General features: G+C 62.0%; 54 protein-coding genes and 1 pseudogene (2 of these 55 cut by a window edge). 23 read left to right on the top strand and 32 right to left on the bottom strand.

The window, feature by feature from the left end; all coding sequences use genetic code 11:
• The 3 genes from gatB to FH041_RS21860 all read left to right on the top strand — a co-directional run.
• A protein-coding gene (gene gatB, locus FH041_RS21870) for an Asp-tRNA(Asn)/Glu-tRNA(Gln) amidotransferase subunit GatB (RefSeq protein WP_140175065.1) crosses the window boundary here: on the top strand, positions 1–608 show its end. 838 nt of this gene lie to the left of the window's left edge; 608 of the gene's 1,446 nt are visible here — the last part of the coding sequence; the start codon falls outside the window, past its left edge; its stop codon occupies positions 606–608.
• A 119-nt stretch (positions 609–727) separates the two neighbouring features.
• Positions 728–1,102: a septal ring lytic transglycosylase RlpA family protein gene (locus FH041_RS21865; RefSeq protein WP_023533371.1), complete on the top strand. Its 375-nt coding sequence runs from the start codon at positions 728–730 to the stop codon at positions 1,100–1,102.
• Positions 1,103–1,161: 59 nt separating this feature from the next.
• Positions 1,162–2,205: a calcium/sodium antiporter gene (locus FH041_RS21860; RefSeq protein ID WP_028687044.1), complete on the top strand. Its 1,044-nt coding sequence runs from the start codon at positions 1,162–1,164 to the stop codon at positions 2,203–2,205.
• Positions 2,206–2,218: 13 nt separating this feature from the next.
• Here FH041_RS21860 and FH041_RS21855 read toward each other — a convergent pair whose 3' ends face one another.
• The 4 genes from FH041_RS21855 to FH041_RS21840 form a co-directional block, all read right to left on the bottom strand.
• Entirely contained in the window at positions 2,219–3,580 is a 1,362-nt protein-coding gene (locus FH041_RS21855; RefSeq protein WP_111475511.1) for an amino acid permease, read from the bottom strand.
• 50 nt (positions 3,581–3,630) lie between these two features.
• Positions 3,631–4,572: an AEC family transporter gene (locus FH041_RS21850; protein WP_027913722.1), complete on the bottom strand. Its 942-nt coding sequence runs from the start codon at positions 4,570–4,572 to the stop codon at positions 3,631–3,633.
• A gap of 216 nt (positions 4,573–4,788) precedes the next feature.
• Positions 4,789–5,349 (bottom strand): response regulator transcription factor, encoded by a 561-nt coding sequence (locus tag FH041_RS21845; protein WP_027913721.1) that lies wholly within the window; start codon positions 5,347–5,349, stop codon positions 4,789–4,791.
• Positions 5,349–6,605: an ATP-binding protein gene (locus FH041_RS21840; protein ID WP_027913720.1), complete on the bottom strand. Its 1,257-nt coding sequence runs from the start codon at positions 6,603–6,605 to the stop codon at positions 5,349–5,351. The genes FH041_RS21845 and FH041_RS21840 overlap by 1 nt, the downstream gene beginning before the upstream one ends.
• 201 nt (positions 6,606–6,806) lie before the next feature.
• Here FH041_RS21840 and FH041_RS21835 point away from each other — a divergent pair, with 201 nt between their 5' ends.
• The 9 genes and pseudogenes from FH041_RS21835 (at position 6,807) to FH041_RS21795 (ending at position 18,465) form a co-directional block, all read left to right on the top strand.
• A complete protein-coding gene (locus tag FH041_RS21835; RefSeq protein ID WP_027913719.1) occupies positions 6,807–7,523 on the top strand; it encodes an SIMPL domain-containing protein in 717 nt (238 codons plus the stop codon).
• Positions 7,524–7,897: 374 nt separating this feature from the next.
• Positions 7,898–9,523, top strand: coding sequence for an ABC transporter substrate-binding protein (locus tag FH041_RS21830; protein ID WP_140175063.1), 1,626 nt, complete (start codon positions 7,898–7,900; stop codon positions 9,521–9,523).
• Between the two features lie 138 nt (positions 9,524–9,661).
• Entirely contained in the window at positions 9,662–11,254 is a 1,593-nt protein-coding gene (locus tag FH041_RS21825) for an ABC transporter substrate-binding protein (RefSeq protein WP_104926499.1), read from the top strand.
• A 169-nt stretch (positions 11,255–11,423) separates the two neighbouring features.
• Positions 11,424–12,803 carry an OprD family porin gene (locus FH041_RS21820; RefSeq protein WP_027913716.1) on the top strand — a complete coding sequence of 460 codons (1,380 nt, stop codon included), beginning with the start codon at positions 11,424–11,426 and terminating at the stop codon, positions 12,801–12,803.
• 69 nt (positions 12,804–12,872) lie between these two features.
• Positions 12,873–14,483: an ABC transporter substrate-binding protein gene (locus FH041_RS21815; RefSeq protein WP_132578303.1), complete on the top strand. Its 1,611-nt coding sequence runs from the start codon at positions 12,873–12,875 to the stop codon at positions 14,481–14,483.
• Between the two features lie 88 nt (positions 14,484–14,571).
• Positions 14,572–15,582, top strand: coding sequence for an ABC transporter permease subunit (locus tag FH041_RS21810; RefSeq protein ID WP_027913714.1), 1,011 nt, complete (start codon positions 14,572–14,574; stop codon positions 15,580–15,582).
• Between the two features lie 9 nt (positions 15,583–15,591).
• A pseudogene (locus tag FH041_RS21805) lies at positions 15,592–16,517 on the top strand (ABC transporter permease subunit).
• Between the two features lie 11 nt (positions 16,518–16,528).
• Complete coding sequence (locus FH041_RS21800) at positions 16,529–17,497, top strand: ABC transporter ATP-binding protein (protein WP_027913712.1); 969 nt, start codon at positions 16,529–16,531, stop codon at positions 17,495–17,497.
• Positions 17,497–18,465, top strand: a complete 969-nt coding sequence (locus FH041_RS21795; protein ID WP_104926503.1) for a peptide ABC transporter ATP-binding protein — start codon at positions 17,497–17,499, stop codon at positions 18,463–18,465. The genes FH041_RS21800 and FH041_RS21795 overlap by 1 nt, the downstream gene beginning before the upstream one ends.
• 221 nt (positions 18,466–18,686) lie before the next feature.
• On the opposite strand, the gene FH041_RS21790 is transcribed toward FH041_RS21795, so the two are convergent.
• Positions 18,687–19,586 (bottom strand): hypothetical protein, encoded by a 900-nt coding sequence (locus FH041_RS21790; protein ID WP_027913710.1) that lies wholly within the window; start codon positions 19,584–19,586, stop codon positions 18,687–18,689.
• Between the two features lie 210 nt (positions 19,587–19,796).
• On the opposite strand from FH041_RS21790, the gene FH041_RS21785 reads away from it, so the two are divergent.
• The 4 genes from FH041_RS21785 to FH041_RS21770 all read left to right on the top strand — a co-directional run bounded on the left by FH041_RS21785 (position 19,797) and on the right by FH041_RS21770 (position 23,568).
• Positions 19,797–20,597 (top strand): AraC family transcriptional regulator, encoded by an 801-nt coding sequence (locus tag FH041_RS21785; protein WP_027913709.1) that lies wholly within the window; start codon positions 19,797–19,799, stop codon positions 20,595–20,597.
• Positions 20,598–20,660: 63 nt separating this feature from the next.
• The gene (locus FH041_RS21780; protein ID WP_140175061.1) at positions 20,661–22,067 is read left to right on the top strand and encodes an FAD-binding oxidoreductase; all 1,407 of its coding nucleotides are present in this window, start codon (positions 20,661–20,663) and stop codon (positions 22,065–22,067) included.
• Between the two features lie 28 nt (positions 22,068–22,095).
• Positions 22,096–22,437 carry a cupin domain-containing protein gene (locus FH041_RS21775; protein WP_028687039.1) on the top strand — a complete coding sequence of 114 codons (342 nt, stop codon included), beginning with the start codon at positions 22,096–22,098 and terminating at the stop codon, positions 22,435–22,437.
• Positions 22,438–22,488: 51 nt separating this feature from the next.
• On the top strand, positions 22,489–23,568 hold the full coding sequence (locus FH041_RS21770) for a polyamine ABC transporter substrate-binding protein (protein ID WP_027913706.1): 1,080 nt from the start codon (positions 22,489–22,491) through the stop codon (positions 23,566–23,568).
• Between the two features lie 109 nt (positions 23,569–23,677).
• Here FH041_RS21770 and FH041_RS21765 read toward each other — a convergent pair whose 3' ends face one another.
• Both FH041_RS21765 and FH041_RS21760 read right to left on the bottom strand, forming a co-directional pair.
• Complete coding sequence (locus FH041_RS21765) at positions 23,678–25,261, bottom strand: peptide chain release factor 3 (protein WP_028687037.1); 1,584 nt, start codon at positions 25,259–25,261, stop codon at positions 23,678–23,680.
• Between the two features lie 92 nt (positions 25,262–25,353).
• Complete coding sequence (locus tag FH041_RS21760; RefSeq protein ID WP_140175059.1) at positions 25,354–25,929, bottom strand: hypothetical protein; 576 nt, start codon at positions 25,927–25,929, stop codon at positions 25,354–25,356.
• A 360-nt stretch (positions 25,930–26,289) separates the two neighbouring features.
• On the opposite strand from FH041_RS21760, the gene FH041_RS21755 reads away from it, so the two are divergent.
• The 6 genes from FH041_RS21755 to FH041_RS21730 all read left to right on the top strand — a co-directional run bounded on the left by FH041_RS21755 (position 26,290) and on the right by FH041_RS21730 (position 34,105).
• Positions 26,290–27,003 (top strand): ABC transporter permease, encoded by a 714-nt coding sequence (locus FH041_RS21755; RefSeq protein ID WP_027913703.1) that lies wholly within the window; start codon positions 26,290–26,292, stop codon positions 27,001–27,003.
• A gap of 13 nt (positions 27,004–27,016) precedes the next feature.
• Positions 27,017–27,928: a glycine betaine ABC transporter substrate-binding protein gene (locus FH041_RS21750; protein WP_027913702.1), complete on the top strand. Its 912-nt coding sequence runs from the start codon at positions 27,017–27,019 to the stop codon at positions 27,926–27,928.
• Positions 27,925–28,578 (top strand): ABC transporter permease, encoded by a 654-nt coding sequence (locus FH041_RS21745; RefSeq protein ID WP_027913701.1) that lies wholly within the window; start codon positions 27,925–27,927, stop codon positions 28,576–28,578. Before FH041_RS21750 ends, FH041_RS21745 begins: the two co-directional genes overlap by 4 nt.
• Positions 28,575–29,732, top strand: coding sequence for a betaine/proline/choline family ABC transporter ATP-binding protein (locus FH041_RS21740; RefSeq protein WP_027913700.1), 1,158 nt, complete (start codon positions 28,575–28,577; stop codon positions 29,730–29,732). The genes FH041_RS21745 and FH041_RS21740 overlap by 4 nt, the downstream gene beginning before the upstream one ends.
• A gap of 469 nt (positions 29,733–30,201) precedes the next feature.
• Positions 30,202–31,365 (top strand): type III PLP-dependent enzyme, encoded by a 1,164-nt coding sequence (locus FH041_RS21735; protein ID WP_023533340.1) that lies wholly within the window; start codon positions 30,202–30,204, stop codon positions 31,363–31,365.
• Positions 31,366–31,555: 190 nt separating this feature from the next.
• Positions 31,556–34,105 carry a sulfite reductase flavoprotein subunit alpha gene (locus tag FH041_RS21730; RefSeq protein WP_140175057.1) on the top strand — a complete coding sequence of 850 codons (2,550 nt, stop codon included), beginning with the start codon at positions 31,556–31,558 and terminating at the stop codon, positions 34,103–34,105.
• A 50-nt stretch (positions 34,106–34,155) separates the two neighbouring features.
• On the opposite strand, the gene FH041_RS21725 is transcribed toward FH041_RS21730, so the two are convergent.
• The 22 genes from FH041_RS21725 to trmJ form a co-directional block, all read right to left on the bottom strand.
• The gene (locus tag FH041_RS21725; protein ID WP_027913698.1) at positions 34,156–34,947 is read right to left on the bottom strand and encodes an amidohydrolase; all 792 of its coding nucleotides are present in this window, start codon (positions 34,945–34,947) and stop codon (positions 34,156–34,158) included.
• Entirely contained in the window at positions 34,935–36,083 is a 1,149-nt protein-coding gene (locus tag FH041_RS21720; RefSeq protein WP_027913697.1) for a pyridoxal phosphate-dependent aminotransferase, read from the bottom strand. Before FH041_RS21720 ends, FH041_RS21725 begins: the two co-directional genes overlap by 13 nt.
• 132 nt (positions 36,084–36,215) lie before the next feature.
• Positions 36,216–36,770, bottom strand: a complete 555-nt coding sequence (locus tag FH041_RS21715; protein WP_027913696.1) for a hypothetical protein — start codon at positions 36,768–36,770, stop codon at positions 36,216–36,218.
• Between the two features lie 267 nt (positions 36,771–37,037).
• Positions 37,038–38,501, bottom strand: coding sequence for a ribosome biogenesis GTPase Der (der, locus tag FH041_RS21710; protein ID WP_023533412.1), 1,464 nt, complete (start codon positions 38,499–38,501; stop codon positions 37,038–37,040).
• A 115-nt stretch (positions 38,502–38,616) separates the two neighbouring features.
• A complete protein-coding gene (bamB, locus tag FH041_RS21705) occupies positions 38,617–39,759 on the bottom strand; it encodes an outer membrane protein assembly factor BamB (RefSeq protein ID WP_027913695.1) in 1,143 nt (380 codons plus the stop codon).
• Positions 39,760–40,401, bottom strand: a complete 642-nt coding sequence (locus FH041_RS21700) for a tetratricopeptide repeat protein (RefSeq protein ID WP_027913694.1) — start codon at positions 40,399–40,401, stop codon at positions 39,760–39,762. It lies immediately after the preceding gene.
• A gap of 39 nt (positions 40,402–40,440) precedes the next feature.
• Complete coding sequence (hisS, locus tag FH041_RS21695; RefSeq protein WP_028687033.1) at positions 40,441–41,730, bottom strand: histidine--tRNA ligase; 1,290 nt, start codon at positions 41,728–41,730, stop codon at positions 40,441–40,443.
• 25 nt (positions 41,731–41,755) lie between these two features.
• Complete coding sequence (gene ispG, locus FH041_RS21690) at positions 41,756–42,865, bottom strand: flavodoxin-dependent (E)-4-hydroxy-3-methylbut-2-enyl-diphosphate synthase (RefSeq protein ID WP_023533296.1); 1,110 nt, start codon at positions 42,863–42,865, stop codon at positions 41,756–41,758.
• A 3-nt stretch (positions 42,866–42,868) separates the two neighbouring features.
• On the bottom strand, positions 42,869–43,873 hold the full coding sequence (locus FH041_RS21685; protein ID WP_028687032.1) for a RodZ family helix-turn-helix domain-containing protein: 1,005 nt from the start codon (positions 43,871–43,873) through the stop codon (positions 42,869–42,871).
• Complete coding sequence (pilW, locus tag FH041_RS21680) at positions 43,870–44,631, bottom strand: type IV pilus biogenesis/stability protein PilW (RefSeq protein WP_027913691.1); 762 nt, start codon at positions 44,629–44,631, stop codon at positions 43,870–43,872. The genes FH041_RS21685 and pilW overlap by 4 nt, the downstream gene beginning before the upstream one ends.
• A gap of 13 nt (positions 44,632–44,644) precedes the next feature.
• A complete protein-coding gene (gene rlmN / locus FH041_RS21675) occupies positions 44,645–45,790 on the bottom strand; it encodes a 23S rRNA (adenine(2503)-C(2))-methyltransferase RlmN (RefSeq protein WP_027913690.1) in 1,146 nt (381 codons plus the stop codon).
• Between the two features lie 28 nt (positions 45,791–45,818).
• On the bottom strand, positions 45,819–46,244 hold the full coding sequence (gene ndk / locus FH041_RS21670) for a nucleoside-diphosphate kinase (protein WP_023533373.1): 426 nt from the start codon (positions 46,242–46,244) through the stop codon (positions 45,819–45,821).
• A gap of 88 nt (positions 46,245–46,332) precedes the next feature.
• Entirely contained in the window at positions 46,333–46,533 is a 201-nt protein-coding gene (gene iscX / locus FH041_RS21665; protein ID WP_023533289.1) for a Fe-S cluster assembly protein IscX, read from the bottom strand.
• A 10-nt stretch (positions 46,534–46,543) separates the two neighbouring features.
• Entirely contained in the window at positions 46,544–46,885 is a 342-nt protein-coding gene (fdx, locus tag FH041_RS21660; RefSeq protein WP_027913689.1) for an ISC system 2Fe-2S type ferredoxin, read from the bottom strand.
• 3 nt (positions 46,886–46,888) lie between these two features.
• Positions 46,889–48,754: a Fe-S protein assembly chaperone HscA gene (gene hscA, locus FH041_RS21655; RefSeq protein ID WP_027913688.1), complete on the bottom strand. Its 1,866-nt coding sequence runs from the start codon at positions 48,752–48,754 to the stop codon at positions 46,889–46,891.
• Positions 48,755–48,796: 42 nt separating this feature from the next.
• Entirely contained in the window at positions 48,797–49,318 is a 522-nt protein-coding gene (gene hscB, locus FH041_RS21650) for a co-chaperone HscB (protein ID WP_027913687.1), read from the bottom strand.
• Positions 49,319–49,326: 8 nt separating this feature from the next.
• Complete coding sequence (iscA, locus tag FH041_RS21645) at positions 49,327–49,650, bottom strand: iron-sulfur cluster assembly protein IscA (RefSeq protein WP_023533425.1); 324 nt, start codon at positions 49,648–49,650, stop codon at positions 49,327–49,329.
• 29 nt (positions 49,651–49,679) lie between these two features.
• Positions 49,680–50,066 carry a Fe-S cluster assembly scaffold IscU gene (gene iscU / locus FH041_RS21640; protein ID WP_003248539.1) on the bottom strand — a complete coding sequence of 129 codons (387 nt, stop codon included), beginning with the start codon at positions 50,064–50,066 and terminating at the stop codon, positions 49,680–49,682.
• Positions 50,067–50,112: 46 nt separating this feature from the next.
• Entirely contained in the window at positions 50,113–51,327 is a 1,215-nt protein-coding gene (locus FH041_RS21635) for an IscS subfamily cysteine desulfurase (RefSeq protein WP_027913686.1), read from the bottom strand.
• 45 nt (positions 51,328–51,372) lie between these two features.
• Positions 51,373–51,864 carry a Fe-S cluster assembly transcriptional regulator IscR gene (gene iscR / locus FH041_RS21630; protein WP_023533322.1) on the bottom strand — a complete coding sequence of 164 codons (492 nt, stop codon included), beginning with the start codon at positions 51,862–51,864 and terminating at the stop codon, positions 51,373–51,375.
• Between the two features lie 182 nt (positions 51,865–52,046).
• The gene (gene cysE, locus FH041_RS21625) at positions 52,047–52,832 is read right to left on the bottom strand and encodes a serine O-acetyltransferase (RefSeq protein ID WP_023533458.1); all 786 of its coding nucleotides are present in this window, start codon (positions 52,830–52,832) and stop codon (positions 52,047–52,049) included.
• Positions 52,833–52,835: 3 nt separating this feature from the next.
• Positions 52,836–53,591 (bottom strand): tRNA (cytosine(32)/uridine(32)-2'-O)-methyltransferase TrmJ, encoded by a 756-nt coding sequence (gene trmJ / locus FH041_RS21620; protein WP_027913684.1) that lies wholly within the window; start codon positions 53,589–53,591, stop codon positions 52,836–52,838.
• A gap of 150 nt (positions 53,592–53,741) precedes the next feature.
• Here trmJ and suhB point away from each other — a divergent pair, with 150 nt between their 5' ends.
• Complete coding sequence (gene suhB, locus FH041_RS21615) at positions 53,742–54,560, top strand: inositol-phosphate phosphatase (protein WP_023533392.1); 819 nt, start codon at positions 53,742–53,744, stop codon at positions 54,558–54,560.
• Between the two features lie 103 nt (positions 54,561–54,663).
• On the opposite strand, the gene FH041_RS21610 is transcribed toward suhB, so the two are convergent.
• The 3 genes from FH041_RS21610 to secD form a co-directional block, all read right to left on the bottom strand.
• Positions 54,664–55,206 carry a glycine zipper 2TM domain-containing protein gene (locus FH041_RS21610; protein ID WP_028687028.1) on the bottom strand — a complete coding sequence of 181 codons (543 nt, stop codon included), beginning with the start codon at positions 55,204–55,206 and terminating at the stop codon, positions 54,664–54,666.
• A gap of 118 nt (positions 55,207–55,324) precedes the next feature.
• Positions 55,325–56,233, bottom strand: coding sequence for a protein translocase subunit SecF (gene secF, locus FH041_RS21605; protein WP_027913682.1), 909 nt, complete (start codon positions 56,231–56,233; stop codon positions 55,325–55,327).
• Positions 56,234–56,243: 10 nt separating this feature from the next.
• Positions 56,244–57,671, bottom strand: the 3' portion of a protein-coding gene (gene secD / locus FH041_RS21600; protein WP_028687027.1) for a protein translocase subunit SecD. 435 nt of this gene lie beyond the right edge of the window; only the last 1,428 of its 1,863 coding nucleotides appear in the window; its start codon lies off the right edge, out of view; its stop codon occupies positions 56,244–56,246.

Here is a 57,671-nt window from a genome sequence, read left to right as displayed (position 1 = left end):
CGGTGGTCATCGAGGACAGCTTCCTGGAAACCGTGCGCGCCGGCTTGCCGGAACTGCCCACCCAGAAAGTCGAGCGCTTCCAACGCCAGTACGGACTGTCGGCATACGATGCCAACGTTTTGGCATCGAGCCGTGAACAGGCCGACTACTTCGAGGAGGTGGTCAAGCTCGGGGGCGACGCCAAAATGGCCGCCAACTGGGTCATGGTCGAGCTGGGCAGCCTGCTCAACAAGCTGGGCATCGAGATTGACCAGGCCCCGGTCACCGCCGCGCAACTGGGCGGCATGCTGGTGCGCATCCGCGACAACACCATCAGCGGCAAGATCGCCAAGACCGTGTTCGAGGCCATGGCGGCAGGTGAAGGCGACGCCGACACCATCATCGAAAGCCGCGGCCTCAAGCAGGTCACCGACAGCGGCGCCATCGAGTCGATGCTCGACGAGGTGTTGGCGGCCAACGCCGAACAGGTCGAACAGTACCGCGCCGCCGACGAGGCCAAGCGCGGCAAAATGTTCGGTTTCTTCGTCGGCCAAGCCATGAAAGCTTCCAAGGGCAAGGCCAACCCTGGGCAGGTGAATCAGCTGCTCAAGGCCAAGCTCGAAGGCTGACCGCACCCTTCAGCGGGGGCTCGCCCTCGCTGACAGACCAGCCGAGGTTGACCAGGACACAGGTCCACCTCGGCTTGTCCCGCGCCCGGCCAAAAGCCCCGGCGCACCGGAGTACCTGTATGTTCAAACGTTCTTTGGCCAGCTTGGCCCTCTTTTCCTGTCTGGCAGGCTGCGCCAGCCATGACATCGACCCGCGAGGTTATGACCGCACGGGTACTGCCTCCTACTACGGCGCCCGCCATCACGGCAAACGCACCGCCAGCGGCGAGGCGTTCAATCAGCATGGCCTGACGGCGGCTCATCGCAACCTGCCGTTCGGCAGCCGGGTGCTGGTGACCAACCTGGCCAATCGGCGCAGCGTGGTGGTCCGCATCAACGACCGCGGCCCGCACGCCCGCAGCCGGCTGATCGACCTGTCTCGGGCTGCCGCTGAAAAAATCGGCATGGTGCGTAGCGGAACGGCGCGCGTGCGAGTACAAGGTCTTAGTGACTGACGACCAGGAGCTTTACCATTTTCGATCTGGCCACCCTCCCCACGTTCAGCCTGCTGCAGCTGGGCATCGCTTTGCTGCTGCTGGTCGCAGGCGCCGAACTGCTGGTACGGGCTGCACTGCGCCTGGCGCAACGCCTCCACGTGCGGCCGCTGATCATCGGGCTGAGCCTGGTGGCATTCGGCAGCACTGCCCCCCAGTTGACCCTCAGCCTGCAGGCCGCCTACCAAGGCGCACCGGACGTTGCCGTGGGCAGCGTCATCGGCAGCAACATCTTCAATGTGCTGGCCATTCTTGGCCTGGCAGCGCTGGTCATTCCCCTTCGCGTGTCTCGCCAGCTGGTACGCCTGGATATTCCGCTGATGATCCTGGCCAGCGCCCTGGTCTACGGGTTGGCTGCCAATGGCTATCTGGGCCGCGTTGAAGGCGTATTGCTGCTGATGGGGCTGGTGGGTTACCTGGCCATGCTCTGGCACCAGTCCCGTCACTACGCACGCACATACCCTGCCCCGCCATCGGTGCCACAAAGCCCGGCACGCTTCTGGTGCGGGACGTTACTGTTGGTGATGGCAGGCCTTGCCCTGCTGAGCCTGGCCGGTCATCTGCTGCTCGACGCTGCCGTGGAAGTGGCCACTGACCTGGGCCTGTCCGAGCGCGTCATCGGCCTTACGGTGGTCGCCATCTGCACGTCGTTGCCGGAACTGGCAGCAGCCCTGATCGCTGCCTTGCGCGGTGAACGCGAGATCGCCGTGGGCACGGTGATCGGCAGCAACCTGTTCAACCTGTTGGGCGTATTGGGCCTGACCGCCGTGGTGACCCCCGAGCCCCTGTCGATTTCGCCCAATGCGCTGGATTTCGACCTGCCCGTCATGCTGGGTGTGGCCGCGTTGAGCTTGCCGGTGTTCTATTCAGGCTATCGCATCACCCGGGCCGAAGGACTGGTGTTCCTGTGCCTGTACCTGGCCTACGGCCTGCACATCGCCGCGTTCACCATGGGCATGCCCCTGGCCGGGCGCCTGGAGCGCCTGATGCTGCTCTACGTATTGCCCGTGCTGGCGGTTGTGTTGGTGTACACCACGGTGCGCGCCTGGCGCCGCCAGCATTGAGCCGCAAGTCGGATCAGCGGCTGGCCTGACGGGCCTTCTTCAACTTGAAGGCTACCCAGAGCAGCAGGATCCAGCCGGGGATCAGCATCACCGAGATGCGAATGGGCGGCGTCAGGTACATCACCACCAGGATCAGCACGATGAAGGCCAGGCACAGGTAGTTGGTGAACGGATGGCCCAGGCTCTGGTAGAACGGCTGTACCCCTGCCGCGCGCTTGGCCTTGCGGAACTTGAGGTGGGTGATGCTGATGCTGGCCCAGTTGATCACCAGCGCCGACACCGCCAGTGCCATCAGCAGGCCAAAGGCTTCGCCGGGCATCAGGTAGTTGATCACCACACACAGGCCCGTGGCCAGGGCAGAAATGCCTAAAGCTGCCAGGGGTACACCGCTGCGGCTGACCTTCAGCAATTGACGCGGGGCGTCACCTTGGCTAGCCAGGCCGAACAGCATGCGACTGTTGGCGTACACGCAGCTGTTGTAGACCGACAGCGCCGCTGTCAGGACCACGATGTTGAGGATGGTCGCGACCAGGTCGCTGTCCAGCTCATGGAAGATCATCACAAATGGACTGCCGCCTTGTACCACCTTCTGCCAGGGGTACAACGAAAGCAGCACCGCCAGCGCGCCGATGTAGAAGATCAGGATCCGGTAGACCACCTGGTTGGTGGCCTTGGGAATGCTCTGGCGCGGATTGTCGGCTTCGGCGGCCGTGATGCCTACCAGTTCCAGGCCACCGAACGAAAACATGATCACGGCCAGGGCCATGACCAGGCCGCTCACGCCATTGGGGAAGAACCCGCCGTATTGCCACAGGTTGGCCACGCTGGCGTCCGGGCCGCCGTTACCGGTGCTGAGCAACCAGGCGCCGTAACCTATCATGCTGACGATGGCCACGACTTTTACCAAGGCGAACCAGAACTCCATCTCGCCATAGACCTTCACCTGGGTGAGGTTGATCAGGTTGATCACCACAAAGAAGATCGCGGCCGTGGCCCAGGTTGGAAAGTCAGGCCACCAGTACTGGACGTAGATACCCACCGCCGTCAGCTCGGCCATGCCGACCAACACGTAGACCACCCAGTAGTTCCAGCCAGACACGAAGCCTGCGAACTCGCTCCAGTACTGGTGGGCAAAATGGCTGAAGCTACCGGCCACCGGCTCTTCGACGACCATTTCCCCGAGCTGGCGCATGATCAGGAACGCCATTAGGCCAGCAATGGCATAGCCCAGCAAAACGGAGGGGCCGGCCAGCTGGATGGTCTGGGCAATGCCCAGGAACAACCCCGTGCCGATGGCGCCGCCGAGCGCGATCAGCTGGATGTGACGATTCTTCAGCCCGCGCTGTAACCGCTCGGGCGTGCTCTGGTCTTGCATGAAGTGTCCTTTCGCTCAGTGAGGCAATGCTGTTGTTTGCAGTCAAGGATCTAGATCCATCCGCCCCACTGCAAGATGAAAATACCAATGTTGGTGGTGATCGCGGCCATCAGCGTGGTAATCACGATGATTGACGCGGCCAGTTCATGGTTGCCGTTGGCCGCACGCGCCATCACGTAGCTGGCCGCTGCGGTGGGGCTGCCGATGTAGAGAAACAGGATGCCCAGTTCGGCCCCGCGAAAACCACAAAGCCAGGCACCCAGGGTCCCAACGAGTGGCAGCCAGGCCATTTTCACCAGGCTGGCGTCCACGGCCAACCTGCCGCTGTCGCGCAGGGCCGTCAGCGACAGGGTGCCGCCAATGCAGATCAGGGCAAGGGGTAAGGTCATCTGCGCCAGGTAGTCACCGGAGGTGAGCAGCCAATTCGGCAAAGGGACCTGGCCGTAGGCCATGGGAATGGCGACCAGCACGCTGAGAATCAGCGGATTTTTCAGGATGCTTTTGAGGATGCTCCACGGGTCGGACTTCAGGTCGGGGCTGTAGACCGCCAGCACGATGGCAGACAACGAGTTGTACAACAGGATCACCAACCCAGCCAGTACCGCACCCAGTGAGATGCCATAGTCGCCGTACAAGCTTGCGGCCAGCGCCAGGCCAATCACCCCGTTGTTGCCGCGAAAGGCGCCTTGGGTGTAGATACCACGGTCGGCCCACGGGCTGCGCCAGACGGCCATGCCCCAGGCGATGGCAAATCCGGCCAGGGTGGCCACCGTGAAATAGATCATGATCCCTGGCCGGACCGCCGCCGCCAGGTCGGCATGATAGATGCCCAGAAACAGCAAGGCCGGCATGCAGACGTTGAACACCAGTTGCGAAGCGACCTTGTTGAAGTTGTCGTCGATCAGGTGGATACGGCGAAGCAACACGCCCAGAAACAGCATGGCGAAAACGGGCGCCGTGATGTTCAGCGTCTGGATGAGAAGGGCAAGCATGGGCGCACGATCCTGAAAGGGGGTTGCCGTTAGGGGGCTAATGATACGCCAACGGCCAGGATTTGCGGGCATTGTGCGGTGATGGGAGCGCAACCGTGCCCTGCCGGGGCACTGGACCGGCCGCGATGGGCTGCGCAGCAGCCCCAGGTGTCAGCTGCGCAGCGCATGTTGTCGGGGCCGCTACCTCGCGGCAACAGGCCGCGCCTACAGCACGATTCAGCGCCGAACTGGCCGCTTCTGCAATTTGCGCTGCAGTGTCCGGCGGTGCATGCCTAGCGCGCGTGCGGTCGCCGAGATGTTGCCCTCGTGCTCGTTCAGCACGCGCTGGATGTGTTCCCACTGCAGACGGTCCACGGACATGGGGTTTTCCGGCACCAGGGTGTCCAGGTCGGTATGCTCGGACAACAGGGCCGCCAGTACGTCGTCAGCGTCAGCCGGTTTGCACAGGTAGTTGCAGGCGCCGCGCTTGACCGCTTCCACGGCCGTGGCGATGCTCGAGTACCCGGTCAGGATGACGACCCGCATTTCCGGGTCCAGCTCCAGCAGCTTGGGCAGCAGCACCAGGCCCGAATCCCCTTCCATTTTCAGGTCGAGCGTGGCGTAGTCCGGCAGGTCTTGCTGGGCCAGGATCAAACCTTCTTCGGCCGAGCTGGCGGTGCTTACCCGAAAGCCCCTGCGGCTCATGGCCCGGGCCATCACCCTGGTGAAGGTAGCATCGTCGTCCACCAACAGCAGGTGCGGCAGCTCTTCGGTTTCAACCTGGGTTTCTTCACTCATCATGCTTCTCCTCGCGTGCCATAGGGCAGGCGCAATTCGGTCAGGGTGCCACCTTGTTCATGACTATAGAGTTTCACTGAGCCACCCGCACGGGTGACGCTGGCCTTGCTCAGGAACAGGCCCAGGCCGAAGCCCTTGCCCTTGGTGGTAATGAAAGGTTTGCCAATGGCCTCGGCGATGGCCGGCGGTACGCCAGGGCCATGGTCGCGAATGCTGATGACGATGTCCTGGTGATCCCAGTCCAGGCGCACCTCCAGGTCATCAGGACAGGCGTCGGCGGCGTTGTTCAACAAGTTGAGCAGTGCCTGGGTCAGGTCAGGCGGCGGCGTCAACCGAGGGACGAGCCCATCACGCAGGCGCTGGAAGCGGTAACTGGCTTCCGGGCGCATCAGGTGCCAGCGGTTGAGGGCCTCGTCGAGCCAGACGGTGACCTCCTGCTCGACAATGGCCAGGCGGCGATTGGCCTCGGCGGCGCGAACCAGCTGTTGCAGTGTTTCTTTGCACAGTTTGACCTGGTCCTGAAGAATCTGCAGGTCTTCCTGCAGCAGCGGATCAGTATGGTCCTGGCGCATCTCGTTGAGCAACACGCTCATCGTCGCCAGCGGCGTACCCAGCTCGTGGGCCGCGCCCGCCGCCTGGGTGGCCACGGCCAGCAATTGCTCATCGCGCAGGCTTTCTTCGCGCCGCTCCGAGCGCAGGTGTTCCTGGCGCCGAAGCTCCTCGGCCATGCGCGCGGCAAAGAAGGTGATCACCGCCGCGGCCAGCGCAATGCTCAGCCACATGCCGTAGACCTGCATCTTGTCCCGTGCCAGCGGCAGGCCCTCAAGCGGGTAGAACTGCACCAGCAGCAGGCTGTAGGCCGTCAGCGCGATGCCGGACAGAATCAGCGAATACAGCCAGGGCAGCGTCACCGCCGCGATCGCCAGCGGTACCAGGTAGTAGGACACGAAAGGGTTGGTCGAGCCGCCGGAGTAGTACAGCAGAGCGCTGTGTATCAACAGGTCGCACGCCAGTTGCAGGGCATATTCGAGTTCGGTGACCGGCAGCGACAGGCGCAGGCGCAGCGCCGTGAAGGCGCACAGCAGCGAGGACAAGGCCAGGGTGCCGGCCAGCGACAGCCAGGGCAGTGGCAGCAGCTCGGTCCAGTAGGCCACGCCGACCGAGCCGGCCTGGGCGGCCAAAACCAGGACGCGAATAACGGTCAGTCGCCAGAGGTTCTGGCGCGTAGCGGACAGCGGTTGTGCGGCGGCGAGCATGAGCTCTCCTGATGAGTGCTCCAGAAAATCGGCTGGAGTATACCGAAGCGGGGCATGCTGCTGCAGTGATGCGGCAAAGCGCCACACTTTGTCACAGCTTCATGGGGCCAGCGCTGAACCCACTACACTGTTCCCGGTCTGATGGGCCATGCGTGGAATGGATGGCCACACCCCACGCTTTCATCTGCCAAGGAGCACCTTATGCTAATCCAACGTCGCGGCGCTGCCCTTCTCTTGTCCTGCGGTTTGCTGGCCAGCTTGCCAGCGCTGGCCGCCGATGAGCCGCGCTTCAATCAGGTGTCACTGCGCGCCGAAGTGAGCAAGGAAGTGGCACGCGACCTGATGGTCGTGACCCTCTACAGCGAAGCGCAGAACACCGACCCGGGCAAGCTTGCCAAGCAGATCACCGAGACCATGAACAAGGCTGTGCAGCAGTCGCGCCAGGTCAAGGACGTCAAGATCAGCCAGGGCAGCCGCAACAGCTACCCGGTGTACGACACCAAAGGCCAGAAAATCACCGGCTGGCGCGAGCGTGCCGAGCTGCGGCTCGAAAGCGCGGACTTCCCGGCGCTTTCACAGCTCACCGCCGAGCTGCTGCAAGACCTGAAAATGGGCGGCATGGACTTCTCCATCGCACCGGCTACCCGCAAGTCCAGCGAAGACGCGCTGCTCAAGGAAGCCGTCGACGCATTCAAGGCGCGCGCCCAATTGGCCACCGAAGCCCTGGGCGGCAGTGGTTACAAAGTAGTCAGCCTCAACCTGAACAGCAGCGGCTATCCACGGCCTTACCTGCGCAGTGCACCAATGGCGATGAAGGCCATGGCAGCAGACGAAGCTGCGCCAGCGCCGGACATCGAGGCGGGCACCAGCGAAGTGAGCATGAACGCCGATGGCTTGATCGAAGTGCAGATGCCTTGACGGCGAGGTGGCAGGGGCAGGTCCAAGGGCTGCCCCTGACCAGCAGCTGATGCCCTGGCGCCTTAACTGCCCCGCCAGGGCTTTTTACCCTCCCCTGAAGAAAGGCCCGCATTTTAAGAGATTTCCTACACCCTCTTAAGCCTTTCCCGACATCCTCATCCAATCAGCAATATTCAGCAAAAAGCCATCATTTTGCCCTCGCAAACGTTTAACTCCGCCAAAAGTTACACCGATGCGACATTCATGTACTGCCGTGCCACTTTTCAAGTCCCGACTAACCTTGTGCATATTGCATTGGGCCCACCCCTGCATAAGTATCCGCAGGTCGGCTCACGAGGCCGCCCTCTCTGAACAATGACAACAATGAGGCCAACATGCTCAAACATGCAGTCATTCCGTTCCTGCTAGGCGCAGGTTTGCTCACTGGCGCGCCGTCGGCCTTCGCCGCTTCGAACCTGGTGTTCTGTTCAGAAGGCAGCCCGGCCGGCTTCGACCCGGGGCAATACACCACCGGTACCGATTTCGACGCCTCGGCCGAAACGGTCTTCAACCGGTTGACTCAGTTCGAGCGGGGCGGCACTGCGGTCATTCCGGGGCTGGCAACGCGCTGGGAGGTTGCAGAAGATGGCAAGACCTACACCTTCCACCTGCGCGAAGGCGTGAAGTTCCACACCACCGACTACTTCAAGCCCACCCGCCCGTTCAATGCAGACGACGTGCTGTTCACGTTCAACCGCATGCTCGACAAGGACCATCCATTCCGCAAGGCCTACCCCACCGAGTTCCCGTACTTCACCGACATGGGCATGGACAAGAACATCGCCGGGATCGAGAAACTGGACGAGCACACGGTCAAGTTCACCCTCAACGACGTCGACGCCGCCTTCATCCAGAACCTGGCCATGAGCTTCGCGTCCATCCAGTCCGCCGAGTACGCCGACCAGTTGCTCAAGAACGGCAAGGCCGCCGACATCAACCAGAAGCCGATCGGCACTGGCCCGTTCGTGTTCAGCAAGTACCAGAAGGACGCGCAGATCCGCTTCAAGGGCAACAAGGACTATTGGAAACCCGAGGACGTGAAGATCGACAACCTGATCTTCGCCATCACCACCGATGCTTCGGTGCGCATGCAGAAACTCAAGAAGAACGAGTGCCAGGTCACGCTGTTCCCGCGTCCGGCCGATATCGCGCCGCTCAAGCAGGACTCCAAGCTGCAGATGCCCCAGCAAGCGGGCTTCAACCTGGGCTACATCGCCTACAACGTGATGGACCAGGTCAAGGGCAGCAACCAGCCCAACCCCATGGCCCAGCTCAAGGTGCGCCAGGCGCTGGACATGGCCGTGGACAAGCAGAAAATCATCGAGTCGGTGTACCAGGGGGCGGGCCAGCTGGCGGTCAATGCCATGCCGCCGACCCAGTGGTCGTATGACAGCAGCATCAAGGACGCTCCCCACGAGCCCGACAAGGCCCGCCAGTTGCTCAAGGAAGCCGGCATCAAGGACGGCACTGAAATCACCCTGTGGGCCATGCCGGTCCAGCGGCCGTACAACCCCAACGCCAAACTGATGGCCGAGATGCTCCAGGCAGACTGGGCCAAGATCGGCATCAAGGCCAAGATCGTCAGCTATGAGTGGGGCGAGTACATCAAGCGCTCCAAGGCGGGCGAACAAGGCGCCATGCTCATTGGCTGGAGCGGGGACAATGGCGACCCTGACAACTGGCTGGGCACCTTGTATGGCTGCGACGCCATCGACGGCAACAACTTCTCCAAGTGGTGCTACAAGCCCTACGATGACCTGATCAAGCAGGCCAAGGCCACCTCCGACCAGGCCAAGCGCACCGAGCTTTATCAGAAAGCCCAGCACATCCTCAAGGAGCAGGTGCCGATCACCCCGATCGCCCACTCCACCGTCTACCAGCCCATGAGTGCCAAGGTGAAGGACTTCAAGATCAGTCCATTTGCCCTCAACGCGTTCTACGGCGTCAGCGTCGACAAATAGCCTGAGGGCTGCGCCCGCCTGACGGGCGCCTGACCCACCCCATTCATATCCAGTCGTCCCGCTGCCAAGCGTACGGGACAGGCGAACTGTTGCCGCGATTCGTGCCCGGAGCCGGCACAGCACCCAAAAGGACTTAGCATGCGCCACGTGACCCGACTTTCTACACTGCTCGCCCTGGCCCTGGTCGGCCAGACGCCAGCCGTGATGGCCAACAACTTGGTGTTCTGCTCCGAAGGCAGCCCGGCCGGTTTCGATACGGCCCAATACACCACCGCCACCGACAATGACGCGGCCCAGCCGATCTATAACCGCCTGGTGGAGTTCGAGCGCGGCGGCACGGCGGTACACCCTGCCCTGGCCACCCGCTGGGAAGTCACCGAGGACGGCCTGCGCTACACCTTTCACCTGCGCGAAGGCGTGAGCTTTCACAGCAACAAGGCCTTCACCCCCAGCCGGCCCTTCAACGCAGACGACGTGCTGTTCACCTTCAACCGCATGCTCGACAGGCAGCACCCGTTTCGCAAGGCCTACCCCACCGAGTTTCCCTACTTCGTCAGCATGGGCCTGGACATGAACATCGCAGGCGTCGAAAAGACCGACCCGTTCACCGTGGTGTTCACGCTGCACACCGTAGATGCCGCGTTCATCCAGAACCTGGCCATGAGCTTTGCCTCGATCCTGTCCGCCGAATACGCCGAGCAGTTGCTTAAAACCGGCCGCCCTAGCGACATCAACCAGCAACCGATAGGCACCGGCCCGTTCGTGTTCCAGCGCTACCAGAAAGACTCGCAGATCCGCTACAAGGCCAACCGTGCCTACTGGGCGCCCGAGCAGGTGAAGCTCGACAACCTGGTGTTCTCGATCAATGTCGATCCGTCGGTGCGCATCCAGAAACTGCGCCGCAACGAGTGCCAGGTCACCCTGCATCCGCGGCCGGCCGACCTGCCAGGGCTCAAGCAGGACACGAACGTGCAGGTCTTGCAGCAAGCAGGGTTCAACCTGGGCTATATCGCCTACAACACCCAGCACCCGCCATTCGATCGGCTCGAGGTGCGCCAGGCCATGGACATGGCAGTCAACAAGCAGGCCATCCTGCAGGCGGTCTACCAGGAAGCAGGACAACGGGCGGTCAACGCCATGCCGCCCACCCAGTGGTCCTACGACACTAGCATCACCGATGCACCGCACGACCCGGAAAAAGCCCGCCAGCTGCTCGAACAGGCCGGGGTCAAGCCTGGCACCGAAATCACTCTGTGGGCCATGCCGGTGCAACGCCCCTACAACCCCAACGCCAAGCTGATGGCCGAAATGCTCCAGGCCGATTGGAGCAAGCTGGGCTTGAAGGTGCGCATTGTCAGCTACGAATGGGGCGAATACATCAAGCGCCTCAAGAGCGGCGAGCACGATGTGGCGCTGATCGGCTGGACCGGTGACAACGGCGACCCCGACAACTGGCTGGGTACGCTGTACAGCTGCGACGCCATTGGCAGCAACAACTATTCGCAATGGTGCGACCCGCAGTACGACAGCCTGGTCAAGCAAGCCAAGCAGGTTACCGACCAAGCTCAGCGCACCACGCTCTATCAGCAAGCCCAGCAGCGGCTCAAGCAGCAGGTGCCGATCACGCCAGTGGCCCACTCCACTGTCAATCAGCCCCTGAGCACCCGAGTGTCCGGGTTCAAGGTCAGCCCGTTCGGGCGCAACGAGTTTTCCGGCGTCAGCGTCGATTAGCACCGACTGGCAGGCAGGGCGCGCAGGGGGGGAGACCCGCGCGCCATGCCTACCCATCGCCCGCTTAAGCCTCGGTGATCCCGGGGCGCCCCAGGCAACACGGCAACACGGCAACACCCACCCGGCCCACAAGGCCGGCAATAACTAGAAATGAAAAGGAGCTTCTATCGTGAGACTGTTCAATTCGAGCGCACTGGCGTTAGCCATAGGTGCAGCAACCACCACCGTCCACGCCGATCCACAGAGCCAGGCCTACTTGCCGCTCACCCTCGCAGCCGAAAGCGCCCAAGCGCAGGCCAAGGGTTTCGTCGATGGCCAGAGCTTGGGCGGGACGACGCGCAACTGGTACGCCCGCGAACGCGCCACCCGCGCACCGCTGTGGCGCTACTACAAGAGCGACGGCACCCGTCACCCGACCCACACCCGTGAAAACTGGGTGCAAGGCACCATCCTCAACTACACCTCGGGCTTTACCCAGGGCACGGTGGGCTTTGCCGTGGAGGCAGCCGGCTATAACGCCATCGCCCTGCAGCAGGACCGCGAAGCGATCGCAGGTCCCAACAACCGTACCCTGACCCACAGCGACGGCGACGCCATCGGCCAGTGGAGCAAACTGGGGCTGGGCAACGTCAAGGCGCGTCTTTCCAATACCACCCTGACCCTCGGTCGCCAGGCCGTCGATACCCCGATGATCGCCTTTATCGGTAACCGCGCCCTGCCCTCCAGTTTTCAGGGCGCATTCCTGCACAGCGCTGAATTCGACAACCTGACGTTCGACCTGGGTACCTTCGACCGGGTCTCGCCCCGTACCGAGCAGAGCCTGAGCAAGTTCCGCAGCGAATACGGTGCGGCCGGGGTGGAAACGGACCGCGCCAGCACGGTCGGTATCAACTACCAGCCCCTCAAGAGCCTGACCACCAGCCTGTATGCCACCAAGGTCGACGATTTCTGGAACCAGTACTACTTCGGCGCCAATCACATGTTCGGCGACAGCGCCGTGCTCAGCCTGTCCACGGGCCTCAACTACTACAAGACCGTGGACGCCGGCAGCCGCAAGATGGGCGAAATCGACAACGACACCTACAGCCTGTCGCTGGGCCTGACCCATCAGGCGCACACCCTCACCGCCGCCTGGCAGCAGGTCAATGGCAACGAGTATTTCGACTACCTCCACGAAACCAACGGCATCTACCTGGCCAACTCGCTGCTGTCGGACTTCAACGGCCCGAACGAGAAATCGCTGCAGTTATCCTATGTGCTCAACATGGCTTACTACGGCGTGCCAGGGCTGAAATTCAACCTGTACAACGCCCGGGGCTGGGGCATCGACGGCACCCATTACCGCGGTAGCGCCTATGACGTCCAGGGCCTCGATGGCGAGACCCATTACGAGTGGGGTATCGGCACCAGCTACGCCGTACAGAGCGGACCGCTCAAGGACACCAGCATCCGCGCCACCTACACCACACACCGCGCAAGCAAGGCACAGGGCGATGGCAGCCTGAACGAATTCAGGCTCGTGACCACCATCCCGTTCAACATCCTCTGACCGGCCGCCTGGCCCGCTTGCCAGCGGGTCGGGCGTCAGGCTGGAGCACAACGCAGGGAGAATTGATCCATGCACGCTGTGACCAAGAAGACATCGGCGCTGCGGCTGTTGCTGGCAACGCTGCTTTTGGGCAGTACATCCCAGCTGGCCGCCAAGCCGCTGGTGGTGTGCACCGAGGCCAGCCCCGAAGGGTTCGATGTGGTGCAATACACCACGGCGGTGACGTTCGACGCGGCGGCCGAAACCCTCTTCAACCGCCTGGTGGACTTCAAGCCCGGCACCACGGATGTCCAACCGGCCCTGGCCGAGCGTTGGGACATCTCCTCCGACGGCCTGACCTATACCTTCCACCTTCGCCGAGGGGTCAAGTTCCACACCACCGACTATTTCAAGCCCAGCCGCGACCTGAACGCCGACGATGTGCTGTGGAGCTTGCGCCGCCAGCTTGACCCGAGCCACCCCTGGCACGACAAGACCAGCATCGGCTACCCCTACTTCGAGAGCATGGCCTTCAATTCGTTGCTCAAGTCGGTGGACAAGACCGACGACTACACCGTGGTGATCACCTTGACCCGGCCAGAGGCGCCTTTGCTGCGCGACATGGCCATGGGCTTCACGTCCATCTACTCCGCCGAGTACGGTGATCAGTTGTTGGCAGCCGGCAAGACGGCAGAGCTCAACAGCAAGCCAATCGGCACAGGGCCGTTCATTTTCCAGCGCTACAACAAGGATGCCCAGGTCCGCTTCAAGCCCAACCCTGACTATTTCCGGGGCAAGCCGCCCGCCGATGCCCTGATTTTCGCCATCGCCACCGACAGTAATGTTCGCCTGCAAAAGTTGCGCGCCAACGAGTGCCAGGTTGCGTTGTACCCCAAACCGGACGATGTACCGTCGATCGTGGCGGACCCGCGCCTGAAGGTCGCCCAGACCGAAGCGCTGGTGACCGGTTACATCGCCATGAACACCCAGCATCCGTACCTGAGTGATGTACGCGTGCGCAAGGCGATCAACATGGCCTTCGACCGCCAGACCCACGTCGACCAGCTATTCGGCAAAGGCAACGCGCTGGTGGGCGTCAACCCGTATCCCCCTTCGATGATCGGCTACAACACCGACAACCAGAACCCGCCACGCGATCTCGACCAGGCGCGTGCGCTGCTAAAACAAGCCGGTGTCCCCCAGGGCACGGTCATTACCCTGTTCACCCGCAATGGCGGCGGCCCGACTAACCCGAACCCGCGACTGTCCGCCGAGATGCTTCAGGCCGACCTGGCGCAGATCGGCCTGAAGTTGGATATCCGTGTCATGGAGTGGGCCGAAATGCTGCGCCGTGCCAAGAAAGGCGAGGCGGACCTGGTGTCCAGTGGCTGGGCCGGCGACAACGGCGACCCGGACAACTTTCTCACCCCCCTGCTCAGTTGCGAGGCGGCTAGTAATGGCGAGAACTATGCACGCTGGTGCAACTCGAAATTCCAGGCATTGATCACACGCGCCCGCGAGGTGAGCGACAACGAGGAGCGTGCCAGGCTCTATAGCGAGGCATTGACGGTGTACGATGAGGACCAGCCCTGGATCAGCATGGCCCACCCCAAGGTGTTCACGGCCATGCGTGAGAACGTGGAGGGCTACGTGATCAGCCCCTTGACCAGCAACAACTTCGCTACCACCCGAGTGAAGTAGAACAACAACGACCGCCGTTGCCCTGTGGGCAGCGGCGGCACTGCCGTGGCAGGTACCTGCCATGCGGCCTGATGAGGTAACTGCGACCATGTTGAGTTTTATTGCCCGGCGCTTGGGCCTGTTGATCCCGACCTTTTTCGGCATCACCTTGCTGACCTTCGCGCTGATACGCCTGATCCCCGGTGACCCGGTGGAAGTGATGATGGGCGAACGCAGGGTCGACCCGGAAATGCACGCCCAGGCCATGGAGCGCCTGGGCCTGAACAAACCGTTGCCGGCCCAGTACCTGGACTACATCGGCAAGCTGGCCCAGGGCGACCTGGGCGAGTCGCTGCGCACGCGCGAGAGCGTATGGAGCGAGTTCACCACCTTGTTCCCGGCCACCCTGGAACTGGCCATGGCCGCCTTGCTGTTCGCCGGCGTGGTCGGCTTGCTGGCCGGGGTGATCGCCGCGCTCAAGCGCGGGTCGCTGTTCGACCATGGGGTGATGGGGATTTCGCTGGCGGGCTACTCGATGCCGATCTTCTGGTGGGGCCTGATCCTGATCATGTTCTTCTCGGTGAGCCTGGGCTGGACCCCGGTATCCGGGCGCATCGACCTGCTCTATGACATCGAGCCCAAGACCGGTTTCATGCTCATCGACACCCTGCTCAGCGACGAAGAGGGTTCGTTCAAGGATGCCGTGATGCACCTGATTCTGCCGGCCATCGTACTGGGTACCATCCCGCTGGCGGTGATCGCACGCATGACGCGTTCCTCCATGCTCGAAGTGTTGCGCGAGGACTACATCCGCACGGCGCGTGCCAAGGGGCTGTCCCCGGCCCGGGTCGTGTTCATGCACGGCTTGCGCAACGCCCTGATTCCCGTCCTGACCGTGTTCGGCCTGCAGGTCGGCACCTTGCTGGCCGGTGCGGTGTTGACCGAAACCATTTTCTCCTGGCCGGGCATCGGCAAATGGCTGATCGAAGCCATCGGCGCCCGTGACTACCCCGTGGTCCAGAACGGCATTCTGTTGATTGCCTGCCTGGTGATCCTGGTCAACTTCGTCGTGGACATTCTCTACGGCCTGGCCAATCCACGCATCCGTCATCAGCGCTGAGGCCCCGTCATGACCAACCCGACTGCAAAAACCTTGTCCCCGGTCAGCCCGGTGGACCAGAGCCTTCTCTACCCCTCGCCCTACAAGGAATTCTGGCAGGCCTTCGCGCGCAACAAGGGCGCGGTGATGGGCCTGGCGTTCATGTGCGTGGTGGTGTTCTGCGCGCTGTTCGCGCCCTGGGTCGCGCCCCACGACCCCAGCGAGCAGTACCGCGACTTTCTGCTCACCCCCCGGTGTGGCTGGAGGGTGGCACTTGGCAGTTCATCCTGGGCACCGATGAGCTTGGCCGCGACCTGCTCTCGCGCTTGATCCAAGGGGCGCGCCTGTCCTTGCTGATTGGCTTGTCCTCGGTGGTGATATCGTTGATCCCCGGCATTCTGCTCGGGTTGCTGGCGGGCTTCTTCCCGCACTTCGTCGGCCCTTCGATCATGCGCCTGATGGACGTGATGCTGGCCCTGCCCTCGCTGCTGCTGGCCGTCGCCATCGTCGCCATCCTCGGCCCTGGCCTGATCAACACCGTGATCGCCATTGCCATCGTCTCGCTGCCCTCCTACGTGCGCCTGACCCGCGCCGCCGTGATGGGCGAGCTGAACCGCGACTACGTCACCGCTGCCCGGCTGGCAGGCGCTGGGCTGGGGCGCCTGATGTTCGTGACCGTGCTGCCCAACTGCATGGCGCCGCTGATCGTGCAGGCCACCTTGAGCTTTTCCTCGGCCATTCTCGACGCCGCCGCCCTGGGCTTCCTGGGCCTTGGTGTGCAACCCCCGACGCCGGAGTGGGGCACCATGCTGGCCTCGGCCAGGGATTACATCGAGCGCGCCTGGTGGGTGGTGAGCCTGCCGGGCCTGACCATCCTGCTCAGCGTACTGGCGATCAACCTGATGGGTGATGGCCTGCGCGATGCGCTCGACCCCAAACTCAAGAACGCCGCCTGAGGAGCACACCCATGTCTTTGTTGCAGATCAACAACCTCAACGTGCGTTTTGGCGACGCGGACGCCGTGCCAGTGGTGGACGGGCTGGACTTACAGGTTCAAGCCGGCGAAATCCTGGCCATCGTCGGCGAGTCCGGCTCGGGCAAATCGGTGACCATGATGGCCCTGATGGGCCTGGTCGAGGCCCCTGGCCGGATCACGGCCGATGCCATGACATTCGACGGTACCGACATGCTCACCCTCAGCGGCCGGCAACGGCGCAAGGTGGTCGGCAAGGACATCGCCATGGTCTTCCAAGACCCCATGACGGCCCTGAACCCCAGCTACACCGTGGGTTATCAGATCGAAGAAGTCCTGCGTCAACACCTGGGCCTCAAGGGCAAGGCGGCGCGGCAACGGGCCCTGGAACTGCTGCAGAAGGTCGAGATCCCGGCCGCCGAAAGCCGCCTGGACGCTTATCCGCATCAACTGTCCGGCGGCATGAGCCAACGGGTGGCCATCGCCATGGCCATCGCCGGTGAGCCGAAGCTGCTGATCGCCGATGAGCCGACCACGGCGCTGGACGTGACCATCCAGGCGCAGATCATGGAGCTGCTGGTCAACCTGCAACAGGAGCGCAACATGGCCCTGATCCTGATCACCCATGACCTGGCGGTAGTGGCCGAGACCGCGCGCCGGGTGTGCGTGATGTATGCAGGCCAGGCCGTGGAGGTGGGCCAGGTGCCAGAGCTGTTCGACGTCCCTGCCCACCCCTATACCGAAGCCCTGCTGGCGGCGATTCCCGAACACAGCCTGGGTGCCGAGCGCTTGGCTACCCTGCCTGGCATCGTCCCGGGCCGCTATGACCGGCCAACGGGTTGCCTGCTGTCACCGCGTTGCCCTTATGTGCAGGACAACTGCCGACACCAGCGCCCGGCCCTGGACCCCAAGGCCCAGAGCCTGGCCCGTTGTTTCTACCCACTGAACCAGGAGGTGGCGTGATGGCCGTCGTTCTATCGGCCCGGGACCTGACCCGGCATTACGAAGTCTCCCGCGGGTTGTTCAAGGGCCATGCGCTGGTGCGCGCGCTCAATGGCGTTTCGTTCGAACTGGAGGCGGGCAAGACGTTGGCGGTAGTCGGTGAGTCCGGTTGCGGCAAGTCGACCCTGGCCCGCGCCCTGACCCTGATCGAGCAGCCCACCTCAGGCTCGCTGCAGATTGCAGGTACCGAGGTCACCGGAGCCAGCAAGGCCGAGCACAAGCAACTGCGCCGGGACGTGCAGATGGTCTTCCAGAGCCCTTACGCCTCGCTCAACCCGCGGCAGAAGATCGGTGACCAGCTGGCCGAGCCTTTGCTGATCAACACCGCGCTGAGCAAGGCGCAGCGCCGTGATAGGGTGCAGAAGATGATGGAGCAGGTGGGGCTGCGCCCGGAGCATTACCAGCGCTATCCGCACATGTTCTCCGGTGGGCAGCGTCAGCGTATCGCGCTGGCACGGGCCATGATGTTGCAGCCCAAGGTGTTGGTGGCCGACGAGCCGACATCTGCACTGGATGTGTCCATCCAGGCCCAGGTGCTGAACTTGTTCATGGACATGCAGCAGCAGTACGGTACCGGTTATGTATTCATCTCCCACAACCTGGCGGTAGTACGTCACGTGGCTGACGATGTGCTGGTCATGTACTTGGGCAGGCCGGCGGAGATGGGGCCCAAAGCCGATATCTACGAAAAGCCGCTGCATCCGTACACCCAGGCTCTATTGTCTGCCACACCCGCTATTCATCCAGACCCGTCCAAGCCGCGCATCCGCATTGCCGGTGAGCTGCCCAACCCGCTCAACCCGCCGGATGGCTGCGCTTTTCACAAACGCTGCCCCTACGCGACCGATCGCTGCGCCAATGAGGTGCCGGCGTTCAGGCAAGTGGAAACCCGGCAGGTGGCTTGTCATTATGCGGAGCAGTTTCTTTAACGAAGGTACGGCGCGGTCGGTCGGGCGGACCGCCACGACCGCTCCGAATTCACTCACCATCAGAAGCGACGCAAGGCAGCAGACCGACAAATGAGACATAAACGAAAAGGGCCGCTAAGCGGCCCTTTTCGTCAGTGCATGAACAGTGCAATCAGAATGATGACTGGAATCGGTACACCCAGCATCCATAGCAATATCGAGCGCATTTTCGTTCTCCTTACTTAGCGTTGAATGGTGCGGTGAGCGACGTAGTCGCCTTCGAGCCACTGAACCTGGTCGCGACGACGACCACCGTACAGCGCGGCCAGGCTGGCGAAGAAGGCGCCGCACAGCAGGGCCACGAAGGTCCACAGGGCAGTCCAGGCAGCCACTTTGGCAGCGGTGTCTGCAGCCTGCTTGGCATCGGTTTTCAGTTGCTGAACCTGAGCCATGACCTGATCGACGCGAGCTTCGGCTTCCGGTTGGGAAAGGCGGGTGCGCTGGGCAACCAGCTGCGCCAGGTAGGCACGGTCTTCAGGTGCCAGGGCGCCGTCACCGGCAAAGCCTTTGGCCAGGATGCGAGCGGCAACACCGTTGGCCGCATCATCGCTGACAGGCGCCGGGCCCTCGCCACGGAACAGGCCGTCGACGAAGTAGTCCAGGGACTCATCCGAGGCATTGGAAGCGGCAGCGCCACCGGCAGCGGCGGTCATGCCGGCCGCTTGAGTGGCTGCACTGGCACCAGCGCCCACGATGTTGCCGGCTGTGCCCAGTACCAGCATGGCCGTTACCAGGGTAGCCACGGCCCACGACAGGAAGCCGTGTGCAGTGTCGCGGAAATACACTTCGTCGCCGTGCAGATTGGCCCATTTCACGCGCAGACGGCCGGCAATGTAGCCGCCCATGCCCGAAGCGATGATCTGGGTCAGCAGCAACCAGACAATGGTAGAGATGCCCAGGGCTTTCGCACTGGCCCCTTCATCTGCCCACGGCGAGGTCGCGGCAAAGCCGAGCCCTGCACCGAGTACCACCAGAAGGAGGGAGATGGCAGCAGCACCGGCTGCGCCAGCAAAGATTGCTGCCCAGGAAACACCTGAGCGGCTTTGTGTATCGACAACGGGATAGTCGGCAGATGAGATCATGATGTGGTCGCCTGTGTTGTTAGCGAGAAGTCCATTCGCGCATTAAACGTTGCAGCGGCTGTGCCAGTTGCCGTAAAAAATCACGCCCTTTGAAATCAACAACTTACAAAAACAGGTTAATTATTGACCGTGCAAAATGCGCGAATCGACCTGTAGCGTCAGGTGTTCTGCATTCTTGTCGCCACGCCAGGGAAAGGGCATGATCCGTCCATGACCCTGCCCGATGGCCCGTCCCAGACACCGATTACCGCCGACACCGTGATGCGCTACCACCTGTGCTGGAAGCATCGTGATCTCGATGGCGTGATGGCGCTGTACCACCCCGACATTCAATACCACGACTTCTTTCAGAACCGTGTGCTGGGCCATGCCGAGCTGCGTACGTACGTGGGCGCCTGCCTGCCCCATGCCGCCGGCGAGGACATCGTGCACAGCGACCGTATCCGCGTCGATGGCTGCACGGCGTATATTCAGTACCAAGTCACCGTGCAGGGCGGGGACGGCCTGGTGGCGTTCCAGTCCAGCGAGGCGATCACGGTCAAGGACGGTCTGATCTGGCAGGTCAATGAATACGCCACACTCGTGCGTCAGCACAGCGCAAGCAGCACCAGTCGCACCTCACGGCCCGCCACCAGCCGGCTTGGGCTGTCCCCGCGCCAGTTGTCTACCATGGCGCAAGACCTTGAGCACTACTTCCAGCGACATCGTCCGTACCTGGATCCTGACTTGAGTTTGCAACAGGTCGCCCAGGCCAGCGGTTACAGCCGCAATCAGATTTCCTACTTGCTGAACCAGGTGCTGGGTCAGCGTTTTTACCGCTACGTCAACCAAGCCCGCCTTCAGCACCTGATGACGATCCTGGCGAATGACAGCGGCCAGACGTCCATCGATGACCTGGCGTTCAACGCCGGTTTCAACTCGCTGTCCGCGTTCTACAAATGCTTCCGCGAGCATACCGGGCTGACGCCAAAGGCCTATCTAAAACAGATTTCCTCGCGTGCACGCACGTAAGACAACCGCTGGCGTTGGCCACTAGCATCGCTCCATCACCTGATCGCTTGTGGAGCCCGGCCCATGCAGCCTCTGCGTACACTCAGCTTGTGGATGGACCAGCTGCAAGAGCCGCTGTGTGCGCGCCCTGCCCTGCGTGAAAATGTCGAGGCCGACGTCTGCATCATCGGCGCTGGCTACACAGGCCTGTGGACCGCTTACTACCTCAAGCGCCAGGCACCGCACCTCAATGTCGTGGTAATCGAGGCCAACATCGCAGGGTTTGGCGCCTCGGGGCGCAACGGCGGGTGGTTGATGGGCAATTTGCTGGGTGAAGATCGCCTGTTGGCCAGCCTGTCGCCGGTTCAGCGCCGCGCCAGCATCGAGCTGCTGCATGACATTCCAGACGAAGTACAGCGCGTGTTGCACCGCGAACAGCTCGATTGCGACTACCGCAAGGGCGGCGTGTTGTACTGCGCAGCCCGTTATCCCGAGCAGGAGCGAAGCCTGCGTGCCTACCTGGATCACTTGTACAACCTGGGCATGACCGAGGACGATTACCACTGGCTGCGTCCAGCGCAACTGCAGGGCCAGTTGCGCGTAAGCAATGCCTATGGGGCTATCTACAGCCCGCACACGGCCACGATTCAGCCGGCCAAGCTCGTCCGTGGCCTGGCCAGCGCAGTCGAGGCCCTGGGGGTGCCGATCTACGAAAACACACCGGCGCTGGACTGGAAACCTGGCGAAGTGACCACCCCGTTGGCACGCCTGCGGTGCAACTGGATCGTCCCGGCGGTGGAAGGCTATGCCGCCAGCTTGCCGCCGTTGGGCAAACACCAGTTGCCGGTTCAGAGCCTGATGGTCGCTACCGAGCCTTTGCCTGAGGCCATTTGGGCGCAGATCGGCCTCGACCAGGGACAAGCCTTCAGCGAGGGCAGCCGACAGGTGACCTATGGTCAGCGCACTGCCGATGATCGGCTGGTGTTCGGTGCCCGAGGTGGCTACCGCTTCGGTGGCAGGTTGCGTGAGGACTTCAACCTCCAGGCCCATGAAATCGAGCTGCGTCGCTACCTGTTCAGCGAGCTGTTTCCCCAACTGCGCCATGTACGCATCACCCATTCGTGGGGTGGCAACCTGGGTATGGCGCGGCGCTTCCAGCCGCACATGCTGTGCGACCGCCAGCGGGGTATCGCGTTGGCCGGTGGCTACGGCGGTGAAGGCGTAGGCGCGACCAACCTGGGTGGTCGCACCCTGGCTGCACTTATCCTGAATCAGCAGAACGCACTCACCGGGCAGCCTTGGGTACATGACAACAGGCCGCTATCGAGCCTGGCCAGCTGGCCCCCGGAGCCCAGCCGCTGGCTGGGGTACAACGCCATCATCCAGAGTTTCGTCCACGAGGACCGTACCCTGGCCAACCCCGCGACACCGCCATGGAGACGGCAACTGGCCAGCAAGCTGGCAGATTTCATGGAAGGTTTCATGCACTGATTCTTCACCCAAACAGGACCGACCTTTCATGAGCATCACTCAGTTCAAACGGGCAGACAGCGCCGTTTTGCAGTCCAGCAGCCCTGTCGCCGTACCGCTCGGCCAACCCGTGGCGGTGACATCGACCACGAGCGTGCAACGCAGCGATGGCGTGGAGACGGGAATCTGGGAATGCACCCCAGGGCGCTGGCGACGGCAAATCACGCAACAGGAGTTCTGCCACTTCATCAAGGGGCGCTGCACCTTCACCCCTGACGATGGCGAGCCCCTGGTCATAGAAGCCGGAGACGCATTGATGCTACCGGCCAACAGCACTGGCACCTGGGATATCCAGGAAACCGTGCGCAAGACCTACGTACTTATCTTCTGATCCGCTGATCGCCTGCCTTCGATAACAACACACAAAGCAAGGTAACCCGATATGCGCACGCTTATCATCGCCCCCTTGATGCTGGCCGCCAGCGTGGCCAGCGCGGCAGAAACCGTCAAGATCTACAACTGGTCCAGTTACATCGCGCCCGACACCTTGAAGCAGTTCCAGCAAGCCACCGGCATCGTGCCCACCTACGACGTCTATGACAGCAACGAGACCCTCGATGGCAAGTTGATGACCGGCAATTCCGGCTACGACGTGGTGTTTCCCTCCAACCATTTCATGGCCCGGCAAATCCAGGGCAAAGCCCTCAAGCGCCTGGACAAGTCGCAGTTGCCCAACTGGAAGAACCTCAACCCAGTGCTGCTCAAGGCCCTGGAGGGCAATGACCCAGGCAACCAGTACGGGTTCCCGTACCTCTGGGGCAGCACGGGCATCGGCTACAACATCGACAAGGTCAAAGCCGTATTGGGCGACGACGCGCCGGTCGACTCCTGGGACCTGATCTTCAAGCCGCAGTACATGAGCAAGCTCAAAGGTTGTGGCGTGGCGGTGCTGGACAATGGCCCCGAGTTGCTACCCATCGCCTTGCATTACCTGGGGCTGCCCCACCATAGCCAGAACCCGGCCGACTACGACAAGGCCAAGGCGCTGCTGATGCAGGTGCGGCCGTACATCAGCTATTTCCATTCATCCAAGTACACGGCGGACCTGGCCAATGGCGACGTCTGCGTGGTGGTCGGGTTCTCGGGGGACGTGCTCCAGGCAAAGAACCGCGCCGAGGAGGCCCACAACGGGGTCAAGGTCGGCTACTCGATACCCAAGGAGGGGGCGCCGATGTGGTTCGACATGGTGGCCATGCCCGCCGATGCGCCGGATGAAAAGGCCGGGTATGCCTACATGAACTACCTGCTGGAGCCGCAGGTAATGGCCGCCATCAGCAATCATGTGCAATACGCCAACGCCAACCTGCAAGCCGATGCGCTGGTTGACCCGGCGCTCAAGGCCAACACCATGATCTATCCGAGCGAAGCGGTGATGGGCAAGTTGTACGCGCTAGAAGCGATGCCGGCCAAGATAGACCGCATCAGGACGCGTATCTGGACCAGTGTGAAGGCGGGCAACTGATGCCTGCGCCTGCGAAAGTGGCAGGAAATGGTTGAGGTGAGCGAGGCGAACGTCGGGCCGCCCTGCTCGCGCAAGGGCCCGGCCAGCGAAGCGGCCGGGCCTTTTACGCTCAGTGGTGCTCGCGCGTGGCGCGGAACTTGACGTCAGGCCAGCGCTCTTCCATCAGCGACAGGTTGACCCGGGTGGGCGCCAAGTAGGTCAGGTGCCCGCCACCATCGATGGCCAGGTTCTCCATGGCCTTGTTCTGGAATTCCTCCAGCTTCTTCTTGTCGTCGCAGGCGATCCAGCGCGCCGACCACACGGTGATGGGCTCGTAAGCACACTCGACCTTGTATTCTTCCTTCAGGCGGCTGGCAACCACGTCGAACTGCAGCACACCGACCGCACCGAGGATGATGTCGTTGCTGCGCTCGGGGAAGAACACCTGGGTAGCACCTTCTTCGGCCAGTTGCTGCAGGCCCTGACGCAACTGCTTCGATTTCAGCGGGTCTTTCAGGCGCACGCGGCGGAACAGTTCCGGGGCGAAGTGCGGGATGCCGGTAAAGCCCAGCGCCTCGCCTTCGGTGAAGGTGTCACCGATCTGGATGGTGCCGTGGTTGTGCAAACCGATGATGTCGCCGGCGTAGGCTTCTTCGAGCTGCTCACGCTCGGACGAGAAGAAGGTCAGCGCATCGCCGATGCGAAGGTCCTTGTTCAGCCGCACGTGGCGCATTTTCATGCCCTTTTCGTACTTGCCCGAGCAGATGCGCATGAAGGCGATACGGTCCCGGTGTTTCGGGTCCATGTTCGCCTGGATCTTGAACACGAAGCCGGTGAATTTCTCTTCCACGGGCTCGACGGTACGCTCGTGGGCAACACGGCCCAGCGGGCGCGGAGCCCAGTCGACGACGGCATCGAGCACGTGGTCGACACCGAAGTTGCCCAGTGCGGTACCGAAGAACACAGGGGTCAGTTGACCGTTGATGAATTCGTCCTGGTCGAACTCGTGGCAAGCGCCCTGCACCAGCTCCAGCTGCTCGACGAACGCGTCGTACTGGTCGCCCAGGTGGGCGCGGGCTTCGTCCGAGTCCAGATTGCGAATGATCTTGGCTTCGGTGCGCTCGTGGCCGTGGCCGGGCGTGTAGACGATGATGTAGTCACCGGTCAGGTGGTACACGCCCTTGAAGTCACGGTAACACCCGATAGGCCAGGTAATCGGTGCGGCCTTGATCTTCAGAACGGCTTCGATTTCGTCGAGCAGTTCGATCGGGTCGCGAATGTCGCGGTCGAGCTTGTTGATGAAGCTGACGATGGGCGTGTCGCGCAGGCGGCATACGTCCATCAGGGCAATGGTACGCGGCTCTACACCTTTACCGCCGTCGAGCACCATCAGCGCCGAGTCCACCGCGGTGAGGGTGCGATAGGTGTCTTCGGAGAAGTCTTCGTGCCCGGGGGTGTCGAGCAGGTTGATCATGTGCTCTCGGTACGGGAACTGCATCACCGAAGTGGTGATGGAGATGCCGCGCTGCTTCTCCATTTCCATCCAGTCGGAGGTGGCGTGGCGGTCGGACTTGCGCGACTTCACGGTGCCGGCGACGGAGATGGCCTTGCCCATCAGCAACAGCTTCTCGGTGATGGTGGTCTTACCGGCGTCGGGGTGGGAAATGATTGCGAAAGTGCGGCGCTTCGCGACTTCGGCGGCCTGGTTGGTCATGGGAAATCGCCTGACTGGGGGATTTGAAAGGGGCGATATCATACCTGAACTCTGGCGTCAGGCCAAAACCTGCCGCCACGCGCTGGCCCGCCTCAATGATCGTCCATGAGCTCCTGGCCGACATGCAGAATGTCCAGTTCCAGGTCCATGGGCTGTCCATCCTCATTGACCACATAGGCAAACCAGTGACCTGCCACCGTTTCCTTGCGATAGGCCTGAAGCGGTATGTTCGAGCGGGTATGGATACGGCCACGAATCGTCTGCCCTGGTTCGACGATGGATGTCATGCTCCGCCACTCGCCACCCTCGTCCATCTGCATGAACTTCCACAATGTTTGCTCGCCGGGAGGTGCGGCATAGAGGCCGGCGTAGCCATTGTTGCTGCAGTCGAGGTGGCAATTGGCAGACTGAAAGTCCCGCCCCGTCTTTCGGCTCCAAGACTGGATGTCGTAGTAAGGACGGCCAATCGCGGCGTCGAACAGGCAACGGAACATGAACATGTGTGGCGACTTTGTCACCAGAGAGGTGACGATCATCCAGTCATCGGCGGCGCGTGCGGCCTGTTGGCCGCGCTCGACCAATTTAGCGCAGTCCAGATACCCCGGCGCGTCCAGGGACAGACAACGTACCTGGGCGATGAACGATCGGTCATAACTGTAATTCAGCATGGCATGGGACCTGTGCAAGATTGAACAAAAACGACTTTTTTCCAGTTCGCTACAGCCCAGTATTGAAGAGGCCTATGAGCGTAATGAGCACCTGGAAACAATGACTTGCGAGCTGCGCAGGGCTGGCCAAATGCTTCCCCAGATGGGAACCTTGGTGCCTTAGGAGACGTCCATTGCCCTGAATTGCACCTCGACTCAGGGCTGGATTCATCAGCATCTTCGATGCCCGACGGGGCTCGACTCATTGCATGAACGCTCAGCTTCAACGGCATCATGCTGCTACTCGCGAACACACCACCGCTGCCCTCGAGGGCTGGCCAAGAAGAAGTGTGCTCGCCGACGACAAGAAGGAGTCCACCTGTGGCGACACGCTACGGAAAAGGGCTGTTGGGATGGGCCGCCGTGCTCGTCATCCTGGCCCTGCTGGTCCATTGGATCGGCCTCGACACGATCGCGCGCTACCGCGACGATCTGACATTCTACCTGCAAGCGCACCTGGTTCTGGTGCTGGCTTCGATGGCGGCGGCATTGGCCGTGGGCATCCCCGCCGGCATTGCCTTGAGTCGACCGCACAGGGTCGACAAAGCCGAGCGGTTCATGCAGTTCTTCAACATTGGCAACACCATCCCTCCCTTGGCCGTACTGGCCATCGCCCTGAGCGTGCTAGGCATCGGCGCAGGGCCTGCCATTTTCGCCCTGTTCCTCGCCTCCCTCCTGCCCATCGTGCGCAACACCTACGAAGGGCTGAAAAACGTTCCCGCCTCGCTCAAGGAAGCCGCTACCGGCATCGGCATGACGCCGCGCCAGCAGTTATGGCAGGTCGAGCTGCCCAACGCCGTGCCCATCATCGTCGGCGGCGTGCGTGTGGCGCTGGCACTGAACGTGGGCACCGCCCCGCTCGCCTTCCTGATCGGTGCCAACAGCCTGGGCAGCCTGATCTTCCCCGGCATCGCCCTGAACAACCAGCCCCAGCTTTTGCTGGGCGCCGCTTGCACGGCACTGCTGGCATTGCTGCTGGACGCACTGGTGACGTTCGCCAGCAAGCGCTGGCTGGAACGTGGCCTGGCCCAATAACCCGAGGAAAACCATGAAGAACGCAATCGCCTTGCTCCTGGGCGCGGTCCTGCTGTCGGCAGGTTTTGCCCAGGCGGCAGACAAACCGTTGATCCGTATCGGCGCCCGGGTATTCACCGAACAGACCGTGCTCGCCGAAATTACTGCCCAATACCTGCGCGCCCATGGCTTCGATGTGCGCGTCACTGGCGGCCTTGGCAGCAGCCTGGCACGTCAGGCGCAGGAAACCGGGCAGCTTGACCTGATGTGGGAATACACCGGGGTCTCGCTGGTGTCCTACAACCATGTCGAAGAACGCATGCCCAGCGCGGCGGCCACCTATGCCAGGGTCAAGGCTCTGGACGCCGAAAAGGGACTGGTCTGGCTCAAGCCTTCCAAGTTCAGCAACACCTATGCATTGGCTTTGCCTAGCGAAGTGGCCAAAGCCTACCCACAGGTCAACACCATCAGCCAGTTGAACCAGGTGTTGATGGACGAGCAGGCGCGCAAGCACGTGGTTGCGCTGGACACCGAGTTCGCCAACCGGCCCGACGGCCTGGATGGCCTGCAGGCGCGGTATGGCATGCAGCTGGGGCGCGCCAACATCCGCCAGATGGATGCAGGCCTGGTCTACACCGCGCTGCGCAATGCCCAGGTGTTCGCAGGCCTGGTGTACACCACCGATGGCCGGCTCAACGCGTTCAAGCTCAAGCTGCTCGAAGACGACAAGCACTACTTCCCGGATTACACGGCAGGCCCAGTGGTGCGCAAGGCCGTACTCGACGCTCACCCGCAGTTGGCCAGCCTGCTCGCGCCTCTGGCCGAGCAATTGGACGACGAGACCATGCGCCAGCTCAACGCCAAGGTCGATGTGCAGCATCAAAGCCCCTCCTCGGTCGCGGCCGACTTCCTGCGAGAACATCCCTTGAAGGAGGTGACGCCATGACATTGCTCGACACTTTCGCGCACCTGGACTGGGCCCTGGTGCTGCAGCTGACCTGGCAGCACATCATGTTGGTGGGCGTGGCCGTGGGCCTGGCCATCCTGATCGGGGTGCCGCTGGGCATCGTCATGACCCGCTTCCCGTTCCTGGCCGGGCCCGTGCAGGCCAGCGCCACGGTACTGCTGACCATCCCGTCGATCGCCCTGTTCGGGCTGCTGTTGCCGTTTTACTCCACGTTCGGCCAGGGCCTGGGCCCGCTGCCTGCCATCACAGCGGTGTTTCTCTATTCCCTGCTGCCGATCCTGCGCAACACCTACTTGGCGCTGACCAACGTCGAGCCCGGTATTCGCGAGGCTGCCCGGGGCATTGGCATGACCTTCGGCCAACGCCTGCGCATGGTCGAGTTGCCCATCGCGGTACCGGTGATTCTCGCCGGCGTGCGTACGGCCGTGGTGATGAACATCGGCGTAATGACCATCGCCGCCACCATCGGAGCCGGTGGCCTGGGCGTCCTCATCCTCACCTCCATCAGCCGCAGCGACATGTCGATGCTGCTGGTCGGCGCCGTGCTGGTCAGCCTGCTGGCGATCATCGCCGACCTGCTTCTGCAAACCCTGCAACGTGCCCTGACTCCAGAAGGAATGCGCTCATGATCGAACTGAAAAACCTCAGCAAGACCTTCAACGTCAACGGCAAGGACGTCAAGGCCGTGGACGCGGTCAGCCTCACGGTCAATGAAGGCGAAATCTGCGTGTTCCTGGGCCCGTCAGGGTGCGGCAAGAGCACCACCCTGAAGATGATCAACCGCCTGATCACACCCACCTCGGGGCAGGTGTTCATCAATGGCGAAGACACCAGCGGGCTGGACGAGGTCAGCCTGCGTCGTCACATCGGCTATGTGATCCAGCAGATCGGCCTGTTCCCGAACATGACCATCGAGGAGAACATCACCGTCGTCCCTCGCCTGCTCGGGTGGGACAAGCAGCGCTGCGCCGAGCGCGCCCGGGAGCTGATGCACATGATCAAGCTCGAACCCAAGCAGTACCTGCAGCGCTACCCCCGGGAACTCTCCGGGGGTCAGCAGCAGCGGATCGGGGTGATCCGCGCCTTGGCAGCCGACGCCCCGGTGCTGTTGATGGACGAACCGTTCGGCGCCGTGGACCCCATCAACCGGGAGATGATCCAGAACGAATTCTTCGAGATGCAGCGGGCCTTGAACAAGACCGTGATCATGGTCAGCCATGACATCGACGAGGCCATCAAGCTGGGCGACAAGATTGCCATCTTCCGTGCGGGCAAGCTGTTGCAGCTGGATCACCCGGACACCTTGCTGGCGCACCCGGCCGATGACTTCGTAAGCAACTTCGTCGGCCAGGACAGCACCCTGAAGCGGCTGCTGCTGGTACGTGCCGAAGATGCAGCTGACAATGCCCCGGCGGTGAGCCCGCAGACCCCAGTGCATGATGCGCTGGAGCTGCTGGATGAACATGATCGCCGCTACGTGGTGGTGACCGATGCCGCGAACAAGGCGCTTGGCTATGTGCGCCGACGCGACATGCACCGCCAGCAAGGCACGTGCGCCGACTTCCTACGGCCGTTCAACGCCACGGCGGCGCACGATGAGAACCTGCGTATCTTGTTGTCGCGCATGTACGAGTTCAACCGCGCCTGGCTCCCAGTACTGGACGCCGAGCAGGTGTTCCTGGGCGAGGTCACCCAGGAGTCGATTGCAGCCTACCTGAGTTCGGGCCGCTCGCGCGGAGCGAAATCCACCATCGTCTCGCCCGCCGAGATGGTGACGTCCTAAAAGCCTCTCATCGCAAAAAAAGACGTGACGAGGGCGGACGGAACAAAAAATTCACGGGCCGTTTTCTGAACGCCCGTACCAGGCTCGGGTGGCCATAAATATGAACACCCGAGCCTACCTTTCGCACCTCTCGATGAGCTCCAAAAGCACGTCGTGCCCATGCAGAGGGGCTTGGGTTTAAGCCCCCTGCTCAGGGCTATTCCACAATTCTTTACGTCTGAAGCGCACCGGGGAACATCAGCCGCTCACATGGGTCGTTTATCCCAGGCGTGGCAGCTCGATCATCGCCGATTCATCAGGGATTGCCTGTTGATTCTGCCGAGTTCACGCCCTAAAGTGCGCGCCGAACGTCCATGCTGGAAACGATCCATCCGGCTCAAGTACTGAGTAGGCGAACCAAAGTGGGGATACGGAGGACGTTCAGTTTGCAGCCACTTAAATTTTCAGTTTGCCCATGGAGTCCCTGAGCATGTCGATCCAGGTCGAAGACTATTTCGCACGCGACACCTTCCAGAAAATGAAGGCGTTTGCCGACAAACAGGAAACGCCGTTCGTACTCATCGATACCCAGATGATCAGCAAGGCTTATGACGACCTGCGCGCCGGGTTCGAATTCGCCAAGGTGTACTACGCCGTCAAGGCCAATCCAGCCGTCGAGATCATCGACCTGCTCAAGGACAAGGGCTCGAACTTCGACATCGCCTCCATCTACGAGCTGGACAAAGTGATGAACCAGGGTGTCAGCGCCGACCGCATCAGCTACGGCAACACCATCAAGAAATCCAAGGACATTCGCTACTTCTACGAGAAGGGCGTGCGCCTGTACGCCACCGACTCCGAGGCAGACCTGCGCAACATCGCCAAGGCCGCTCCAGGCTCGAAAGTGTACGTGCGTATCCTGACCGAAGGCTCCACCACCGCTGACTGGCCGCTGTCGCGCAAGTTCGGTTGCCAGACCGACATGGCCATGGACCTGTTGATCCTCGCCCGCGACCTGGGCCTGGTGCCCTATGGCATCTCCTTCCACGTGGGCTCGCAACAGCGCGACATCAGCGTGTGGGACGCCGCCATCGCCAAGGTGAAGGTGATCTTCGAACGGCTCAAGGAAGAAGACGGCATCGAACTGAAGCTGATCAACATGGGCGGCGGCTTCCCGGCCAACTACATTACCCGCACCAACAGCTTGGAAACCTATGCCGAAGAGATCATTCGCTTCCTCAAGGAAGACTTCGGTGACGACTTGCCGGAAATCATCCTGGAGCCGGGCCGTTCGCTGATTGCCAACGCCGGCATCCTGGTTAGCGAAGTGGTGTTGGTGGCACGCAAGTCGCGCACGGCCGTCGAGCGCTGGATCTACACCGACGTCGGCAAGTTCTCGGGCCTGATCGAAACCATGGACGAGTCCATCAAGTTCCCGATCTGGACCGAGAAAAAGGGCGAAACCGAGGAAGTGGTCATCGCCGGGCCTACCTGTGACAGCGCCGACATCATGTACGAGCACTACAAGTATGGTCTGCCGCTGAACCTGGCCATTGGCGATCGCCTGTACTGGCTGTCGACCGGTGCCTATACCACCAGCTACAGCGCGGTGGAGTTCAATGGGTTCCCGCCGCTCAAAGCCTTCTACCTGTAATCCATGACGGGGCCCAAAGGCCCCGTTTTCATGTCTGCGCAATAAAGCCGACCGCACGTTGGTCACCGGCGCTACACCTCCCGCCACTCACCTTGTGAATGTGAACGAATCTCAATTGCCGCGTACTGGAGCTTCCATTAACATCCGCCAGCGCGACGCAGGGTGCGGCGGCGATACAAGGTGATCGAAGGTGTTGAAGAAGACGCTGTTCCAGCTGCATTGGTTATTCGGCATCACGGCCGGGCTGGTTCTTGCAGTGATGGGTATCACCGGGGCGCTCTATTCGTTTCAGGACGAACTGCTGGGCGCGTTCAATGCCGATGTGCTGCGCGTGGAGGTACGCCCAGAGGGCGTGCTGCCGCCTGCTGAACTGGTGCGGCGGGTCGAGGCCCAGCAACACGACAAGGTCGCCATGCTGTGGGTCGACGTCCGTGAAGGCGAAGCCGCCAGGATCTTCTTCACACCTGCACCGGGCGAGCGGCGCGGCCCGTTGCGCTACGCAGACCCGTATACGGGCCAGTTGCTGGGCGAGGTGTCTGGGCAAGGCTTCTTCACCCTCATGCTCACGCTTCACCGCTTTCTGGCCATGGGCGACACGGGCAGGCAGATCACCGGTGCCTCGACGCTGCTGTTGGTGTTCTTCTGCCTGTCGGGCCTGTACCTGCGTTGGCCGCGCAATGCCACGAACTGGCGAACCTGGCTGACGCTGGATTGGGCCAAGAAAGGCCGCGCGTTCAACTGGGACCTGCACGCCGTGGCAGGCACTTGGTGCCTGCTCTTCTACCTGCTATTTGCCCTGACGGGCCTGTTCTGGTCCTACGAATGGTACCGCGAAGGCCTGAACCGGCTACTGGCCGATCCGCCGGTCGCTGGGCAGCCACAGGCGCAAAAAGCCCGGCGCCACGGGGCTGCGCCCATCGACCCAAACGCACCGGCGCTGAACGTCGACTACGACGCCCTCTGGGCCAGCCTGCGCAACGCCGCGGGTCCAGGCCTTGCCAGCTACAACCTGCGCCTGCCCCCAGTTGGCGGTCAACCTGCCAACGTGTTCTACCTGCTCGATGACGCCGACCACCCCAGGGCATTCGACACCTTGGTCCTGGACCCTGCCAATGGCAAGGTTAGCCGTCACGAACGCTACAGTGACAGGTCACTCAAGGCCCAATTGCTCCAGAGCGTGTACGCGCTGCATGTCGGCGAATACTTTGGCCTGGTTGGACGCATCGTTCTGACCTTGGCCAGCCTGGCCATGCCAATCTTCTTCGTCACGGGCTGGCTGCTCTACCTGGATCGACGACGCAAGAAACGTCAGGTTCGGGCTGCCCGCCGCCACGTGACCTGCGATGAGGTCAACAGCGAGAGCTGGCTGATCGGCTACGCCAGCCAGAGTGGTACGGCCGAGCAACTGGCCTGGCACAGCGCCGGGCAACTGCAAGCGGCGGGTTTGCCGGTGCAGGTCAGGGCATTGGGTACGTTGTGTGAAGACGATCTGCGTCAGGCACGCCGTGCGCTGTTCGTCGTCAGCACCTTCGGGGATGCAGACGCCCCTGACAGCGCGCGAGGCTTTGAGCGCAACGTGCTGGGTCAGCCTTTGTCCTTGCAGACGCTCAGCTATGCCCTGCTGGCGCTGGGTGATCGTCAATACCCACAGTTCTGCGGATTCGCCCGCAGGCTTCAGACGTGGTTGACCGACCGGGGTGCTCGCTGTGCGTTCAGCCCCATAGAGGTGGACAACGTCGATCAGGCAGCCCTTCAGCAGTGGCATCAGGCGCTGGCGCTTCTGACCGGCACCGCGCCGGTATCCGCTTGGCAAGCTCCCCGTTTTGCCAACTGGTCGCTGATACGCCGTGAACTGCTCAACCCTGGCAGCCAGGGCCATCCGGTCTACCTGCTTGGTCTGCAAGCGCAAGCGCCTGCCGTGTGGGAAGCTGGCGACCTGGTGGAGATTCTGCCGCTCAACGGTCGGCCGAGGGTCGATGCCTTCATCAAAAGCCTGGGGCTGGAGGCGGACACGCAGGTGCAGGTCGAAGGGGTGGTAGAAACGCTTGCCCAAGCACTTGCCGGCCGTCAGTTACCTGCCGTCGGTGAGCATCTGGTCGGGCTGCATGCCCAGGCGGTGGTGGACGCACTGGTGCCCCTCGGCAGCCGCGACTATTCCATCGCGTCAATTGCCAGTGATGGCGTGCTGGAGCTGATCGTGCGCCAGGAGCGCCATCAAAGCGGCGAGGTGGGCGTAGGCTCTGGTTGGCTGACGAAGTACCTGCCGCTCGACGGCACGCTGAGCCTGAGGCTAAGGCGCAACAGCGGCTTCCATGCGCCCCAGGGTAACGTGCCGATGATTCTGATCGGCAACGGCACGGGCCTGGCCGGCCTGCGCAGTCTGCTACGGGCTCGCGTCGCCGCAGGCGAGCGGCGTAACTGGTTGCTGTACGGCGAACGCAACCGTGCTCATGATTTTCTGTGTAGCCAGGAGCTGCAAGGGTTGCTCGCCGCTGGCGATCTGGCACGGCTGGACCTGGCGTTCTCTCGCGACCAGGCTGAAAAAATCTACGTGCAGGATGTGTTGTTGCAGCAGGCGGCATTGTTCAAACGCTGGATGGATGAAGGTGCCTGCGTATACGTCTGCGGCAGCCTGCAGGGCATGGCCGCGGGTGTCGATGCGGCACTCGCAGGCCTGCTTGGGGACGCTGCGGTGCAACGGCTGATCGAAGAGGGGCGCTACCGGCGGGATGTGTACTGACCGGCAGCCAGGCGGCTTTCTGGCATTGATCTTCCGGAACCTCGCCGCAATCAGTGCAGCTCGAAGGTATCGGCGTCCAAGTTGGCCGGGAACTTGGCTCTATAGGCAGCGAGATCCGAGGCACTCAATACCACAGTGAACACGCCATCTGCCTCTCCAGCGCTGAGCAAGCTCTCGCCCTGAAAATCCAGTACCTGGCTATCACCGCTGTACGCGAAACTCTTGCCGTCAGTGCCCACCCGGTTCACAGCCGCGACATAGCACAGGTTTTCGATCCCTCGCGCCGGAAGCAGACGGTTCCAGTGCAGGCGACGTGCTGCCGGCCAGTTGGCCGTGTACAACAGCAGGTCGGTGTCCGTGGCATCCCGGCTCCAGACTGGGAAGCGCAGGTCGTAGCAGATGAGCGGGCGAATACGCCATCCCTTGAGCTCGAACTGCACCTGACGCTCGCCCGGCGTGTAGTGCTCATGCTCACCAGCCATGCGGAACAGATGACGCTTGTCGTAGTGCAGGATCTCGCCATCTGGCCTTGCCCAGAGCAGGCGGTTACGGTGACTGCCATCGGCCGCCTGAATGATCACGCTGCCCGTGACCACGGCATTGCACTTTTTCGCCTGAGCCTTGAGCCATTTGTACGTCGGGCCATTCTCCGGCTCGGCGAGGCTCTTGGACTGCATGGAAAACCCGGTGGTGAACATTTCCGGCAAGATCACCAGGTCCACCTCGCCCACCTGCTCGAGCAGCACATCGAAATGGGCGAAGTTGGCTTCCCGGTCGTGCCAGGCAAGTGTGGTCTGCACCAGGGCCAGCCTGAGGTCAGGCAGCGTACTCAGATCGCGCATAGTTTCTCCGCCGCCTGACGCAGCGTCTCCTCTCGTTTGGCAAAGCACAGGCGCAGCAGTCGCTGACCGGGAACAGGTTGCTGGTAGAACACCGAGATCGGGATGGTGGCCACGCCATGCTCGCGGGTCAACCACGTCGCCATCTGCACGTCATCGAGGTCCGGTCGGATGTTCGAATAGTCAACCAACTGAAAGTAAGTGCCGGCTGTGGGGGTGAAGCTGAATCGCGAATCCTGCAACAAGCCGCAACACAGGTCGCGCTTGGCTTGATAGAAAGCCGGTAACGCATCGACATGTTCCGGATGCTCGGCCATGAAGTCAGCCAGGGCGTACTGCAACGGGGTCACGCCGCAAAAGTTGACGTATTGATGCACCTTGCGCAGTTCGCCGGTGAGGGCCGGCGGTGCGATGACATAGCCCGTCTTCCAACCGGTGACGTGGTACGTCTTGCCAAAGGAGCTGACCACGAACGCACGTCTGTAGAGCTGCTCGTGAGCCAGTACGCACGCATGCTTCACGTCGTCGTAGACCAGGTGTTCGTAGACTTCATCGCTGAGTACATAGATGTCTCGATCGGCGATCAGCTGGGCCAGCTGATCCAGATCCTTGCTGGAAAGCAAGGCACCGCTGGGGTTATGGGGCGAGTTGAGCACGACCAGACGTGTGCGTGGCGTAAGGGCGTCCGCGAGCTGCTGCCAATCGATGGAAAAATCGCCAGGGTCCAGTTGCAGATGCACGCACCGGCCACCGGCCAGCGCCACCGAGGGCGCGTAGCTGTCGTAGCAGGGGTCGAAGATGATGACCTCGTCCCCTGGCTGCACGACAGCCTGGATAGCGCAGAAGATCGCCTCCGTCGCGCCGGGCGTAATCGTCACTTCATGGTCGGGGTCCACCGTGACACCGTAGAGCCGCTTGACCTTGATGGTCACCTGCTGGCGTAAGGCTGCAAGGCCCGACATGGGCGCGTATTGATTGTGGCCTGCCATGACATGCCGGCCCACCGACTCGAGCAGGGCTTGGGGCCCGTTGAAATCCGGGAAGCCCTGCGAAAGGTTCAGCGCACCGGTCTGGGCGGCGAGCTCTGACATGGTGGTGAAGATGGTCGTGCCGACGTTCGGCAATTTGCTGGGGATCATGGCGCCCTTGCTCCTGGTGCAGCCGGCACGGAAAGAAAGCACGAGCATAGCGGATCGTTTCGTCGGGAAGAAGCCAGTCAAGGCGTGAGTCGCACGTCACAGGCTTTCTCGACGATTACTGTCGGGGCAAGGTCAACCTTCTGCTGGAGCGACGAACTCCAGTATGAAGGTCGCTGCGGGCGCCACGTCCTTGGTATGGTAGCGCAACCTGTCGCTTGGCTGGCTCTCCCAAACGGGTACCTTCTTCGTAGCATTGGGCGTGAGGCCGAACCAAGTCCAGCCTACGGGGACTTCTTTGTAGCCCACGAGCACACGATCGTGGGCTGAGACGTAGCGGGCATCGAGGGTTTGCAATTGAACCTGGTTAACATTGGGCTCGCCGTCAACGTTTCCAGCCAGGTGACTGATTTGCAGAGCAGGACCGGGTGTGCCCAGCTCTTCGCCCGACGCATGAAGCACGCGCCCACCACGTCCAGTGACCTGCTTGCCTGCTGACGTTCGAAACTCAAAAGCCACACCCCCCTCGAGCGATGGGTGGGCGAGCATTCCGATGTCGAAGCACTCGGGCGTATCCAGCGATCCTGCTACCTGCAGTTCATTCAAATGATTGACGATGATTGCATAACGCTCGCCGTCCTCAAGCAGATAGAGCTTGCCTTTGGTTTTTTTTAAGTAAATATCGTTCATGACGTTCCCTCCATTGATCTAACACATCATTCACACGTACGTGAATAGCCAACGCCCCCCGCGCGGGGAGCACGGACTGAGCGCCTTGTGCACCACACGCACACAAACTACCGGTGCAATGTGGAGAGCGGCATAGATCAATGTTTCCTCCCGAGCTTGGCTGCATGGCCGCACTCGCGAGGAAACAGGAACACAGGTGCGGCGCTAGAAATGCGCAGCACGGCGGGCGAGGACCTGTACAGACACTGTAACGGGTTCGGCAGGCGCCTATCGCTTATCGCGGCGTTTCTTCTCGGCTTTCTTGTGGTGCGACATCAAGCGACGTTTCTTGTTGACCTGACGGTCCGTGAGGGTGTTCTTCTTGCCCTCGTAGGGGTTTTCACCGCCTTTGTACTCGATGCGAATCGGCGTGCCGACCAGCTTGAGCACGCGACGGTAAGTGTTTTCCAGGTAACGCGAGTACGACTTGGGAATGCTGTCGGTTTGGTTGCCGTGGATCACGATCAGCGGCGGGTTGGCCCCGCCCAGGTGCGCATAACGCAGCTTGATGCGACGGCCATTGACCAGCGGCGGCTGGTGCTCGCTGACGGCGTCTTCGAGGATCTGCGTCAGGCGGCTGGTTGGCCAGCGGGTCACAGCTGAGGTGAACGCGGCCTGCACCGATTTGTACAGGTTGCCCACGCCCGTGCCGTGCAGGGCGGAAATGAAGTGGATATCGGCGAAATCGACGAAGAACAGCCGGCGCTCCAGCTCGGTCTTCACATAGGCACGCTCACCCGGCTCCATGCCATCCCACTTGTTCAGGGCGATGACGATGGCGCGGCCAGCTTCCAGAGCAAAGCCCAGCAAGTTCAGGTCGTGATCGACCACCCCTTCGCGAGCATCCATGACGAAGATCACCACGTTGGCGTCCTTGATCGCCTGCAGCGTCTTCACGACCGAGAACTTTTCGACTTCCTCGTGGATCTTGCCGCGCTTGCGCACACCGGCGGTGTCGATGAAGGTGTACTTGTCACCATCACGCTCGAAGGGAATGTAGATACTGTCGCGCGTCGTACCCGGCTCGTCGTAGACCACCACACGCTCTTCACCGAGCATGCGGTTGACCAGGGTCGACTTGCCGACGTTGGGGCGACCAATGATGGCAATCTTGATGCCATCCTTTTCGCTTGGGCCAGGGATGCGAACGGCCTCTTCGCCTTCGGCGACATCCTGGTCCAGGGCTTCTTCTTCGGCATCGCGCGGCAAGTGACCGAGTACGGCCTCCATCAACGCGTTGATGCCTCGACCCTGGGAGCCTGCCACCGGAATGGCATTGCCCATGCCCATTGGCGAGAACTCAGCGCGAGCGACGTCAGCGTCGATGTTGTCGATCTTGTTGGCGACCAGAATCGCCGCCTTGTTGCGCTTGCGCAGGTGCTCGGCAATCATCTGGTCTGCCGCTGTCATGCCCGCTCGGGCATCGACCAGGAACAGCACATAGTCGGCTTCTTCGATGGCCATGAGCGACTGCTCGGCCATTTTTTCGTCCATGCCCACTTCATCACCGGTGATGCCACCGGTGTCGATGAGGATGAAGGAGCGACCCTGCCAGCTGGCATCACCATACTGGCGATCACGGGTCAGGCCCGACAGGTCACCCACGATGGCATCGCGGGTCTTGGTCAGGCGGTTGAACATGGTGGATTTGCCGACGTTCGGACGGCCCACCAGGGCGATTACGGGAACCATTCGGCTCTCCACTCTTGAATTCTTGAAAATACAAAGGCCGCTGCAAGGCAGCGGCCGGAGTTCGGGCGGCGTATCCTACGCCGCAGCCTGAAGCCGCACGGCTTCAAGCATAGCTTCAGCGGATGGTCAGTGCCTCGAGCTTGCCGCTGTTGCCGAAGACATAGATGGTGTCACCCACCACCAATGGCCGTGCACGCAGGCCACTGCTGTCGACACGCTCACGGCCAACGAAGCGACCGTCGACTTGGCTGAGCAGGTGCAGGTAGCCTTCGAAGTCGCCTACTGCCACGTAGCTGCTGTACACCTCGGGGGCGGTCAGCTGGCGGCGGGCCATGGCATCGTTGGACCACAGGGCGCTGGAGGAACGCTCATCGACGCTTTCCACGGTACCCGAGGCTTCGCTCACGTAAACGTTGCCAAAGCCCTGGGCGACCCCGACGTAGCTGGAAGCATCACGCTGCCAGAGCACGCGGCCACTTTCCAGATCCAGGCCCGCAACGCGCCCCTGGTAGGTGCTGACGTACAGGGTACCACCCGAGAGCAGCAAGCCGCCGTCGATGTCGACGACACGCTCAAGCTCGGAACGGCCCTGGGGGATCGCCACACGGCTTTCCCATACAGGTACGCCATTGCTGATGTCGACTGCCACGACCTTACCGGTGGACAGGCCAGCAACCGCCAGGCGGTTAGTCACGATCGGCGCGCCGGTACCGCGCAGGGTCAGTACCGCCGGGGTGCTTTCATAAATCCAGCGACGATCACCGGTAGCAGCATCCAGGCCGATCAGGCGATCATCCTGGGTCTGCACCACTACCACATCACCGTTGTTGGCCGGGGGCGCCAGCACTTCGCTGGTCACCCGGGCGCGCCAGCGCTCCTCGCCGGTGCTCGAATCCAGGGCAATCACTTCACCCTTGAGGGTGCCGAGCATCACCAGACCGTAGCCTACGCCGACCGCGCCAGAAACCGGCAGGTCAAGGTCCTTGTTCCACACCACGTTGCCCGTGATGCGGTCCAGGGCATAGACATCGCCGGTGACGTCGGAGGCATAGATCCGGTCGTTCTCGATGGCCGGCACAAGGGTGTTGTAGGTTTCACCCTGACCGTCACCGATGGAGCGGCTCCACTGCTTCTTGAGCACCACTTCCTCGGTGAACTTGGTCAGTTCGGCAGGAGGCAATTCCTTCTTGCTGTTGCTGCTGCACCCTGCGGCCAATACCGCCAAGGTCAGCACTGCTGCTTGTTTCCAACCGATCACTTACGCGTCCCCTCTGGCCAGATCATCGAGCTTCAACTGCAAGCCACCCACTGCCGCCTCGTCGGACAACGCAGCCTTGGCCTTTTCGTAAGCACCGTGCGCGTCATCAGCGCGGCCCAGCTGTACCAGCAGGTCCCCTTTCAACTCCTCGCGACTGGCGAGGAAGGCTTTCTCGGCATCCCCGTCAAGCAACTTGAGGGCATCCTCGGCCTTGTTCTGGGCGGCCAGCACACGGGCCAGACGCTGGCGTGCGATCTCGCCAAGGGTGGCGTCTGCCGGCTTGTCCAGCACAGCCTTGAGTTCGCCAGCGGCATCGTCGAGCTTGCCGCTCTCGACCGCTACCTTGGCCACGAACAGGCTGCCGTACTGGGCATAGGCAGTGCCGCCGAACTCGCTCTTGAGCTTGCCGGCCAGTTCCGCAACCCGGGTGGCGTCCGGCTGACCCGTAGGCGTGAGGCTGGTTTCCAGTAGCGCCTGATACAACTGCGAGGCACCTTGCGACTGGTTGTTCTGGTACTTGTGCCAGGTGTTCCAGCCCAGCACTACCACGCCGGCGAGCAACGCACCGGTCAGCAGCGGCTTGCCGTTACGGTTCCACCAGTCCTTGACCCCTGCCAGGTCATCATCATCGGTACTCGACACCCCAATACTCCTTTTCGCCTATTCGCTCGTTGAACCGCGTTACGCCTGCGCGATCGCGGTTTCCAGGTGCCCTGCAAGGGCATCCCAGGCAATGTTCTGTTGTTCGCCCTGACCACGCAGGGGTTTGAAGCCGACTTCCTGTTTGGCCAACTCATCATCGCCAAGAATCAAGGCGAACAGCGCGCCGCTCTTGTCGGCTTTCTTGAACTGGCTTTTGAAACTGCCCCCGCCCGCATTCACGGCCAGACGCAGGCCCGGCAGGCGGTCACGCACCGCTTCGGACAGACGCAGGCCCGCCAACTCGGCCTGCTCACCAAAAGCGCAAAGGTAGACATCGACCTGACGGCTGATGGAGTCCGGTACCTTGCCAAGGGTTTCAAGCAGCAGAATCAGGCGCTCGATACCCATGGCAAAGCCAACGCCAGGTGTAGGCTTGCCGCCCATTTGCTCCACCAGCCCATCGTAGCGGCCGCCGGCACACACCGTACCCTGGGCACCCAGCTTGTCGGTGACCCACTCGAAGACGGTCTTGCTGTAGTAGTCCAGCCCCCGCACCAGCTTGGTGTTGAGCACGAATGGAATGCCGGCAGCGTCCAGGCGGGCCTTCAGGCCTGCGAAGTGCGCACGGGATTCTTCGTCCAGGTAATCTTCGAGCTTCGGCGCATCGACCAGCACCGCCTGGGTGTTGGTGTCCTTGCTGTCGAGGATGCGCAGCGGGTTGCTCTTGAGGCGGCGCTGGCTGTCCTCGTCCAGTTGCTCCAGGCGCGCGGACAGGAACTCCACCAACGCGTCGCGGTAGCGGGCGCGCGCTTGGCTGGTGCCAAGGCTGTTGAGTTCGAGCTTGACCGCATCCTGAATGCCCAGCAAGCCCCACAGGCGCCAGGTCAGCATGATCAACTCGGCATCGATGTCCGGGCCATCGAGGTTGAACACCTCCACACCGATCTGGTGGAACTGCCGGTAGCGGCCCTTCTGGGGACGCTCGTGGCGGAACATCTGCCCGATGTACCACAGCTTCTGCACCTGGCCATTGCCGGTGATGCCATGCTCCAGCACCGCGCGAACACAGGCCGCAGTCCCTTCCGGACGCAGTGTGAGCGAGTCACCGTTGCGGTCTTCGAAGGTGTACATTTCCTTTTCGACGATATCGGTCACTTCACCGATCGAGCGCTTGAACAGCTCGGTGAACTCCACGATGGGCGTGCGGATCTGGCTGTACCCGTAGGTGTCCAGCAGGCCGGCAACGGTACCCTCGAAATAGCGCCACAATGGCGACTGCTCGGGCAGGATGTCGTTCATGCCACGGATGGCTTGCAGCGATTTGCTCACGAATGATCCTTACGAATTCTGTGTATCAGCCACGGGCGATCAACGCCGCGTCGGCTTCGACCTTCTCGGCCGCTTTCTGACGGATGAGTCTTTCGAGATCATCGACCAGGTTGTCGTTGGTCAGTTTCTGCGCCGGTTTACCGTCGATGTAGACCAGGTTGGGCGTACCACCGGTCAGGCCGACATGCGCTTCCTTGGCCTCCCCCGGGCCATTGACCACACAGCCGATGACGGCCACGTCCAGCGGCACCAGCAGGTCCTCGAGGCGCCCTTCGAGCTCGTTCATGGTTTTTACCACATCGAAATTCTGCCGCGAGCAGCTCGGGCAGGCGATGAAGTTGATGCCTCGGGAACGCAAGTGCAGGGACTTGAGGATGTCATAGCCTACCTTGACCTCCTCCACCGGGTCTGCCGCCAGCGAAATGCGGATGGTATCGCCAATGCCTTCGGCCAGCAGCATACCTAGGCCAACGGCAGATTTCACCGTACCCGAGCGCAGGCCACCGGCTTCGGTGATTCCCAGGTGCAGGGGTTGCACGATCTGCCGTGCCAGCAGGCGATAGGCCTCGACGGCCATGAACACGTCCGACGCCTTGACGCTGACCTTGAAATCCTGGAAGTCGAGACGATCGAGGTGTTCCACATGGCGCAGCGCCGATTCGACCAGCGCTGCGGGCGTAGGCTCGCCGTACTTTTTCTGCAGGTCCTTTTCCAGTGAGCCTGCGTTGACGCCGATACGGATTGGAATACCACGGTCGCGAGCGGCGTCAACGACAGCCCTGACCCGGTCTTCACGGCCGATATTGCCAGGGTTGATGCGCAGGCAGTCCACACCCAACTCGGCCACGCGCAGGGCAATCTTGTAGTCGAAGTGAATGTCGGCGACCAGCGGCACGCTGACCTGCTGCTTGATGCGGCCGAAGGCTTCGGCGGCGTCCATGTCAGGTACCGACACGCGAACGATGTCCACACCGGCATCGACCAGACGCTGGATCTGCCCCACCGTGGCGGCGACATCATTGGTATCGGTGTTGGTCATGCTCTGCACTGCAATGGGCGCATCACCGCCCACCGGCACATTGCCGACCCATATCTTGCGGGATTCGCGACGTTTGATCGGGGATTGGCCGTGCATGAATTACTGTCCCAACTTCAGGCGAGCGGTTTCGCCACTGGTGAACGGGGCAACGTCGACGGCCTGGCCGTTGTAGCTGACCTTGGCGCCACGGGCAAAGCCCAGACGTACCGCAAACGGCGGCTTGCCAGTCAGCTCGAGGTTGTCCCCCTTGCGCTTGATGCCGCTGAACAGCACCTTGCCGTTGCCATCGGAAACCTGGGTCCAGCAATCGGCGACGAACTCAATCGCGACCTTGCCGCTGCCTGCTGGCACGGCGGCGGGCTCGGCGGCGGCTGCACTGGTTGCAGGGGCGGCTGCCGCCGGCGCGCTGGCAACAGGGGTAGCGTTGGCCGGCGCCGGCTGCGGCGTCGCAGTGCCCGTTACCGGAGCAGAGCCGGCTGCAGGCGTGTCGGTAGCCGCTGCCTGCCCGGTACTTGCAGCCTGCTGCTCGTCGGTACCCTGGGCCAACGGCAGGGGGGCGCTCTCAGGTTGCTGGGCGGCAGAGACGGCCTGGTCTTCGGGTTCGTCAAGCGGGTGAATCTGGGTGGTGCCGTCGGCGCTTTCGACCTCGACGTGCTCAAGGGCGATGCTGGAGAGGTCTTTGCCGCGCAGACTGCCCTGGTCCTGCCACCAGACGAAACCGCCACCCACGACCGCCAGCAGCAGCAACAGGCTGACCCCGCGCAGAATATTGTGGGACAACCGGGAAGGCTCTTCGATACGCCCCAGCGAATGTACGTCGCTGCCCTTGGCGTGGGTGCCGGTGTAGCGATCGAAGGCTTCGACCAGGGCAGCCTGGTCCAGCTCCATCAACTTGGCGTAGGCGCGGATGTAGCCACGGGCGAAGGTATGCCCGGGCAGCTTGTCGAAGGCGCCGGTTTCCACATGGTTGAGCGAGCTGACAGTAAGATTGAGCTTGCGGGCCACCTCGGCTTGGGACCAGTCCCGTTTCTCACGGGCCAGGCGCAACAGCTCACCAGGGTTCTGGCCAGGCGCTACAGCTACTTCGGGATGCGCGGCGTTCATCGTTGCTCCGACAGGTATTGCTGATATTCCGGCGTACCGGGATAAAGTCGTTGTAATTGCTGCCCCAACTCGGCCACCGTCCCTTGCTCGTCGAACACCTTGGCAAGGCGGCTACCCAGCAGCAGGCTCCGGGCATCGTGGCCACTCAACCGGCTGAAACGATCGTAGTAATCCCGGGCCGGCACATAATGCCTGTTTTCGTAGGACAACTCAGCCATTTCCAGCAACGCTTGTGGCTGTCGCTGGTTAAGCTGCAATGCTTTTTGCAAATGGGCGTGCGCCTGATCGCGCTGGCCGAGCCTCAAGGCTGTCAGGCCAAGGTTTTCATAAACCCGTGATCGCTCAGGATACAGGGTATCGGCGCTGGCAAGGCGAAACATCTGCTGCGCTTCGGCAAACCGCCCTTGAGCATAAAGGAAACTGCCGTAATTGTTGCGAATTCGCGTGGTGCTGGCACCCGCCCCAAGCGCTTGCTTGAAATGGCGCTCGGCCAATACAGGCTCGCCTTCGGCCTGGTAGACCAATGCCAAGGCGGCATGGGCGTCGGCATCGTCGCCATCCAGCGCCAGCGCCTTTGACAAGGGCGTCTTGGCCTGGCCCAGCATCCCCTGTTGCAGGTAGCCGAGCCCCAGCTGCACATACGCCCGCCCGGCCTCGACCCTGCGCTGCTCAGCCACCTGCGCATCGCTGCCTGCGCCTGACATGCAGCCGGCGAGCAGCGAAAGCGCAATGATCGGCAGCGCAGCGCGCACGTTCATAGGCCAGTTCCGGTCAGTGGGCGGCCGGGCTGTCCGGGCGCTCGGCGTCTGCCGACAGCTGCCGGACGGCGATGTAACGTTCGCTGCGCCGGGTGCGGTCATTGACCTGCCCCACCAGCTGGCCGCAAGCCGCATCGATGTCATCACCACGGGTGGTGCGCGTCGTCACGTTGTAGCCACCGTGGTGCAGCAGGTCTTGGAAACGACGAATGGCGTTGTTGCTGGGGCGCTCGTAGCCGGAGTGCGGGAACGGATTGAATGGAATCAGGTTGATCTTGCACGGCACGTCGCGCAGCAGCTCGATCATCTGCGCCGCATGCTCGGGCTGGTCGTTGACGTCCTTGAGCAGGGTGTACTCGATGGTGAGCACCCGCTTGCCGCCCAGGGTCGCCATGTAGCCCATGCATGCGTCGAGCAGCATCTTGAGCGGGTACTTCTTGTTGATCGGTACCAGTTTGTTGCGCAACTCGTCATTGGGTGCATGCAATGACAAAGCCAGCGACACATCGATGTGCTTGGCCAGCTCGTCGATCATCGGCACGACGCCCGAGGTGGACAGGGTGACGCGACGCTTGGAGATGCCATAGCCCAGATCTTCCATCATGATCTTCATGGCGGCGATGACATTGTCGAAATTGAGCAGGGGTTCGCCCATGCCCATCATGACCACGTTGGTGATGGCGCGGTCGATTTTGGCAGGCACGGTCCCGAAGGATTTGTTCGCAAGCCACACCTGGCCGATCACTTCGGCGGCGGTGAGGTTGCTGTTGAAGCCTTGTTTGCCGGTGGAGCAGAAGCTGCAGTCCAGGGCACAACCGGCTTGCGACGACACGCACAGGGTGCCGCGATCGTCGGTGGGAATATAGACGGTTTCGACGCAGCTGCCGGAGGCAACGCGGATCACCCATTTGCGGGTGCCGTCTGCGGAAATGTCTTCGCTGACCACTTCCGGTGGGCGAATTTCGGCAACGGCCTCGAGCTTTTCACGCAAGACCTTGCCGACGTTCGTCATGGCGGCGAAATCATCGACGCCAAAGTGGTGAATCCATTTCATCACCTGACCGGCGCGGAAGCGCTTCTCTCCGATGGAATCGAAGAATTGTTCCATTTCCTGCAGGGTCAGACCCAGCAGGTTGATTTTGTCAGTCGATGTCGTCATGGATTCACCCTCACCCGTAAGCTTTCGCTTAGCGAGTGGTTACCTCGGTAGCAGCGAAGAAGTAAGCGATTTCGCGAGCAGCAGCAGCTTCGGAGTCCGAACCGTGAACGGCGTTGGCGTCGATGGACTCGGCGAAGTCGGCGCGGATGGTGCCGGCAGCGGCTTCTTTAGGGTTGGTAGCGCCCATCAGCTCACGGTTCTTGGCAATGGCGTTCTCGCCTTCCAGGACCTGAACGACAACCGGACCGGAAGTCATGAAGGCAACCAGATCACCGAAGAAGCCGCGCTCGCTGTGCTCGGCGTAGAAGCCTTCGGCCTCGGCCTTTGACAGTTGCTTGATTTTCGAGGCAACGATTTTCAGGCCGGCTTCTTCGAAGCGAGTGGTGATCTTGCCGATGACGTTCTTGGCAACAGCGTCAGGCTTGATGATGGAGAAAGTACGTTGAACAGCCATGGAAAACTCCAGAATATGAGTGTTACGAAAAATTAAACCCGCGAATTATACGCGGGTTCCAGGGGATTGCCTAACCTGCGGTGCGTGTTCAGTCGGCTTCGTCGATCCAGGCCGCCTGGATGGCCTCGAGCACCTTCTCGCCGGCGCGCGAAGGATCGTCACTGAAGCCAGGCAATGCCACCACCCAGCGGTGCAGATCGACGAAATTCACATACCGAGGATCGACGTCCGGCTTGCTTTCTGCAAGCTCGATGGCGATATCAAGTACATCAATCCATTTCAGACTCATGTCCAGGACCTCAGTGCGGCGCTTCGGCAGCGTGGTTGAGCGAATACTTGGGGATCTCGATGGTGAGGTCCTGATCGGCCACCACCACCTGGCAACCCAGACGCGACTGCGCTTCCAGGCCCCACGCCTTGTCCAGCATGTCTTCTTCGAGCTCGTCGGCTTCCTCAAGGGAATCGAAGCCCTTGCGCACGATGCAGTGGCACGTGGTGCAGGCCTTCACACCGCCGCAGGCGCTCTCCATCTCGATGTGATGATCGTGGGCCAGCTCCAGGATATTGGTGCCGGCAGGCACCTCCACGGTCAGCCCCTCCGGGCAGAACTTCTCATGCGGCAGGAATGTCACCAGCGGCATCGATTACTCCTCGATCTCATTCAGGTTGCGCCCGGCCAGTGCGGCTTTGACCGTCGAATCAAGGCGTCGGGCGGCAAATGCGTCGGTCACGTGCGACAGACGCTTGGTCTGTTGCTCGATGGCAGCGCCATCGGTGCCCGCCAGCAAATCACGTAGTTCTTGCATCTGGAATTCAATGGCCTGGCGCTCTTCTTCACTGAGCAAGCGCTGACCGTCGGCGTCCAGGGCGCCCTGTACCGCTTCGAGCAGCCGTTCGGCGTCCACTTGGTGCTCACGCAACTGACGGGCCTGCTTGTCGGTACCAGCATGCTCGAAGGAGTCCTTGAGCATGCGCGCGATTTCGCCATCGGTCAGGCCGTAGGACGGCTTGACCTGAATGCTGGCTTCCACGCCTGATGCGAGTTCCCGGGCGGCGACGCTGAGCAGCCCGTCGGCATCGACCTGGAAGGTGACGCGAATTTTCGCTGCCCCTGCCACCATGGCCGGAATGCCGCGCAGTTCGAAGCGCGCCAGTGACCGGCAGTCGCTGATCAGTTCGCGCTCGCCCTGCAGCACATGGATCATCATGGCCGACTGGCCGTCTTTATAAGTCGTGAACTCCTGGGCGCGCGCCACCGGGATGGTGGTATTGCGCGGGATCACTTTCTCCATGAGCCCGCCCATGGTCTCCAGGCCCAGTGACAGCGGGATCACATCAAGCAGCAACAGCTCGCCGCCTTCGCGACGGTTGCCGGCCAGGGTATCGGCCTGAATGGCGGCGCCGATGGCCACGACCTGATCGGGGTCGATGGAAGTCAGCGGGCTACGACCGAACAGGGTACCGACGGCATCGCGAACACGGGGCACGCGCGTGGAACCGCCGACCATGACCACGGCGCTGACTTCATCGAGCTCGACGCCACTGTCACGTACGGCACGGCGGCAGGCCTTGAGGCTGCGGGCCACCAGCGGCTCGATCATCGCATCGAAACCGGCACGGGTGAGCTCACCCTGCCAGGCACCATGCGTGACGCCCACCACCTCGGCATCGGTCAACGCTTCCTTGGCGGCGCAAGCCGTCTGTAACAGCGCGCGCTGGGTAGCCGGGTCGAGGTCGGAGGACAAGCCAGCCTGCTCGATGATCCAGCCTGCAATGGCGTGATCGAAGTCATCGCCACCCAGGGCGGTATCGCCGCCGGTGGCCAGCACTTCGAACACGCCCGCTGTCAGGCGCAGGATGGAAATGTCGAAGGTACCGCCACCCAGGTCGTAGATGGCGACTACGCCCTCGGCGTTCTGGTCAAGGCCATAGGCCACGGCGGCGGCCGTAGGCTCGTTGAGCAGACGCAGGACGTTCAGGCCAGCCAGGCGTGCAGCATCTTTTGTGGCCTGGCGCTGGGCGTCATCGAAATAGGCCGGAACGGTGATCACCGCACCGACCAGTTCACCGCCCAATGTCGCCTCGGCGCGCTCACGCAGCACCTTGAGGATGTCCGCCGAGACCTGCACCGGGCTCTTGGGCCCTTGCACCGTATCGATGAAAGGCATGTGCGATTCGCCACCGACGAAGCGGTAGGGCAATTGCTGGCCCAACTGCTTGACGTCGGCCAGGCCGCGACCCATCAGGCGCTTGACCGACAGCACGGTGTTCAGCGGATCGCTGGAGGCAGCGTCACGCGCTGCCTGCCCGACTTCGCTGCCGCCAGCTTCGAGGTAACGCACCGCCGAAGGCAGAATCACATTACCTTGCGCATCGGGCAGGGGCTCGCTCACGCCGCTGCGCAATGCAGCGACCAGGGAATTGGTGGTGCCCAGGTCGATCCCTACCGCCAGGCGGCGCTCATGGGGCTGGGGCGTTTGACCGGGTTCGGCAATCTGCAATAGGGCCATGCTTATCTGAATACCTTAGGTGCCATCACGGGTAGCACCGGGTTAATCGTCGAGGCGCTCTTCCAGTTGGCGCACTTCTTGGGCGAGCTTGTCGAGGAATTGCATTCGGCGCATCAGGCGTTCGGCCTGCTCACGCGCATCGGCAACATCCCAGCAGGCGGCGAAATCCTCGTTGAGCGTGTCTTGAGCAGCCTTCAGGCGCTTCTTGAACACGGCCACGCCATCGAGGTCGGCTTCGTCCTGGAGGTCTTCGAGCTCCTCACGCCACTGCATCTGCTGCAGGAGGAAATCCGGGTCATGGACCGTGACCTCCTGCGGCACTTCGTGGCCACCGATCGCCAACAGGTAGCGCGCACGGCGTGGTGCACTGCGCAGCGTCTGGTAGGCGTCGTTGAGGGCAGCGGATTTCTCCAGCGCAGAGCGTTGCTCGCGCTCGGAGGCATCGGCAAAACGATCAGGATGGACTTCGCGGGCCAGCTCGCGATAGCGAGTGGCCAGCATCTCAAGGTCCAGTCGAAAACTCGGCTGCAGGTCGAACAGTGCAAAATGACAAGGAGTACCCACGGTCGGCCTCAGACGTTGAAGCTTTCGCCGCAGCCACACTCACCGCGCACGTTGGGGTTGTTGAACTTGAACCCTTCGTTCAACCCTTCCTTGACGAAGTCCAGCTCGGTGCCGTCAAGATAAACCAGGCTCTTGGGATCGATGATCACCTTGACGCCATGGTTCTCGAACACCTGGTCCTCGCCCGCCAGCTCGTCCACGAACTCCAGCACGTAGGCCAGGCCCGAGCAACCGGTGGTGCGTACGCCAAGGCGAATGCCTTCACCCTTGCCCCGCCCTTCCAGGGAACGCCGCACATGATTGGCGGCGGCTTCTGTCATGCTGATAGCCATGAGAACTCCTTACCTTGCAACAGGCGACGTTAGATCAAGCCTTTCTTCTGCTTGTAATCGCGAACAGCGGCCTTGATGGCATCTTCGGCGAGTACCGAGCAGTGGATCTTGACCGGCGGCAATGCCAGTTCTTCGGCCAGCTGGGTGTTCTTGATGGTCTCGGCTTCGTCCAGGGTCTTGCCCTTCATCCACTCGGTGGCCAGGGAGCTGGACGCGATGGCCGAACCGCAGCCGTAGGTCTTGAACTTGGCGTCTTCGATCACGCCCTGCTCGTTGACCTTGATCTGCAGGCGCATCACGTCGCCACAGGCCGGTGCGCCGACCATGCCGGTACCGACATCCGGATCCTCGGCATTCATCTTGCCGACGTTGCGCGGGTTTTCGTAGTGGTCGATGACCTTTTCACTGTATGCCATGGTGCAATTCCTTCCTCATCAGGGAGCCGCTCTTGCCGGCGACTGCTTAGTGGGCGGCCCACTCGATCTTGGAGATGTCGACGCCGTCTTTGTACATGTCCCAAAGTGGGGACAGTTCACGCAGCTTGTTCACGGCCTCGCAGACTTTCTGCGCGGCGTAATCAACCTCTTCCTCGGTGGTGAAGCGGCCGAAGGAGAAGCGGATGGAGCTGTGCGCCAGCTCGTCGTTACGGCCCAGTGCACGCAGCACGTAGGACGGCTCGAGCGAGGCGGAGGTGCAAGCCGAACCGGACGAGACGGCGATGTCCTTGAGCGACATCAGCAGCGATTCGCCCTCGACGTAGTTGAAGCTCAGGTTCAGGTTGTGCGGCACGCGAGCAGTCAGGCTACCGTTGACGTACAGTTCTTCGAGGCTGGATACCTGCTTGAAGAAGCGGTCGCTCAAGGCTTTGATGCGTGCGTTTTCAGCCGCCATGTCCTGCTTGGCAATGGCGAATGCTTCGCCCATGCCGACAATCTGGTGCGTCGGCAGCGTACCCGAACGCATGCCGCGTTCGTGACCACCGCCGTGCATGGCTGCCTCGAGGCGTACCCGCGGCTTGCGGCTGACATACAGCGCGCCGATCCCTTTGGGGCCATAAACCTTGTGCGCGGAGAACGACATCAGATCGACCTTGAGCTGCTGCAGATCGATTTCGACCTTGCCGGCAGACTGGGCGGCATCGACGTGGAACAGCACGCCGCGCGAACGGGTCAGTTCACCGATGGCGGCAATGTCGTTGATCGAGCCGACTTCGTTGTTCACGTGCATCAGCGAGACCAGGATGGTGTCGTCACGCAGGACCGCCTCGACCATGGCCGGGGTGACGATGCCGTCTTCGCCCGGTTCCAGGTAGGTGACTTCGAACCCCTCACGCTCCAGCTGGCGAGCGGTATCGAGGACCGCCTTGTGCTCGATCTTGGAGGTGATGATGTGCTTGCCCTTGGTCTGATAGAAGTGCGCAACACCCTTCAGGGCCAGGTTGTCGGACTCGGTGGCACCGCTGGTCCAGACGATTTCGCGCGGGTCGGCATTGATCAGCTCGGCGACCTGACGGCGACCGTTCTCGACCGCTTCTTCGGCTTTCCAGCCAAAGACGTGGGAGCGCGAAGCCGGGTTACCGAAGTTACCGTCAGCCGTCAGGCATTCGGCCATCTTCTGGGCTACGCGTGGGTCGACCGGGGTGGTCGCGGAGTAATCGAGGTAGATCGGCAACTTCATTTTTCTCTCCTATCAGGCGGTGGCGTCGCTCGTCGTCCCGAAGGATCAATCGACGGCGGACGTCTCAATCTTGTCCAGCGGGGCAGACAGACCAGCGACGCGGCGCAGGTCCTGACGCTGAGCGACTTCCTGCACCTCACGGCGCATGACGAGGTCGGCCAGACTGATGCCACTGAGGAACTCGTGAATCTGCTGACTGAGGTCGCACCACAAGTGGTGGGTCAGGCAGGTATCACCGGCATGGCAGTCCCCAAGCCCCTGGCAACGGGTGGCATCGACCGATTCGTTGACCGCATCGATGACCTGGGCGACCTGGATGGTCTCCATGCCGCGCGACAGCTGATAACCGCCACCGGGGCCGCGAACGCTGGAAACCAGGCTGCTGCGGCGCAGCTTGGCGAACAGCTGTTCCAGATAAGAAAGGGATATGCCCTGGCGCTCGGAGATGTCGGCCAAAGACACCGGCCCATGCTGCGCGTGCAACGCCAGGTCGAGCATGGCAGTCACGGCGTATCGGCCTTTGGTAGTCAGTCGCATGGCTATTGGGTACCACGGGAGTTACGGGATGTGTGCAAGTATGCGATTCCCGAGCATTTAAGTCAACTATTAGACCTAGTGCCTTAGTCGGGTTTGCATGAGGGGAGGCGGCCGCGATTGTAGCAGACACGGGGGCGATAGCACATGCCCCCATGCCAGAACCCGCGCCTGACGCGGCGGGATCAATGCGGCTGGATGTCGCGCTTGGCCAACTGCGCCTGTTCGGTGAAGTCATCTTCAGGCAGCGCTGGCAGCTCCTTGGCGCAATAGTCACTGCCCATCCGCGTCAGCGCACCGCACATGCCTTCCAGGCGCTCATCAACGGCCTGCAGATGGTCAAGCATCTGGCCAATGGCACGGGCGACCGGGTCGGGCATGTCGCCACTGACCCCATAGGCATCGAAACCGATCTTCTCGGCCATGGCCTTGCGCCGCGCCTCGACATCGCCCTGCTCGTCCTTGACGATGATGCGCCCGGGGATGCCAACAGCCGTGGCGCCGGCTGGCACCGCCTTGGTCACCACCGCATTGGAACCGATCTTGGCCCCGGCCCCTACGGTAAACGGCCCCAGCACCTTCGCACCCGCACCGACCACTACGCCGTCCTCCAGCGTTGGGTGACGCTTGCCTTTATTCCAGCTGGTACCGCCCAGGGTTACGCCTTGGTAGAGCGTCACGTCGTCACCAATCTCGGCGGTTTCGCCAATGACGATGCCCATGCCATGGTCGATGAAGAACCGCCGCCCTATCGTGGCGCCCGGGTGAATCTCGATACCGGTCAGCCAGCGACCGAAGTTGGACACCAGCCGCGCCAGCCACTTGAAGTCCCGCCGCCACAGGGCATTACCCAACCGGTGCAGCCATATGGCATGCATCCCGGGGTAGCAGGTCAGCACTTCGAACGCGTTGCGCGCCGCTGGATCACGGTGGAACACACTTTGAATATCTTCACGCAGACGTTCCAGCATCTGTCAGTCCTTCCGTTTATGCGGCTCACCCCGGACCACCTTCTGGGTCTCGGTAAGAATGCCGCGCAAAATGCTCATTTCGGTACGCTCCACTGCCACCCGACCGTAAAGCCTGCGAAGACGCGGCATCAGGTGCTTGGGCTTTTCGGGATCAAGGAAACCAATGTCGACCAGGGTTTTTTCCAGATGGTCGTAGAACAGCTCCATCTCGTCCATCGTGGCCAAGGCGTCGGCGTCAGCCTTCTCAACCTGGGCAGGCGAGCGGTCGTTCGCCAGGCTGGCCATGCGCACTTCATAGGCCAGTACCTGAACAGCCGCGGCCAGGTTCAGCGAACTGAAGTCGGGATTGGAGGGGATGTGCACGTGGAAGTGACATCGCTGCAACTCTTCATTGGTCAGCCCGGCATGCTCGCGCCCGAACACCAAGGCGATCTGCTCGCCCCCGTCGGCATGCTGCACGGCCTTGTCGCCGCATTCACGTGGGCCGATAAGAGGCCATGGAATGCTGCGCTCACGGGCACTGGTGCCCATCACCAGATTGCAGCCGACCAATGCCTGCTCCAAGCTGTCGACGACGATGGCGTTACCCAGCACATCGTCCGCGCCCGAGGCGCGCGCGCTGGCCTCGTCGGCAGGAAACTGCTTTGGCTGCACCAGCACCAGACGCGACAGGCCCATGTTCTTCATGGCGCGAGCAGCGCCGCCGATGTTGCCGGGGTGGCTGGTGTTGACCAGAACGACACGAATATTCTGCAGCAAGGTCTCGTGCTCACAGTGGCGGAAATCAGGGCCTGGAATCTTACAGAACCGACAGGCGTAACGCCACGCACGCGAATGCGCCCTTCTGCCGCCACAATTTTCTGTTAGAATGTTCGGCTTTCTTCTTTAACATCTCCAGGTGACCCGCCCATGCAGCCTATGCTGAATATCGCCCTGCGCGCCGCTCGCAGCGCCAGTGAACTGATCTTCCGCTCCATCGAACGCCTGGATAGCATCAAGGTCGATGAGAAAGAGGCCAAGGACTACGTTTCCGAAGTCGATCGCGCTGCCGAGCAGAGCATCGTCAATGCCCTGCGCAAGGCCTACCCGAACCACTCCATCCTGGGCGAAGAAACTGGCCTGCACGCCGGCTCCGGCGAAGAAGGCAAGGATTACCTGTGGGTCATCGACCCGCTGGACGGCACCACCAACTTCCTGCGTGGCATTCCTCACTTCGCCGTCAGCATTGCCTGTAAATACCGTGGTCGCCTGGAGCACGCCGTGATCGTCGACCCGGTTCGCCAGGAAGAGTTTACTGCCAGCCGTGGCCGTGGCGCTCAACTGAACGGCCGCCGCCTGCGCGTCAGCTCGCGCACCAGCCTGGACGGCGCCCTGCTGGGCACTGGCTTCCCCTTCCGCGATAACCAGATGGCCGACCTGGACAATTACCTGGGCATGTTCCGCAGCCTGGTAGGCCAGACCGCCGGCATCCGCCGCGCTGGCGCGGCGAGCCTGGACCTGGCCTATGTGGCCGCAGGTCGTTTCGATGCATTCTGGGAGTCGGGCCTGTCCGAATGGGACATGGCCGCAGGCGTGCTGCTGATTCAGGAAGCAGGCGGCTTGGTGAGCGACTTCAATGGCGGCCATGACTTCCTCGACAAAGGCCACATCGTCGCCGGCAACATCAAGTGCTTCAAGGCGGTACTGACCGCCATCCAACCGCACCTGCCTGAAAGCATGAAGCGTTGAGCATTTGATTGCAGGAAAACAAAAGCACCCCTCGGGGTGCTTTTTTCATGCCTGCCAGCCCTGCATCACCGGCGTCGGCACAGGGCCAACGCCGGCAGCAGCATCACTGACCGGCGTCGCTGAGAATCAGCTTGCCGTTCTTGTCCACTGGGATGGTAGAGCCTGGCTCACGGTTCATCTTCACCTGGCCGACCTGATCGCCAATGGTGTACTTGACGTTGTAGCCCACCACTTTTTCACTGATGTCGTTGACCGTGTTGCAGCGGGTCTGGGTCGTGGTATAGGTGTCACGCTGCTGCATGCCCTCCTGCACCTTGTTGCCAGCATACCCACCACCCACCGCACCGGCCACGGTCGCGATCTTCTTGCCGGTGCCGCCGCCGATCTGGTTGCCCAACAGGCCACCGGCCAGCGCGCCGACCACAGTGCCGGCGATCTGATGCTGATCCTTGACTGGCGCCTGGCGAGTGACGGTTACGTCCTTGCACACTTCGCGCGGGGTCTTGATCTGCTGCTTGATCGGCTGCACGTCGGTGACCTGAGCATATTCAGGTCCTTTGTTCACCAAGCTGTAGGTCGCCACAGCACCTCCGGCAGTGACACCGACAGCACCTAGCACCGCACCCACCAGCATTGATTTATTCACGTGAACCTCCTGATCGTACATACGGGACTTGGCCCGCTTTCTCCTTGCCTTGGAGCAAAAAAAAGGGCGCGAGTTCAACACTCGCGCCCTCTCGTCCGCCAAGCGGAGCGTCAGTCGGTCACGGACGGTCGTCCACGCCCTCGGTCTTTGCCGGCGGAATCAGGTCTTCGCTGTTCAGGTTCAGCCAGATCAGCACCACGTTGGCGATGTAGATCGACGAGTAGGTACCGGCCATCACGCCGATGAACAGGGCCAGCGAGAAGCCGAACAGGTTGTCACCGCCGAAGAACAGCAAGGCGGCAATAGCCAGCAAGGTAGACACCGAAGTCGCCACGGTACGCAGCAACGTCTGGGTGGTGGAGACGTTGATGTTTTCGATCAAGGACGCCTTGCGCATGACCCGGAAGTTCTCACGCACCCGGTCGAACACGACGATGGTGTCATTGAGCGAGTAGCCGATGATGGCCAGCACCGCCGCCAGCACCGTCAGGTCGAAGGTGATCTGGAAGAACGACAAGATGCCCAGTGTCACGATCACGTCGTGGATCAGCGAGATGATGGCGCCTACTGCGAATTTCCACTGGAAGCGGAACGCCAGGTAGATAAGGATGCCACCCAGCGCCAGGAGCATGCCCATGCCGCCCTGGTCACGCAGCTCTTCACCCACCTGCGGGCCGACGAACTCGACACGCTTGACGGTGGCTGGGTTGTCACCGCCGGCCTTCTGCAAGGCTGCGGCGACCTTGTTGCCCAGCTGTGGGTCATCACCCGGCATGCGCACCAGCAGGTCGGTGGTGGCACCGAAGCTCTGCACCACTGCCTCGTGGAAACCCGAGTCGACCAACTCGGCCCGTACCGCCTTGAGATCGGCCGGGCGCTCGTAGGTCAGCTCGATCAGCGTGCCGCCAGTGAAGTCCAGGCCAAAGTTCAGGCCCTTTTGCCACCAGCTGAACAAGGCCAGCACGGTGAGCAGTACGGTGACGCCGAAGGCGACATTGCGTACACCCATGAAATTGATGGTTTTCATCGCAGCTCCCTCAAACCCACAGCTTCTTGATGTCACGCCCGCCACAGGTCAGGTTGACCAGGGCACGGGTGACCATCACAGCAGTGAACATCGACGTGAAAATCCCGAGGGACATGGTGACCGCAAAGCCTTTGACCGGCCCGGTGCCCATGGCAAACAGGATGCCGCCCACGAGCAAGGTAGTCAGGTTGGCATCGACGATGGCCGAATAGGCGCGGTTGAAGCCTTCATGAATAGCGCGCTGAACAGACATGCCTGCAGCCAGCTCTTCACGGATTCGAGAGAAGATAAGCACGTTGGCATCCACCGCCATGCCCATGGTGAGCACGATACCCGCGATGCCTGGCAATGTCAGCGTAGCGCCCAGCAAGGACATCAACGCCAGCAGCAACACCATGTTGCCGGCGAGGGCGATAGTGGCCAGCACACCGAAGGCCCGGTAGATCGCAATGATGAACAGCGAGACGAACAGCATACCCCACAGCGAGGCGTCGATGCCCTTGGTGATGTTGTCGGCACCCAGGCTTGGGCCGATGGTACGTTCTTCAGCGAAGTACATCGGTGCAGCCAGGCCGCCGGCACGCAGGAGCAGGGCCAGTTCAGACGATTCGCCCTGGCCGTTCAGCCCGGTGATACGGAACTGGCTACCCAGCGGCGACTGGATGGTCGCCAGGCTGATGATCTTCTTCTCTTCCTGGAAGCTCTGGACCGCAACGTCCTTCTCGACGCCATCGACCGTCTGCTTCACGTAGCGGGTGACAGGCTTCTGCTCGATGAAGATCACCGCCATGCTGCGACCAACGTTGCTGCGCGTCGCGCGGCTCATCAGTTCGCCGCCATGCCCGTCCAGACGAATGTTCACCTGCGGGCGGCCATGCTCGTCGAAGCTGGCCTGGGCGTCGGTCACTTGGTCACCGGTGATGATCAGGCCACGCTCGACGGGCGCCGAACGCCCCCCTTCACGGAACTCGAACACTTCGGTGGTGGCTTTGGACGCGCCCGGCTCGGCACCGAAACGGAACTCCAGGTTGGCCGTCTTGCCCAGAATACGCTTGGCTTCGGCAGTGTCCTGCACACCCGGCAGCTCGACCACGATGCGGTTGGCGCCCTGGCGCTGCACCAGCGGCTCGGCGACACCCAGCTCGTTGACACGGTTACGCACGGTGGTGAGGTTCTGCTTGATCGAGTATTCGCGAATCTCGGCCACTTTCGCCTGAGACAGCGCCAGACGCAGCACGGCGAGGTCATTGCGCTCGGTGGTGGTCAGGTCGAAATCGTTGAAATTCTTGCGGATCAGGGCACGTGCCTGTTCGCGCGTAGCGTTGTCAGCAAAGCCGAGCATGATGCCACCGTCCTGCTGCGGCAGGCTGCGGTAGCGGACCCGCTCCTTGCGCAGCAAGGTCTTGACCTCGCCTTCGTAGACTTTCATGCGGGCGCT

The sequence above is a fragment of the Pseudomonas sp. SWI7 genome (assembly GCF_006351945.1).
Lineage (GTDB): Bacteria > Pseudomonadota > Gammaproteobacteria > Pseudomonadales > Pseudomonadaceae > Aquipseudomonas > Aquipseudomonas fulva.
This window is presented reverse-complemented; position numbering and strand designations above follow the sequence as displayed.

Excerpts from the sequence above, each read along its gene's own strand:
- FH041_RS21865 (WP_023533371.1), top strand. The coding sequence starts at position 728 with ATGTTCAAACGTTCTTTGGCCAGCTTGGCCCTCTTTTCCTGTCTGGCA.
- FH041_RS21855 (WP_111475511.1), bottom strand. The coding sequence starts at position 3,580 with ATGCAAGACCAGAGCACGCCCGAGCGGTTACAGCGCGGGCTGAAGAAT.
- FH041_RS21850 (WP_027913722.1), bottom strand. The coding sequence starts at position 4,572 with ATGCTTGCCCTTCTCATCCAGACGCTGAACATCACGGCGCCCGTTTTC.
- FH041_RS21845 (WP_027913721.1), bottom strand. The coding sequence starts at position 5,349 with ATGAGTGAAGAAACCCAGGTTGAAACCGAAGAGCTGCCGCACCTGCTG.
- FH041_RS21840 (WP_027913720.1), bottom strand. The coding sequence starts at position 6,605 with ATGCTCGCCGCCGCACAACCGCTGTCCGCTACGCGCCAGAACCTCTGG.
- FH041_RS21835 (WP_027913719.1), top strand. The coding sequence starts at position 6,807 with ATGCTAATCCAACGTCGCGGCGCTGCCCTTCTCTTGTCCTGCGGTTTG.
- FH041_RS21830 (WP_140175063.1), top strand. The coding sequence starts at position 7,898 with ATGCTCAAACATGCAGTCATTCCGTTCCTGCTAGGCGCAGGTTTGCTC.
- FH041_RS21825 (WP_104926499.1), top strand. The coding sequence starts at position 9,662 with ATGCGCCACGTGACCCGACTTTCTACACTGCTCGCCCTGGCCCTGGTC.
- FH041_RS21815 (WP_132578303.1), top strand. The coding sequence starts at position 12,873 with ATGCACGCTGTGACCAAGAAGACATCGGCGCTGCGGCTGTTGCTGGCA.
- FH041_RS21810 (WP_027913714.1), top strand. The coding sequence starts at position 14,572 with ATGTTGAGTTTTATTGCCCGGCGCTTGGGCCTGTTGATCCCGACCTTT.
- FH041_RS21800 (WP_027913712.1), top strand. The coding sequence starts at position 16,529 with ATGTCTTTGTTGCAGATCAACAACCTCAACGTGCGTTTTGGCGACGCG.
- FH041_RS21795 (WP_104926503.1), top strand. The coding sequence starts at position 17,497 with ATGGCCGTCGTTCTATCGGCCCGGGACCTGACCCGGCATTACGAAGTC.
- FH041_RS21790 (WP_027913710.1), bottom strand. The coding sequence starts at position 19,586 with ATGATCTCATCTGCCGACTATCCCGTTGTCGATACACAAAGCCGCTCA.
- FH041_RS21785 (WP_027913709.1), top strand. The coding sequence starts at position 19,797 with ATGACCCTGCCCGATGGCCCGTCCCAGACACCGATTACCGCCGACACC.
- FH041_RS21780 (WP_140175061.1), top strand. The coding sequence starts at position 20,661 with ATGCAGCCTCTGCGTACACTCAGCTTGTGGATGGACCAGCTGCAAGAG.
- FH041_RS21775 (WP_028687039.1), top strand. The coding sequence starts at position 22,096 with ATGAGCATCACTCAGTTCAAACGGGCAGACAGCGCCGTTTTGCAGTCC.
- FH041_RS21770 (WP_027913706.1), top strand. The coding sequence starts at position 22,489 with ATGCGCACGCTTATCATCGCCCCCTTGATGCTGGCCGCCAGCGTGGCC.
- FH041_RS21765 (WP_028687037.1), bottom strand. The coding sequence starts at position 25,261 with ATGACCAACCAGGCCGCCGAAGTCGCGAAGCGCCGCACTTTCGCAATC.
- FH041_RS21760 (WP_140175059.1), bottom strand. The coding sequence starts at position 25,929 with ATGCTGAATTACAGTTATGACCGATCGTTCATCGCCCAGGTACGTTGT.
- FH041_RS21750 (WP_027913702.1), top strand. The coding sequence starts at position 27,017 with ATGAAGAACGCAATCGCCTTGCTCCTGGGCGCGGTCCTGCTGTCGGCA.
- FH041_RS21745 (WP_027913701.1), top strand. The coding sequence starts at position 27,925 with ATGACATTGCTCGACACTTTCGCGCACCTGGACTGGGCCCTGGTGCTG.
- FH041_RS21740 (WP_027913700.1), top strand. The coding sequence starts at position 28,575 with ATGATCGAACTGAAAAACCTCAGCAAGACCTTCAACGTCAACGGCAAG.
- FH041_RS21735 (WP_023533340.1), top strand. The coding sequence starts at position 30,202 with ATGTCGATCCAGGTCGAAGACTATTTCGCACGCGACACCTTCCAGAAA.
- FH041_RS21725 (WP_027913698.1), bottom strand. The coding sequence starts at position 34,947 with ATGCGCGATCTGAGTACGCTGCCTGACCTCAGGCTGGCCCTGGTGCAG.
- FH041_RS21720 (WP_027913697.1), bottom strand. The coding sequence starts at position 36,083 with ATGATCCCCAGCAAATTGCCGAACGTCGGCACGACCATCTTCACCACC.
- FH041_RS21715 (WP_027913696.1), bottom strand. The coding sequence starts at position 36,770 with ATGAACGATATTTACTTAAAAAAAACCAAAGGCAAGCTCTATCTGCTT.
- der (WP_023533412.1), bottom strand. The coding sequence starts at position 38,501 with ATGGTTCCCGTAATCGCCCTGGTGGGCCGTCCGAACGTCGGCAAATCC.
- ispG (WP_023533296.1), bottom strand. The coding sequence starts at position 42,865 with ATGCACGGCCAATCCCCGATCAAACGTCGCGAATCCCGCAAGATATGG.
- FH041_RS21685 (WP_028687032.1), bottom strand. The coding sequence starts at position 43,873 with ATGAACGCCGCGCATCCCGAAGTAGCTGTAGCGCCTGGCCAGAACCCT.
- pilW (WP_027913691.1), bottom strand. The coding sequence starts at position 44,631 with ATGAACGTGCGCGCTGCGCTGCCGATCATTGCGCTTTCGCTGCTCGCC.
- rlmN (WP_027913690.1), bottom strand. The coding sequence starts at position 45,790 with ATGACGACATCGACTGACAAAATCAACCTGCTGGGTCTGACCCTGCAG.
- ndk (WP_023533373.1), bottom strand. The coding sequence starts at position 46,244 with ATGGCTGTTCAACGTACTTTCTCCATCATCAAGCCTGACGCTGTTGCC.
- iscX (WP_023533289.1), bottom strand. The coding sequence starts at position 46,533 with ATGAGTCTGAAATGGATTGATGTACTTGATATCGCCATCGAGCTTGCA.
- fdx (WP_027913689.1), bottom strand. The coding sequence starts at position 46,885 with ATGCCGCTGGTGACATTCCTGCCGCATGAGAAGTTCTGCCCGGAGGGG.
- hscA (WP_027913688.1), bottom strand. The coding sequence starts at position 48,754 with ATGGCCCTATTGCAGATTGCCGAACCCGGTCAAACGCCCCAGCCCCAT.
- iscA (WP_023533425.1), bottom strand. The coding sequence starts at position 49,650 with ATGGCTATCAGCATGACAGAAGCCGCCGCCAATCATGTGCGGCGTTCC.
- iscU (WP_003248539.1), bottom strand. The coding sequence starts at position 50,066 with ATGGCATACAGTGAAAAGGTCATCGACCACTACGAAAACCCGCGCAAC.
- FH041_RS21635 (WP_027913686.1), bottom strand. The coding sequence starts at position 51,327 with ATGAAGTTGCCGATCTACCTCGATTACTCCGCGACCACCCCGGTCGAC.
- iscR (WP_023533322.1), bottom strand. The coding sequence starts at position 51,864 with ATGCGACTGACTACCAAAGGCCGATACGCCGTGACTGCCATGCTCGAC.
- cysE (WP_023533458.1), bottom strand. The coding sequence starts at position 52,832 with ATGCTGGAACGTCTGCGTGAAGATATTCAAAGTGTGTTCCACCGTGAT.
- suhB (WP_023533392.1), top strand. The coding sequence starts at position 53,742 with ATGCAGCCTATGCTGAATATCGCCCTGCGCGCCGCTCGCAGCGCCAGT.
- secF (WP_027913682.1), bottom strand. The coding sequence starts at position 56,233 with ATGAAAACCATCAATTTCATGGGTGTACGCAATGTCGCCTTCGGCGTC.